Source organism: Clostridium pasteurianum (assembly GCF_001705235.1).
Classification (GTDB): Bacteria; Bacillota; Clostridia; order Clostridiales; family Clostridiaceae; genus Clostridium_S; species Clostridium_S pasteurianum_A.
This window is the reverse complement of record NZ_MCGV01000001.1, coordinates 1,153,431-1,211,101: the sequence shown is the minus strand read 5'-3', so window position 1 is coordinate 1,211,101 and position 57,671 is coordinate 1,153,431. Positions and strand designations below refer to the sequence as shown.

Sequence of the window (57,671 nt, the reverse complement as noted above, 5' to 3'; positions counted from 1 at the left end):
AATTTAAAAATGCAAGAATAACAATAAAGTAATGAAAGTGGTTAGAAAAATGCAAATTTCAGCTATGAAATATTTAATTAAACTAAGTATAAATAGGATATTTTTATCAATGTTTTATTTGTAAACAAGTAGCAAATAAAGGATGACATTTTAAAACCATAGTAATTTTAAAATATCATCCTTTGTTTCCTACAAATCGCGTTATTTAATATTGATCCTTTGGATTTAGATACACTAATTCTAGGAAATATGCTAAGTCCACTTTTCTGCCCATTTTTGAATTTCATCCATGGATTTTTCCAAGTCTTTACCTTTTTCAGTTAGTTCATATTCTATTCTGACTGGTGTCTCAGCATATACTTTGCGTGCTATAATTCCTTCCTTTTCTAATTCCTTGAAACGTTCAGTAAGCATACGGGCACTTAAATTTGGTATGATTTCTTGAATATCGGAAAATCTTTTTGCGCCTTTTAAAAGAGAACGTATAATAAGCCCATTCCACCTTTTTCCAAGCAGTTTAAAGGCAGCTTCGAAATGAGGGCATAATTTGATGTTATTCATTTAATCATCTCCTAAACTTATTTTATCATACTTACTTGACAAAAGTAAGCAGGTTATTATATTATAGTTACATAAAGTAAGTCGGTAATCAAATATTACTATACAAGGAGGAAAAAAATGATTATGATAGATTTTAAAAAGCTTGTTGAAGAAAGGCGTTCTGCAAATAATTTTATAGAAGGGATCGAAATACCTAAAAGTGATTTTATTGAAATATTTGAGTTAGTGAAGCTAGTACCATCATGCTTTAATATACAACATACTAATTACTTCGTTGTAACAGACAAAGATAAAAAGGAAGAACTTAGAAAGGCAGCATTTAATCAATATAAAGTGCATACGGCTTCTGCAGCCATTTTAGTATTAGGAGATAAAGAAGCTTATAAAAATGCCAATAAATTATATTCTGGTATGGTTGATTTAAAGATGATTTCACAGTTCGATTATGAAAAAATTTTAAATGATATAAAAAATCTTTATGAGGGACGTGGAGAGGAGTTTAAACATGATGAAGCAATAAGGAATTCTTCAATTTCAGCAATGATGTTTATGCTTGCAGCTAAGTATAAGGGATGGGATACATGCCCTATGATAGGCTTTGATGCTAAAAAAATGCATGAAGTATTTAATATACCTGAAAGATATGAGATATCAATGCTTATAACAATGGGAAAAGAAGACACTAAAAATAAGAGACTTAGAGGATATAGAAAACCGATTGGCGAATTTGTAAAATTTAATGATTTCCAATAAACTTATAACTGCCTCCATTTCCACTAGAGTGGAAAATGGAGGCAGTTATAAGTTTAAAAGGTTTTTGTAGTGGAACGGAGAAAAAGTTACCATCATTTTTAATTCTTAATTATTTTTTAAGCTCCTAAGCTTTCTTTATCCATATCTGATACAGAAGTTAATGTATCAGTATTGACACTAGGAACTTTTACGACTTTTTTGCCCAATACAAATCCAATTGCAATCCATCCTAAAACTATATAAGGAAAAATATTTCCTGGGAATTCAGGAACTGGATAAATGTTAGAATATAGTACGTATACTAATGGTAAAATTGATACCGCAGGAATTATTATACTTGAATTTTTTATTTCTTTAGTGTGTTTAAAGAAAACTATTGCACCTACACTAGTAAATAAATATGAAACTATTATAGCTAGGGAACCTATAGTTGCTAAATAGTTAAAAGCATCAATTCCGTTTATTTTGTACAATGGAATTTGAATCAAAACAGCCGGAATTAATATTGCTGCAATTCCTACATATGGAGTATCATATTTTTTATGAACATTTGAAAGACCCTTGTGAAGCATTCCGTCTCTACTCATTGAAAATAATATTCTAGCACCAGCACATACGGATCCTAAAGAACATGAAAAACAAGAAAGTGAAGCGGAGAAAAGTAAAAACATTCCGAAAATTTTTGAAATATATTTACCTGATAAATCTGTTAAAGGTAATGAAGAAGCTGTTAATGCCTTTAAACCTTTTGCATCAACACCAAAGCCGATAACCTGACTGTAGCTTACTACAATATAGAATAATCCAGAAACAAATACAGCGCTCATTATTGCAAGTGGGATAAGTTTCTTAGGGTTTTTAGTCTCTTCTCCAAGACTTGATGCACTTTCAAATCCTATGAATGATAAAAATGCAAAGACTGATGTACTTGCTAGTGCGGAAAAATTAGTACCATTGGTTTTAAAAGGAATAGCACTTAGACCTTTGGTTGAACCAACCTTTATTAAAATAACTATAGATAAAATTGAAATCAATAAAATTGATAAACCTTCCATAGTAAGCATTATTCTTGTACTTATTTTTGCATCAGATATTCCAAGTATTAGAATACCAATTGAAGCTATTAAAGCAAGAGGAAGCCATGGAGCTTGAATACCCCAAAAATCTTTTAGTAGACTACTGAAAAAAGATCCAAATTCTGCAGAGCATCCTGCTGCTAAAGTTAAATAGGCTAATACTAATGTCCAACCAGTTATAAAACCGGCTCTCTTTCCTAAAGCTTTTCCGGCGAAGGTATATAGTGAACCAGCACTCGAAAAATAGTGGTTAAATTTTATGATTGAGAAAGATACAAGACCTACAACAACAGTTGATACAAGAAATATTAGAGGTACTGAAAAAGAAGCACTTCCTGCCATGAGTGAAACATTTATAGACATTGCAGCAGTTGGAGCTATAATTGCAACAGATAAAGCAATAGTTTCGATTATACTTAAATTGTCTTTTTTTAAATTTGATTTCGCCATTCTAATTACCCCCTATGTATAATTACAATTTTTCAATTTTTTTATAATGGATGTGATTGCATTTTAATACAATTTAAAATAGATAAAAAACACACTAAGTTTATAATAAAATATTAATTTAATCTCTATACAAATATTAAATTATTAAAAATCTTATATATAATTTAACACATTTTCAAAAAAGATAATATGTCCAAAATGAACAAAAATTATTAAATAGTTTGTACGCAGGACAAATTTTTGCGAAATACACAAAAAAGCATAGCATTTTAATACTGATTTGCAATTCCAAAAGCAAATCAGTAATACCTACGCAATAGAATTATATATATTGGATTATTGTATATTAAGGATAAGATTATTGTATTTTTAGTACAAAATATAATTTTGAGAAAGGTGCATATGAAATTATAGAAATTTTTATATTGTATAGACTTTACTTGTATGTAAGTATAAAACATTATGATTGGATTAAAGAGTGACAAAAGGTAATTAACATTGATTTGTAACATTAAAAAAATTCTATAAATCTTATAATAACTGGGGGTTGGGGCAAGGTACAATTATTCTTCTATAATAATATGTTATAGTATTTTTCGTAGAGAATCGGAGAAAAATTTACCTTGCTTTTATTTTAAGCGAAGTAATAGTATTTTGGGAACGGTTTAAATAAAATTCAATAAGTCTTGTTCCAAATTATAAAAAGACTTAGAAATTTTAATTTGTTTGAGCATTTTTTCAGCGAGTTATTAAAATTTCTTAGTATTTTTATAATTCGGAGCTTAGACTTATGATTTTTATTTAATGTTTCAAAATACTATTACTTCGCAATATTTTAATTATTATATAAATTTTTTATTTGTACCTGATGTCTGAAAAGTTGTTTGAAAATTTCGTCCTTAGTTTTAGGAAGCAAATCTGAATATACAAAATCATAATATGAAATTCCACCTGAAGTAAAATTTTTACTTAATCTGCCGGCTATGTCTATTACAGTACCATCATCAAAAAATATTTTAAAAGTTTCAGCTCCATTATTGCTGTTATAGTAATGTAATGTATTTTGAGGAAGATAAAATGTAAGCATATTTCCACCGATTTTACATATTTGTACATCATACATTTTGAAATTACTCAATTTTAGTTGACCTTTTAATTCCCAAAGTATGTTAAATGAATCTTCATAGACTACATATTCACAGTCTGAAATAAATACTTCATTTTCAGTAACATAGGATACAATTGCCTTATATTCAATAAATTCATTTGTACTTCGGCTTATATATATACTGCTGTTTTGTATTTCGCTTACATCAATATCATATGAAAAATTAAACTTATCTGTTTTGAATAAATATCCTGAATTGTACCGTATAAGAATGCCTTCTAGTGAGTACATTCTTTTAACTGTACTAAGAGTAAGATTTGCCCATGTTATAGAGTTTAAAGGCACATTTGCCATAGGTTTTAAGTGATTAGCTAATATTTCAAGCATACCATCAGTCATTCTAGGATCAAAGTTGAGGCCTTTACATCTTATGAGCTCCGAAATCACATAATTTATATTTTTAGGTTTTTTATAGGCCCTTGGTGATAGCATTGCATCTACTGAATCTGCAACTTTAATTATTCTACTAATTAATGGAATTTGATCCCCTCTTAGTTTACAAGGATAACCGGTTCCGTCGTAATTTTCATGATGATATTTTACAAATCTAGCTATGTCATCAAGTCCAGTTATGTTTTTTATTAAATTATAACTGTAGATACTGTGCTTTTTTATTATTTCATATTCGTTATCAGTTAGATGAGCTTTTTTGGTTAATAGATGTTCTGGCATGTAAATCTTCCCTACATCATGTAGTATGCCAGATAAGTAGGTTTTCTTTACAAGAGTTTCTGATAAACCAAGTTTTATTGCTAGTTCCTTTGCAAAATTAGCTACATGATATGGATGAAGAAGCATAAAAGGGTCTTTTTCTCTTGTCATTTCAGAAAATGTATTTATAATGCTGAAAATAGAATGCCTTTTTTCAAGTAATAGATGAGCTGTTCTGTATGCTGTATTAATTGCTTTAATTATATTCATTGTGTTTGAATTATGTAGTTTATTAAGGTCAGAGGCTTTGTCTGACACAATTATTTTAGATAAATAAATTGAACCGATGATATCATCGTTATATTCGTTAAACAGTGGTATATACATTTCTGATTTTGCTTCGGGAACTAGTGTTTCATATGATGAATTATCTTTGCTGTATAATAAAATTTCTTTTTTTTGTATTAGTAAGTTTACTATAGGATTTTCCAATTTACTTATCCTTTTTATAACTGATTTGTTTAAATTCTTATATCTATTCTTCTGTTTGATGAGTAAATTTCGTGAATATAGAAAATTTTTGTGGCAAGAAAAGTTTATAATTCCCACAATATGATAGTCTAGTAAGGAACATAACTTCTTTAAGTTTCTAGTTATTTCTTCATAAACGGATGATTCGCTTATTGTAGCCTCATAAAATTGAATCAAATTTATCACTCCTTTCTAGGGGTAAGTTCTTCATTTAACAAAGTTAAATTTAAGTGTACATATATAATTATACATATTTTATAAATAAAAGAAAGATTAACCTTAAATTTTAATTAAATTATTAGAAAATTAAAATTTTATTTAATACTAATACATAATATTACCATAGGAAAGAAAATGTTAAAGAAATCATAAAGAAAACACATAGACTGAATAGATCAAATTAATATTAAAATATCAATACTATAAATATGATAAAGTTTATTTAACAGACTTTAAAGTTGAGTATATAATATAAAATAATTGTTTGTTATACTATATATAGTTATAGAAAAATTTTGAGGTGCATTATATGAATAAAACTATAGGATTATTGGCTCATGTTGATGCAGGGAAAACTACTTTTGCTGAGCAGATTTTATATCATACAAAAAGTATAAGAAAAAGGGGAAGGGTTGATCACAAGGATTCTTTTTTGGATAACAATTCCGTGGAAAGAGAAAGAGGAATAACCGTATTTTCTGAACAGGCTATTTTTAATTATAAGGACTGTACCTATTTTCTAATAGACACACCAGGTCATGTGGATTTTTCTACAGAAATGGAAAGATCTATTAAAGTTATGGATTATGCAATACTGATAATAAGTGGTGCTGACGGTGTGCAGAGTCAAACTGAAATCATTTGGCAACTTCTTAGAAAATATAAGGTGCCTACTATCTTTTTTATTAATAAAATGGATAGGGTAGGTTCCGATAGTGAAAAAGTAATTGATGAAATTAAGAGAAGTTTAACAAAAGATATCTTTCATTTTGAAGGACAAGAAATGTCACAAGATATTATTGAATTTATTGCAGAACGTGATGATAATATATGTGAAATATATTTAAATTCTGGTTATGAAAAAGATTTATGGATGAGTTCAATGAAAAAAATGATAAATAAAAACAAAATATTTCCATGCTTTACTGGCTCCGCATTAGAGGATTCTGGCATAGACTATTTTTTAGAAAAACTTCATATGATAACTTATACAAAATACAATTCTAATGAAGATTTTTGTGGATTGGTATATAAAATAAAGCATGATAAAAATAAAAATAAAATTGTTTATATGAAAGCTGTTAGCGGTAATTTAAGTGTTAAACAGGAGATTAAAATTAAAGGTGAAATTGAAAAGCCTTATGAAATAAGATTTTATAATGGTGAGAAATATAGTGTCAAGAGCTCTGCTGAGGCAGGAGAATTGTTTGCTGTTTTAGGAATAAATAATGTAGCTCCTGGCGAGTTTATTGGTACACATGAAAATAGTATTAAATATAATTTAGTACCAGCTTTAAAGTCAAAGGTGATATTTGATGAAAAGATAAATCCTAAAGAGGTTTTGGAATGTTTTAGGCTTTTGGAGGAAGAAGATCCATCTTTAAATGTGTTTTGGAATGAAAAATTTCAAAATATTGAAATACATATTATGGGAAAAATACAATTAGAAATATTGAAATCAGTTTTATTAGATAGATTTAATATGGATATTGATTTTGGATCATGTGAAGTTTTGTATAAAGAAACAATAGCTAAGGAAACTATGGGTTACGGTCATTTTGAACCTTTAAGACATTACGCTGAAGTTCATCTTAGAATAGAACCAGCTCTTAGGAATAGCGGAATTACATTTTCTAGTAAGTGCAGCACGGATAATCTTACGGTTGGAGAACAAAATCTCATTAGGACACATATATTTGAGAAGGAACATAAAGGTATTTTAACAGGTTCTGTGCTTACTGATTTAAAAATAACATTAGTAACAGGAAGACATCATATAAAACATACCAGTGGTGGCGATTTTAGAGAAGCTACACTTAGAGCACTTAGGCAGGGACTTGAGAGTACAGAAAATATTCTCTTAGAGCCTTTTTATAAGTTTAAAATACAGGTAGATATTAATTTAACTGGAAGAGTACTATCAGATATAAATAGGATGCATGGTGAATTTGATGCACCCCAAACCATAGGTAACAGCTGTTTTATAAGTGGTAGAGGGCCTGTGTCAGAATTTATGGATTATCCTTCTGATGTAGCATCTTTTACTAAGGGAAAAGGAAAAATTAGTTTTGTTTTTGAAGGGTATGATGTTTGCCATAATGAGGAGAAGATAATTAAAGATATAGGTTATAATAAAAATGCCGATATAGAATATACATCAACATCTATATTTTGCTCAAAAGGACAAGCTTATAAGGTTTCTTGGGATAAAGCAAAGAATTTTATGCATTGTTTAAAATAGATAACTGCTTTATTAAGAATTTTGTGACTTGAAATAATAAATTTATTTTAGATAAAAGTATAAATGGAATTGTGTATAATAAAAATTTTATGATAGAATTTAAATAAGTTTATGTGGGTTATTATACGGAAAGAGCGGGATGTGTTAATGAATAAAAAATATAAAAAAATAGTAATAGCCATATTATTAATTTCTACTGTTGGTTTTATTTCAATTAACTTAAAAGTGCTTAAAAAAAACGGTGGAGATCACTCTGCAAGGCAAATAGAAAATAGGAAAAAATTTGGAGCCACTTATATGACAACGAATAATAGATTTTATGAAATAATTAACGATGAAATACGTTCGGTTGTAGAGAGTAATGGAGATATATTAGTAACAAGGGATGCAGCTTTAGATAAGGAGAAGCAAACGCAGCAGATTTATGAATTTATTAAATTAAAGGTTAAAGCTATTTTTATAAATCCTGTGGATTGGAAACAAGTAAAACCAGCATTAATGGCAGCTAAAAAGGCAGGAATACCTGTTATTGTTGTTGATACGCCTGTTTATGATAATAAGCTAGTTTCATGTACAGTAATATCTGATAATTATGATGCTGGAGTTCAATGTGCAAAGTACCTTATGAAAACGAAGTCAAAAGCTAATATTATGCTAATTGAACATTCTGAAGCAAAATCTGGTATTGATAGGATTAAGGGATTTGTAGATACTATTGGCAGCAATAAACAATATAAAATAGTTGCTGAAGGTGATAGTGAAGGACAATTAGATAAAGCTATGCCGTTAGTAAATAATTTGATTAAAAAACATCCAGAGGTAGATACAATTATGGCATTAAATGATCCAAGTGCTCTTGGTGCGCTAGCAGCACTTAAAGAAAATAGATTATTAGGTAAGGTTATGGTATTTGGAGTAGATGGTTCGCCTGAAGCTAAGACAATGATTCATGATGGATTTATGACTGCCACTTCTGCTCAGTTCCCTAATAAAATGGGATATATAGCTGCTGAGAAAGCTTATGATATTTTAAAAGGAAAAAAGTTAAAAAAGGATGTAATTGTTCCGATAACTTTAATATCAAAAGAAAACGTTCTACAATATGAAATAAGTGGATGGAAATAATGAATGGAAGAGGAATTATGAAATCAAATAGAACTTTAAATTATATTAGCTTATTTATGATTTTTATAAATTTTATTATTATAGTTTTAATTTCAGGAATCATGACTATAACTTTATATAAAATTAGTTCAGGATTTATGGCAAGAGATTTCTTGGATCAAATTACGGTTATACCTTGGAAACCGCAGAATATAGCTATTGTGTCTATAGTACCTTATATAATATTAATATCATTAATTATGCTTAAAAAGAAATATATAGACTCATTAAAAAAGTGGCAAATAGCTGCTTTGCTGTTATGTGAAATTTTTTTAAGCGTCTCAATAATGACAGCACTAAATATGAGTTATAACGGGATTATACTATTTATCATTGCTGATTTGGTAACAAACACCAAAGATAAAAGCAATAAAATTATATTTTTGGTTCTTATGATAATTATATATATACTTAGCGTTTATGATTTTATATCGCTTAAAATAAAGATGGTTTCCTTTGAAAGTTTTCTTTTTTATTATAATGCCAATATGAAGAGCTACTTAATGGAACTAAAAAGTATACTAAGTACTATAAACATCATAGTATTTATAGTATATATGATTGTACTTGTTCAAGATCAAATGAGGGAAAATGAAAAAATAACTTTATTAAATAGAAAATTAAATTTAGCTAATGAAAAATTAGGGGTTATGAATGTACAATTAAAAGATTACGCTGTAAAGATAGAGTCAATGGCTGAAACTAGAGAACGTAACCGTTTGGCAAGAGAAATTCACGATACGCTAGGTCATGCACTTACAGGGATATCAGTTGGAATTGATGCTTGCTTAACAACAATAGATATATCTACGGAGGCAACTAAAAAGCAGTTGAATGTTATTGCAGATGTAGCAAGACAAGCTATTAAAGATGTAAGACGTTCCGTGAAGAAACTTCGACCCGATGCACTTGAAAGTTCTAGTTTAGAAGATGCATTAAATAATATGATTTCGCAGATAAGTAATGCTACAAAAGCAAAAATTTTTTTTAATTCAAATATAAAATCATTAAAATTTGAGCATGATGAAGAAGATACTATTTATAGAATTGTACAAGAAGGAATAACAAATGCAATACGTCATGGACATGCTACAGAAATTTATACAAGTATGATAAGGAGGGATAAGCAGTTAAATATAACAATAAGAGATAACGGCAAGGGATGTGCTAATATAAAAAAAGGCTTTGGATTAAAACATATAGAAGAAAGGGTTAAGTTATTAAATGGGACTTTAGAATATGATGGCAGTGATGGCTTTTTAATAACTGTAAATATTCCAATTAGGTGGGGCGATGAAAGTGATTAAAGTATTAATTGCTGATGATCAAGAGCTAATCAGGCAAAGCTTAAAAATTGTTTTAAGTGCAAATAAAGATATTGAAGTTGTGGGAACTGTATGTAATGGAAACGAAGTAGTTGAATCGGTTCGTAAGTATAAAACGGATGTAATATTAATGGATGTACGTATGCCAGAAATGGATGGTGTTCAATGCACCAAAATTATAAAAGAATCTTATCCTAATATTAAGATTATAGTACTTACTACTTTCGATGATGATGAATATATATTTAATGCTTTAAAATATGGAGCTAGTGGATATTTGCTTAAGGGCGTTTCTATGGATGAACTCATAAAGGCAATCCATACCGTTGTAAATGGAGGAGCAATGATTAATCCAGATATAACGGCTAAAGTTTTTAAGTTGTTTTCTCAAATGGCTCAAGGAGATGTTTCTATTCAGGCTGGTGCTAAAAAAGATCTGAATGATATATGTGATACAGAATGGGATATAATAAAATGCATTGGTTTTGGTTTATCAAACAAAGAGATTGCAAAAAAACTTAGATTATCGGAGGGAACTGTTAGAAATTATTTAAGTAACATATTGAATAAGCTTAATTTTAGGGACAGAACACAGCTGGCTATTTGGGCAGTTCAAACTGGAGTTATAAGAAAAATGGTGACAAAAAAATGAATTTAAAAAAGTATAAGAAATCTGTAGTGGCAGCTATTTTAATTATAATTATAGCAGGAAGTTTTTTCATTTATGTAAAGCTTTTAAATGCAAGGAAAAATGTAGTATTAACTGTTGGAATCTTCTGTGGGAGTTGGAATACTCCTAGTGAAAATACCTATAAAATTTTAGATGATGCTATACTAAAGTTTGAAAAAAGTCATCCGGGGGTGAAAATAGAATATTCAAGTGGAATATTAAAGGAGGATTTTTCAGAATGGATTTCAGGGAAAATTCTTTTAGGAAAAGAACCTGATGTGTTTATGGTATTACCAGATGACTTTAATGTATTGTCTTCAACAGGAGCGTTAAAAAATTTAGATAAACTAATTAGAAATGATAAAGATTTCAATAGCAGTAAATACTATAAATCTGCTTATGAAGCTGGAAAGTATAATAAAAGTCAGTTCGCGCTTCCTTATGAGAGTGTGCCAACATTAATGATGGTAAATAAAACACTTCTAGATAAAGAAGGTATTCCTATTCCTAATAATAATTGGACATGGGATGATTTCTATAATATTTGTGAAAAGGTTACGAAAGATACAGATAAAGATGGAGTTATAGATCAATTTGGATTTTATGATTACACATGGCAAGATGCAGTAAATTCTAATGGAATAAAATTATTTAATACTGCTGGAACAGAGTCATATTTTGGAGATGAGAGGGTTGAGCAAGCCGTAAATTTTGTTAAAAAGTTAAACGATGTGAACAATGGTTATCAGGTGACATCACAGGTATTTGATAAGGGAAAGGCAGCATTTCGTCCACTGTCATTTTCAGAATATAGAACATATAAACCATATCCTTGGAGTATAAAGAAATATTCTAATTTTGAATGGGATTGTATTGAATTGCCATCTGGTCCAAACGGAAAAAATGTTTCTCAATTAAGTACTTTACTTATGGGGATAAGCAGTCGTACTAAACATGAAAAACTATCGTGGGAATTTTTAAAGTTACTAACGTATGATGAAAAAACGCAGGAGGATGTTTTTAAATATTCCGAGGGAGTTTCTCCAATAAAAGATGTAATAGAATCTCCCAAAAATATTGAAGAAATAAATAAAAACATGCCTTCAGAAAGTTTTTTAAGTATGAAGATTCTTGATAATATTATGAAAAGTGCAGCAGTTACTCCTAAATTCAAAAAATATAATGCAGTTATGGTCAAAGCAGATAATGACATGAATAACATAATAAATGGAAAAGAGGATTTAGATACATCTCTTTTAATTTTGCAAAGGGAGATAAACAATATGTTAATAAACTAAAGAAAGCGAAGTAATAATGCTTCATCGCATTAAAAAAATTCTATGAATCTTATCATACGTGGGGTTTGGGTCAAGGACCCATTATCCTTCTTAATAAAATACAGACAATCTTAATGCTTACGGCTAATAACTTAATTTATTAATTTAAAATACTAAGATATTTCAATAACTCGCTTATGACAAGAGTGCTTTTATATGGTTAAGAAGGATAAAGGGCAAAGTTTTAAGCTATGCATAATTTAAAGAGTGCTCGTATTAGGTTAAGAAGGATAATGGGCTTCGCCCCAACCTCGCATATGATAATACTCAGACAAATTGAAGTATCTAAGTATTTTATGATTTTTTTACCAAGATTTATTAGAATTTTTTTAAATCGCTCTTTCAGCATCATTACTTCGCTTTTAAGGTAGTGCAAGGAAAAAATTCCTCCGTGCCTACGGAATTTTAGTTGGAAAATTTTATTTTTATTAAGGTTCCTTCTCCAAGTTCATTTTCTATCTCAATTTTGGCATTATGTATTTTAGAAATTTTAGCACATATCGAAAGGCCTAATCCTACACCATTATTTCTTCTATCCCTGACTTATCAACCATATAAAACGGCTCAAATATATTTTTTATATCTTCATTAGGTATTCCAACTCCATTATCTCTTATTTCAATAATTTTATACCTAGTAGTATATGTATTTATGCATATTTCTCCGCCATCTCTGCACGTTTTAATAGCATTGTCAATAAAATTTTTTATAAGTATGATTACTAGTTCTCTATCCATAAATATATTAAATTCTTCCGAAAAAATTATGATGTTAATATTTTTATCTTTTAATCTTGGCTGCAATGAAGTCTTTATTTCTTCTAAAACTTCTTTAATATTTTCATTTTTGGTTTTCCTTTTCTTAATACTATCAAATTCATTAACTTAGATGATATATTTTCTAATCTTCTGCCCTCTTTATACACATAATTTAAAGCTCTAAAAGTTTTTCCATCCAAATCCTTATTGGTTATAAGATAGTCTGTATATCCTATCTAGCCCCAAAATACCTTAGGGTTTATTTTTTCAAATATCTATTATGAACTTTAAATGCACCAAAGTTCCATTTAAGATGTATACAAATTGTAAAATTTATGATGAACTTGCTCTACACTTTCATGTAAACAATTACAATTGTCACATAGAATATTACATTTGTAATGATATATTGATGACAAATTATAGGTGCTTATAAATTAGAATATCATTAAAATTAAAGATGTAAACGTTAATCAGTGCTGATGAATTTAATTAAATTTGAAAATTGATTATTTAGTTATTTTCAATTTAAGGGGGGGATAGAAGAAATGAGATATGTAATATTAGTAAGCCATGGAAAATTTGCATCAGGACTTTATAATGCATTGACAATGCTTGCAGGTAAAGACAGAAAAGATGTGTTATTTCAGGGATTAGAAGATGGAATGAGTACTGATAAATTTGGAGAAAAATTTAAGGCAGTTATTGAAAACGTTACGAGTGAAGATGAAGTTATTCTTTGTGGAGATATTATTGGAGGATCGCCTTTAACTACAGCCGTAAATATATTAGCTAGTAAAGGTATGTTATCTAAAGCTTTTGTACTTGGAGGAATGAATTTACCTACTGTGTTAACAGCAATTTTAATGAAGGATTATATGAGTATGGAAGAATTAAAGAAAACGTTATTTGAAACAGCAGCGGAGTCAATAAAAGAATTTAAATTGACAGATACAGATCAAGAAGAAGATATTTAGGAGGGGTAAAAATGTCAGTTTCGTTTTTAAGAATAGATGATAGGATGATACACGGACAAACGTGTACAAGATGGTCTTTAGAGTACCCATGTGATGGGATAATAGCTGTTAATGATGCAGCTGCTAATAATCCAGTATTAAAAGCAGCTTATAAAAGTGCAAGTGGCAAAAAAACATTTGTATGGACTTATGAACACTGGAAATTAAAATGTGATAAGGTTTTGCAAAGTGATACTAGATATTTTCTAATTACTAAGGAACCTATTCTAATGTCTAAGATTTTGGTGGATGATAAATTTGATCCTGGTATTAAAGATGTTATTGTAGGACCATGCAACGATAGACCGGGTACGGTAAAACTTGGAAACAATCAATCTATAAATCAGAAAGAAGCAGAAGCTTTTGAACGAATTATGCAAGCTGGATATAATGTAGAATTTGCTCTTGTTAAAGAAGAAGCAATAGGTAATTGGAAAAAGTTTAGAGGCCAATTTGGATTTAAATAGTTTTTAATAAACATAATAAGGGGGAAAATTAACTATGGAGATAAATTGGATTCAAGCGGCGTTGTTTGGATTATTTGCATGCCTGTCGAGTGTGCCTGGAATGGGTGGTACTACTTTTGGTAATTATACTTTAGGAAGACCTTTGGTGGCAGGTTTAGTAGTTGGAATTATTTTAGGTGATGTACAAACTGGTATTATAGTTGGCGCAGCAATTCAAGTTGTTTACATTGCATTAGTTACTCCAGGTGGAACTGTATCTGCAGATGTACGTGCAATCAGTTATATTGGTATTCCACTAGCTGTAGTAGCAATTAAAGGTATGGGTTTAAATCCAGGTTCAGCGCAGGCAACTCAAATGGCAACTGCATTAGGTGCAGCAGTTGGAACTTTAGGAACCGTTTTATTTTACGGAACAGCAACTATAAACTTGATATGGCAGCATATAGGATGGAAGGCAGTAGATAAGGGTGATTTTGAAAAGCTTTATTTAGTTGATATGGGATTACCATGGATTTCCCACATTATTTGCAGCTTTATTCCAGCATTTGTTATTACAATAATGGGTTCTAGTATGGTTAAAATTATGAAGGTGGCATTACCAATGAATGGTATACCAATGAAAACTTTATTTACAGTAGGAAGCTTACTTCCAGCAGTAGGAATTGCAATATTATTAAAACAGGTTGTGTTAAAACCAAGTGATTTTGTAACCTTCTTTTTAGGATTCACTTTTGCAGCGGTTATGAAAGTTAATTTAATTGGAGCAGCAATAATAGGTATTTTCTTTGCAATATTTAATTACAAAATTAGAATGCTTCAAATGCAAAAACCAGCTGTAGCTAAGGTGTCGGGTAACGATGATGATGATGATGAGGAGGACATATAGTATGGAAAAGAAAAAAATATCTAAAAAAGCTTTAAGCAAGTCTTTTAGAAATTGGTTTTATGGAAATTTAACTTGTTTTTCTCAAGAGCATATGCAGACTTTTGGTTATCTTTGTGCAATGCTTCCAATTGTCAAAGATTTATATGAAACAAAAGAAGAACAAAAAGAAGCTATGGAAACTTATAAAGCCTTCTTTAATACAGAGCCTCAGATTGGAACATTAGTTGTTGGTATGACAGCGGGTCTTGAAGAAGCAAGAGCTAATCATGAAAATATTGATGGTGAGATGATAAATGGTATTCGTGCTGGACTTATGGGACCTTTAGCAGGTATTGGAGATTCATTAATAGTAGGTACTTTAATACCAATACTTTTGGGTATAGGGTTAGGACTTTCAACAGGTGGTTCTCCTCTAGGAGCAATATTTTATATTGTAGTTTGGAATGCTATAGCGGTTTTTGGAATGAGATGGGCTTATTATAAAGGATATGAGCTAGGTGGTAAAGCTGTTGAGATGGTTGTTGGAGAAAAAGCTACTGCTGTCCGTGAATCTGTAATCATGGTTGGAACTATAGTAATTGGTGCAGTTGCTGCCACTTGGGTAAATATTAGTACATCTTTCAAAATGTATAATGCACATGGTGGAGTAATTATAGATTTGCAAAAAACTTTAGATGGTGTTTTCCCTAAAATGCTTTCTGCAGCAGCTGTAATTTTTGCATGGTGGCTTATGTCAAAAAAGAAAATATCACCTACAATAGTAATGCTAATATTTTTGATAATAGCTTTTGTAGGTGTACTTGTAGGATTCTTTAATCCAGGATTATCTTATTAGTTGATGAGGGATTAGCATGAAAGATGAAGAAAAAAAACAAATGGTTTACGAGGCAGAGAAGCAAAGCAAACTTTTAAAAAATTTAGGTAAGTGGTCTATAAATGTTATGGGATTATCCAGTATAGGTGTTGTAATAGCTTACTATGGTTTGTCGCACTCTGGAATAAAATTTGCTTTTGGAGTTTTTGGTGTTGTATTTACTGTAGTTTGTGCTGTAATATGCCTTCTAATTAATTTGGCAATAAGAAATGGCAGAAGAAATGTTAATAGTATTTTAAAAATAATTAGTAACAAGTAAAGTTAGTTATGATGTTGCACTAAATACAAACATTGCGAATCAACTTAAGAAAAAATAAGAATTAAGAATGAAGGAAGATTTTCTGCCATTCTTAATTCTTATTTTTTTGACCTTTTACCTCGCTTGAATTTATTGTTATATTGTAAATTGGGATTTTAATTTGATATATGTAAAAATAGTAAATAAGATATATAATATAAAGTATATATCATTTGAAACAAATTTGACAATATAGGTTTTATAATATAGACTGTTTATTACATGAAATCGGTTGCCTAACTTTAAATATGTAGGGAGGGGGTTATGTAAAATGGGAGTAACAATAAAGGATGTAGCAGAGCTGGCTAATGTCTCACCATCAACAGTATCTAGGGTATTAAATAAAAATAAAAAGATAAGTCATTCAACACAGGAAAGAGTTATAAAGGCTGCTAGAAAATTAGACTATCATCCCAATGCAATAGCAAGAAGCCTAGCAAATCATTCTACAAATACTTTAGGACTTATTATACCTAATGAAGCAGAGGAGCTATTTAAAAATCCATTTTTTATTAAAACTATGACAGGTATAAGTTTATGCGCACATGAAAAAGAATATTATATAATGTATGCTTTTGGCAGCAGTGAAGAAGAAGAGGTTTCTTTTATAAATAAATACATACAAAGTAAATTAGTAGATGGAATAATACTCTTAACATCCAGATCAAATGATAAGTGTATAAAGTTTTTGAAGGACATTCAATATCCGTTTGTAGTAATTGGAAGACCAGAAAATTCAGAAGGTGTTATGTGGGTAGATAATGATAATTTTAAGGCTATGTATAGTATTGTAGATAGTCTAATTACTCGAGGAGCATCTTCAGTGGCATTTATTGGTGCATCTAAAGAGTTTAATATGTCAAAGGATAGACTTGATGGGTATAAGAGAGCCTTAATTGCTCATGGGAAAAGTATTGATGAAAGCATTATAATTGAGCAAAAAAGTTTTACAGAAAAAGATGGATATGAGGCTATGAAGCAAATAGTAAAAAGTAAAATGCCATCGGCAGTAGTGACAACAGATGATTTACTTGCTTTTGGAGTTTTAAAGTTTTTGAGGGAAATAAATGAGGAAAACGTATCTGTTGTTGGATTTAATAATACTCCTTTAGCTGAATACCAAGTACCACCACTTGCTTCAGTTGATATAAATTCAGAAAAATTGGGGTATTATGCAGCAAAATTACTTATTGATAGGCTGCAAAATAAACCTGATTTGCAGAACCACTTTATAATAGATACTTTTTTAGAGAAGAGAGAATCTATAAAGGAGAATTAGGAAAATCATAAAAAAAGCACAACCTTTACTATGCCTCGTAAAGTACATAAGAGTTATATTAAATTTGCACAAAATTATAGAATATAAGTTTCAAGATAGGAGAAAACATATGGTTCTTTTAAATGATGAAAGGCTTGCAAAAATACATTGCAATGATAATAGGGAAAAAATATTATCATTAAGACAAATACATAAGAATATTATAATTGATGAAACAAGAAGTCAGATTTCAAGCAAATCAGATTTATTTTGTTATGCGAGAGAATCAATTATTAAAAAATTGACGGATGCTACTAACTATCTTCCAGATGGATATCAATTTTTAATTAAAGAAGCATATAGGCCTCTTTCACGACAGAAAAAATCTTTTGAAGAGGCATTTAATGATTATAAAAGTCAATACCAACTAAAAAATGATGATGAAATTTATAAAATAACTTGTGAATATGTAGCACCTGTTAAAGTCGCTGGGCATCCAACTGGTGGGGCAATAGATATTACTTTACTAAAAGATGGAATTGAAGTTGATATGGGAACAGAATTTAATGATATCCCTATTGAACCAGAAAACCTTACTTATTTGTATTCGGCTTATATAAATGATACTGCTAAAAAAAACCGAAGAATACTAATTGAATGTATGGAAAAGGTAGGTCTTGAAAACTATCCAACTGAATGGTGGCACTGGTCTTATGGAGATTGTTATTGGGCATTCTTAAATGATTGTGATGCTTTATATTCTGCAACTGATGAGCATGAAATAGTATAAATTTAATTTATAAACTTTTTGCAAAAGGCTAACTCCATTGCTTTTATTTTAGGTGAAGTAATAGCATTTTGGGAACGATTTAAATAAAATTCAATAAGACTTGCTTCAAATTATAAAAAGACTTAGAAATTTTAATTTGTTTGAGCTTTTTTTCAGCGAGTTATTAAACATCTAGCCACGAATAAATTTTTAGCCCAGATTTTCCGCAGCGGAGCGGAAGAAAATCTTCCTTGCCTTTACCTTCTACGCGAAGTAACAGTATTTTAGAAACGATTTAAATAAAACTCAATAAGACTTTGCCTAAAATTATAAAAATCCTTAGAAGCTTCAATTTGTCTGAGCTTTTTTTAGCGAGTTATTGAAACTCTTAGGATTTTTATAATTTTAGGCTTAGTCTTATGAGTTCTATTTAATGTTTTAAAATACTGTTACTTAACCCATGTACATCTTTGAGTAATATTCTTCCAGCATTCTTTTTACTGAAAAATAATCTTTTGTGGATAAAATACTGTTCTTCATCATGTCAAGCCATTTAGTCTTATTTGAATAATAAGTTGGTATAACTTTGTTTATAAGTACATCATATAATGCTTTTGAATCATGCTTATCTATAAATTCAATGTCGAGGGATTCTACTCCATCTCCAAATTGCCAGCCATTAACACCATCGTTGCAGGCTTCAGGCCACCAACCATCAAGTATACTTACGTTTAACACACCATTCATGGCAGCTTTCATTCCTGAAGTTCCACTTGCTTCTAAAGGTCTTCTAGGATTATTAAGCCATATGTCAGAACCATGTGTAAGCATTTTACCTATGGTCATATCGTAATTTTCAAGGAATACTACGGAATTTGGGTATTTTTTTGAAAAAGCAACCAAATTTTCTACTATAGCTTTACCTGTATCATCAAGGGGATGTGCTTTTCCAGAGAAAACAATTTGAATCTTACCGTCCTTAAGAAGTGGGTCAATAACACTACTGTCAGTAAACAATAAATCACTTCTTTTATAAGGTGCAGCACGCCTTGAAAAACCTATTAAAAGTGCATTTGCATCGAGTTTAACACCATTTCTTTCATATACGAAGTCAATTAATGCTTTTTTATTCTTCATGTGGTTATTCCATAAAGCATCTTTGTTAGAATTTTGGGCGGCGGTAATCATTTCACTATCGACCCAGGTTGGAATATGAATGGCATTTGTTATGCTTATTATATCTGAGCGTCCTTTAACATCCTTCCACATTTTATTTGCTGTTCTTCCATGTAATTTTGCTACAGCATTTGAAATTCTTGAAAGTCTTAATGCACCAACTGTCATGTTAAAGGGTGAACCTCCTAAGGATACAAGCTGTTCTATTGTTAATCCATTGTTTGCTCCCATGTAGAGCATTCTATCAATTGGATGTGATTCATTTCCCTGCAAAATTGGAGTATGTGTTGTAAATACTATTTCTTCTCTTGATTTGGCTACTGCCTGATCAAAACTAAAACCTTTATCAATTTTTTCTTTTATGAGTTCAAAACCTGCAAAAAGAGCATGACCTTCGTTAAAGTGATAAGTATCAACTTTTATACCTAAAGCCCTTAAAGCTTTTATTCCACCTATACCTAAAACAATTTCTTGTGCAAGCCTTAACTCCTCAAAACCGCCGTAAAGTTGACCGGTAATCCACCTATCGCTGTTTTCAGGTAAATCTGTGTCTAGAAGGTATAATGGCGCAGTTGAAAATTTATCTAGCAGCCATACTTTGCAAACTACATTACGCTGGCGAATTTTAACTGTTACTTTAACTCCTGTATCCTTTAAAAAGTTGTCATAATTGTAGTTATGATAGGAATCATAAGCCTTACCACCATTATCTATAAACTGATCTGTATATCCTTGTTTCCATTTTAAACCTATACCAACTATAGGATAACCATAATTTTTTGCACCTTTTAAGTAGTCTCCAGCAAGAATTCCAAGACCTCCGGCATAAGTTCTCATGGAAGCATCTACAGCATATTCCATACAAAAATAAGCAACTTTTGGCAATTGTTTTTCTGTTGACATTTTTACACGACCTCTCTAAAAGATTTTATTTAAGTTATTGTTTTGGGAAATGCAGTTGAATTTTAGACAGCTAACAGTTTTCTAAAATTTTCACTAATGCAATCGATTGCGTAAACTTATTTATATGTTCATATTATAAGCTTTATATATTCAAAATAATAGATTATAATAACATTATATAAACATATTTAGTTATATACTTATGCTATTTTAACTATAAATAACATTATTTTGACTTAAGGGGGAAAATTATTTTGAATAATAGTAAATTAAGAGAAAATATTATTCATGGAAATGCACGTTTTCCCTTAAGGGTATATGCAAATCAAAAAATAGGACCTAAAAAAGAACTGTATTGTCACTGGCATGAAGAAGTAGAATTTATATACATAGAAAAAGGACAGGCTAATTTTAATATAGACATGAACACTGTTAAGGTATCAAAAAATCAATGTGTATTTGTAAATAGTGAAAGCATACATTGGGGTTACGTGAGAGGGACGGAGGAATGTCTTTATGAGGCTGTGGTATTTAATCTTAAACTTTTAAGTGGCTTATTATATGATGTTTGCCAAAGTAATTTCATAGATCCTATTTTAAAAAGGCAATATGATTTTCCAGTGCTTCCTAAAGAAAGTAACAGAGAAGTAGCGGATGAAATGAAAAATATAGTAAATAGTTATATAGAAAAATATAATGGTTGGGAAGTTTCTATAAAAGCATCGCTGCTTAAAATAATTTCGTTAATTGCAAAGTATAATGAATTTAAGGTTAAAGATGGTTACACAAAATTACCAGATGATTATAAAATAGAGCTTATAAAAAAGGTTCTAAAATTTGTGGAAATTAATTACAAAAACAAAATTTATGTAGAGGAGCTTGCTGAAGAGGTAAATATGAATGAATATTATTTTTGCCGATTTTTCAAGGGGATTACTGGTAAGACTCCTGTAGAATACATAAACAGTTTTAGAATAGAAGAGGCTTCAAGAATATTAAGAAAAAGTGATAAGAAAGTGCTTGATGTAGCTTTAGAGGTTGGGTTTGATAATTTAAGCTATTTCATTAAAAAATTTAAAGAATATAAAAACTGTACACCTGGAAAATATAGAAAACTAAAATAAGCTCAAGGGAAGTGAAGATTTATGAAAGACGATATGAATATAAGATTTGTTAAAAAAGAAGACAGCTTAGAAATTCTTAAAATATATAAACCATTTATAAAAAATACTGCAATAACTTTTGATTATGATGTCCCAAGCCTTGATGAATTTACGAAAAAGGTTTTGAATATATCTGAAAAATATGCATATTTAGTATGCGAGGTAGATGGTAAAATTGCAGGATATGCTTATGCATCTACTTTTAATGAGAGAGCAGCTTATGATTGGGCTGTGGATTTGTCAATATATGTGGACGATAAGTATCAAGGGGGTGGAATAGGAAAGAAATTATACAGCACCTTGATAGAGATTTTAAAAGTTCAAGGTTATTCCAATATGTATGCCCTTGTTACTTCGTCTAACATTAGGAGCAAGAAGTTCCATGAATATTTTGGCTTTGATCTTATAGGAACTTACCACAGATCGGGTTATAAATTTGGAAAATGGCATGATGTAGATGTGTTTGAAAAAATAATAGAGCAAAATTCTAAAAATCCACATAAAGTTTTGGATATAAAGGATATTAAAATGCACATGAAATAATGATGTTGAATGTTGGTATTCTTAGCAGAAAGATTGCTGATATATTTGGAGTTATGCTAAGTAGTTATTTATAAGAACGTTTAAATAAAATAGATAGTAAAGAGCGAAGTTAGACTTTGCTCTTTATTTTTTATTGTATTTTATGTATCAAAAACTGTGATGATTTCTTATATGTAATAAACCATGTTATTATAAAAGTAATGCATAAAAATGTGTGCATGCCGTCAATATTTATGTGTATTTATAATAAAAAATACACTTTAAAGGTATGAAATTAAAAGACAGGTAACTGACTAATGAAAAGTGCAAAAAATAGAATAATGACAGGTAATTGTCTAAAAAAATATTATTGCCAATACTGAACTTATTGGCTTGAACCTAGTACTCGTAAACTTGATTTTAGTAATTTAACCAAAAAATTAGACAATGTATTGACTTTTATTAATTAAGGTGATACTATTAATTTAGACAGTAAGCTTACTATTATACAGGAGGATTTTTATGAGTAAATTTGAACAGATGGATAATTATAGAGAGGCCTTTTTAATACAGCAAATTTATACAACAATTTTTTCTCTTACAAATAAAATTCAGGTAAAGGAAGCAAAATATTTTGATAAATTGTCTTCGAGACAGCTCATGGCAATAATAGCAATTTACCATTTACCAGAAGACAAGGCAACATTAAATAATATTGCCAAAAAGCTTGGTACTACTAAACAAAGTGTAAAACAAATCATAACAATATTAGAGAATAAGGGATATGTTGTAACGATGCCTAGTAAAATTGATAAACGTGCAGTTAATGTGAGTGTAACAGAGGCAGGACGCAGGGAAACCATAGAAAGTGGAAAGGAGTCTATGTATTTTTTTGCAGAGATTTCAAAGTCCCTTACAAAAGAAGAAATGGAAATATTGTGGATACTTTTAAAGAAGATGTATAGCTTTGATGGTGAAGAGATGGATGGTTTTGAAGAAAATGTGAATACCAGGGTAGAAATTGATGAAGAAGAATTAGAAAAGGAAAATGAAAATCTACTAAAAGAATTTGGAAAAATAAGGAGTGGAGAAATTAAAAATGAATAATGCGCTTACAGTTAACGATTTGAAAAAAGTTTATGATGGTAAGAAAGGTGTTAAAGGCATAAGTTTTAAGGTAAGGGAGGGGGAAATACTTGGCCTTCTTGGGCCAAATGGAGCAGGAAAAAGTACAACTATTAATATTTTAGCTACAATATTAAAAGCGGACAGTGGAGAGGTAAATATACTGGGAAATGACTTGAGAAAGGATGCAAAGGCTATAAAATATGGAATTGGAGTAGTCCCACAGGATTTAGCTATTTACGAGGAAATTTCAGCCGAAGAAAATGTGCGATTCTTTGCAAGCTTATATAAATTAAGGGGTAAACAGCTTGAAGATAATGTAAAAGAAGCACTTGAATTAGTAGCACTTTATGACAGAAAAGATGACAAGCCAAAGACTTTTTCTGGAGGAATGAAGAGAAGACTTAATATAGCCTGTGCTATTGCACATAAACCAAAGCTTATTATTATGGATGAACCAACAGTAGGAATTGATCCACAATCAAGAAATCACATATTAGAGTCCATTAAAAAGCTTAGAAAAAATGGTGCAACTATAATATACTCTACACACTATATGGAAGAGGTAGAGGCAATTTCAGATAGAATTATAATTATGAATGAAGGAAAAATTATTGCAGAGGGTACCAAAGAGGAACTTAAAAAAGAAGTTGATGATCAGATAACCTATTCCCTTAAAGTCAGCGATATAAGTAAGCTAAAAGCTGAGAAAATTAATAAAATCGAAGGGGTATTAAAAACACAAATATCAGAAAATTCAGTTAATATAACTGCAGAAAAATCCAACAATAACTTTAATAAAATAATATCAGAAATATCTAATACAGATTGCTTAATTGAAAGTATGACAAGTGCAGAAGCTTCTTTAGAAACTGTATTTCTAGAACTAACAGGAAAGAAATTGAGAGATTAGGGGTGGAAACATGAATTTTATAAATATAGTTAAATTTGATATCAAAAATACTCTTAAAAACCCTATGCTTATAATTATAAATACCATATTTCCCATAATGACAATTGGCATCATAGGATTTATTACAAGAAATGGGTATGGTTCAGAAAATATAAGTTCATATGATTATTATGGAGTTACACTTATGATTTTTATGGGACTTATGCTTTCTATGACGGCAACAAATGTATTTTTGGAGGAAAGCGTACGAAAAGGGAATACAAGAATAGTGTATGCGCCTATTTCTAAGACGGAAATATATTTATCCAAAATTATAGCAAGTTATATTATTGGGGCAGTTTCATATGCAGCTATAATGCTTGCAGGTCAATATTTTGTGAATATTAATTTTGGTGGAAAAAATATATTATATATTATATTTTTAATTAATGTACTTTCCTTTTTTGGCTCCTGTCTTGGTGTGTTATTTTGCTGCATATTTAAAAGCGAGCAAGGTGCAAATGGAGTAATGCAAATTCCTATTTTAGTATTTGTTTTTCTAGGCGGGGTATTTTTTCCTATAGCAAGCCTTGGAAAAAGTTTTGAAGCTTTATCTAACATATCTCCTTTAAGATGGATTACACAGTGTGCTTTTCAAATAATTTATGATAATGACTTTAGCCTATATTTGACAAGCATAGTTGTAACTATATTTGCAGCAATAATCTGCATAATACTATGCCAAATTATTTTTAAACCGGAGGAGTATGTGTAATGAATGTAATTAATTTACTTAAGAATAATGTTAAAAGAATTATGTCACAAAAAGCTATTATTATTGTAGCGGTTATAGTTGTACCAATTATGATTGCACTTGGAGTACTATTTTCGTCAAAAGCACAGCCTAAAGCTCAAATTGCACTAGTAACAAATAGGAATAAAACATTTCCTAAAAATGATAAGGTTCAGATTGATGTTATGAGTAAAAAGCCAGTTAAATCTAAATTACTTCTTTCAGAATATGCTGCAATTGTAGAAGAGAAAAGTGATGGAAGCTATAAAGTGACTACCTTAAAAAATAAAGAAGATAAAAATAAAATAGAAGAGTTTTTTAAAGGAGGTAAAATTACAGAAACTCAAAAAGATAAGGAAAATGAGAGAGGAGCTGGAACCAATATATTAGGTTTTATTACAATGATTATCTTAATGCAGGGTGTAGCGCTAATGATACTTTTCACAGAGGATAAAAGCTTAAATACCTTTAAAAGAATTATGACAGCACCAGTAAGTGAAGGACAGTATATTTCAGCACAGGGAATTTTTACCTTTTTAGGCTTATATATTCCTAGCTATATTGCAGTTGCAGTAACAAAGGTATTTTTTTGCGTAGATATAGGATTTGATCTTCCAATGTTAGCTTTATTAATTGGAATTTTAAGTTTACTTTCTACTGCTTTTGCACTGTTTTTATCATCAGCCATTGAAAGAGAAACTTCTATGGCGGCAACAGGAATTTATTTTGTGACCTCAATACTTGCAGGCTGTTTTATTTCCTTCACTGGAAACAATAAAATTTTAGATACTATATGTAACATTATTCCTCAAAAAGCGTACATGACTATGAGCCAGGGTATAGAAAATGGAAGTAGTATTTTTAAGTTTAAAGGTGAACTTATATATTTGATTGTTTGGATCATAGCTCTTTGGTTTTTAGGAAGCTTTATTACTAATAAAAAAGTTAAGCAAGGTGCTTATTAAATTATGATAGCTAATGCGCCCACTATGTAGAGTTAGAAGGCAAAATTATTCTTCATAAATTGAAATGATTGAATATTATGTTAAAATAATAATGGGTATTGCAAGAGCCGAAATCTTGCGCATTACATATGTTATAGGGAATTAATTAATGAAAGCTGGCGTAAACATGAAATTAAATTTTAATTGTATTAAGTGTAATATAAACCAAGTAATACAGGTCATGGAGTTATTTAAAATTGAAAGAGGTAGAGAAGAAAAAGCTATTAGGGAAGTACTTGATTACTTGAGCAGTACGGATTATGATAGGTGCAATCCAGAGGTTATACAGGGAACATGGAAAATTATACTTAAACATATTGGGAATGACAATCCGTATGCAGATATAAAAAAATATTATAATTCTGAAGTTATGAAAATCGAAAAAGAAGTAGAGAACATAATTGAAAAATCAGATGATAAATTTAATACAGCATTGAAAATTGTTATAGCTGGAAATTTAATTGATTTTGCTGCAAGTCATGAATTTGATATAAAAATGCTTGAAAAACAAATATCCAATATAGAAAAGACAAAGCTTGCTATTGATGAGAGTGAAATTTTGCATGAGTGTTTAAAAAATGCAAAAAGCCTTATGTATTTAGGTGATAACTGTGGAGAAATTTGTTTGGACAAGTTATTCATAAAATATATAAAAAGGGAATTTCCTGATATTAAAGTTTATTTTGGAGTTAGAGGAAAAGCTATAGTTAATGACGTTACTATTGAGGATGCAAAAATGGTAGGTATGCAGGAAGTAGCTGAGGTAATAGATAATGGAGATGGTTCATTGGGTACTGTTATCAGCAAAGTAAATGATGAATTTAAAAATAAATTTTATGATGTAGATGTAATAATAGCAAAGGGACAGGGGAACTATGAAAGTTTATGTGAAATAGATAGAGAGAATATATTTCATCTATTTATGGCGAAGTGCGGTCCGGTTGCTAAATCCTTAGATGTAAAGCCTATGTCCATTGTATGTGTTAAAAATGAAAAAAGGCATATTTGGTAATTATCTTATGCTGTAATTGTAGTTCATAAGTTGATTTATAATATTACAGAGGTACATCAGTGCCTAAAAATATTTTATAATATGAATAGTTATACCTTAATAAATAATATCATTGTTTTCATAAATGATATTATTTATCATATTATATTTTATATAGATGTTAGAGTAGATAGGCTATTTGAATTTTGTAAGCTTCATGGGAACACAAAAGTTTACTCGTTTAAATAGCAATTTGTTAATTGAATCTATATAAATAATAATTGTTTAAGGGTGAGAACATGTACTATATATATTATGGAGACTCTAGGAATAGTGAGGGACAGTATACAAATGGAAAGGCAGTTTTAAATGAACAGAACCTTGTACCCCAAAAGTTCAACATAAAGTATCCTTTTGTAGTTAATGAAAATAATGATATGGTAAAAACAAAAGTAAATGAAGAAATAATAGATGCAGTTGGTGAACTTTTTAAAAATCAAGTTTTACTTCCTGAAAAGACGGATTTTATTGAGATTTTTGGTACTTATGAAATAGGTGTTAATAAAAATTACATTCTGAGTATTTTATTTAGTATTTATACTTATGTATATCATGCAGCACATGGACTTACTGTATATTCGTCTATAACTATAAATACTAAGACAGGTAAAACATATAGTTTTAGTGATTTATTCAATCCTAAAATGAATTACTTGGGTGTTTTAACTTTAATGGTAAACAAATATATTAAGGATAATAATATTCAGCTTATAAATGATTTTAAAGGAGTTACAAACAATCAGGAATTTTATTTAACGGATAAAAATCTTATACTATATTATCAGGTTTATGAGTATACACCTTATTACTATGGAATATTCAAGGTTCCGATACCTTATACTGAAATAAAAAATATTTTAAGTCCTATGAGTCCTATAAATAGTCTAAGTTAAGTAATAGTATTTTGAAACATTAAATAAAACTCATAAGTCTAAGTTCAAAATTATAAAAATACTAAGAAATTTTAATAACTCGCTAAAAAGAGCTCAGACAAATTAAAATTTCTAAGTCTTTTTACAATTCTGAACAAGACTTATTGAATTTTATTTAAATTGTTCCCAAAATACTATTACTTTGCTTAAAATAAAAGCAAGGTAAATTTTCCGCCGCTTCTCTCTGGAAAATCTGAATTAAGAGTTTATGCAGGGTCAAACTTTTAATAACTCGCACAGGATAAGAGTGATTTTATATGGTTAAGAAGTATAATGTATAATATAAATAAATAATTGCATAAGAGGTACTTAAAATGAATAAAAGTGTAAACATAATCATTGTAGAAGATGATAATGATATAAATAATATGCTTAAAATACTTATAGAAAAAAGGGGATATAATGTTGTACAAGCCTATTCGGGTACAGAGGCATTCCTTTACATTAAAGCTCATGAATTTCAACTTGTTCTTCTCGACCTAATGCTTCCTGGAATGAATGGTGAAGAGCTTTTAAAGAAGATAAGGAGGATAAGTCAGGTACCTGTTATTGTGATTTCAGCAAAACTTTCAAAAGAAACGAAAGTTGATATGTTAAGGATAGGCGCAGATGATTATATAACTAAACCTTTCGATATGGATGAGGTGGATGCTAGAATATATTCAAATCTTAGAAGATATATGGATTTTCAAAATGGTAATGTTTTTAGTAAAAATATAGTCTATAAGGATATAATTCTGGATAGAGAAGCCAAAGAGGTTTCTGTAAATGGAAAAAAACTTGTGCTTACTAACAGAGAATATAATATTTTAGAAGTTTTAATTTTAAATCCTAAAAAGATATTTTCAAAGGCGAATTTATTTGAAAGTGTATGGGGAGATACTTATATGGGTGATGATAACACTTTGAATGTACATATGAGCAACTTAAGAAACAAGCTCTTGAAAGCTAATCCAAAGGAAGAGTACATAGAGACAGTATGGGGGATGGGATATAAACTTAAAAGTTAGAATTAAGGATTTCTTAAGAATTGCTTTAATTTCTCTTATGGATCGTATTTTATTATTAAACCTGTAGGGTAATTAGCTTGGTAGCTAATTTAAATGCGTTAATGATAAATTAAGTTTAGCTTTGTGAACCCTATAGGAAGGAGATAGTATGGAAGAAATAGTACTTAAAACGGTTAATTTAACTAAGCGATACAAAAGTAAAAATGTAGTAAATGGTGTAAATGTAACTATTAAAAAAGGTGATATATATGGATTTATCGGCCAAAATGGTGCAGGTAAAACTACATTTATGAGATTAGTAGCAGGACTTATATTTAAAAGTGAAGGTTCAATTGATATTTTTGGAGAAAATGATGAGGGAAAAATAGAAGAAGAAAGAGAGAGAATGGGATGCCTTATAGAAAAACCAGCACTTTTCAGTTTTTCTAGTGTATATGAAAATCTAGAGATTAACAGGATGCAAAAAGGCATTCCAGGGAAAGAATGCATAGATAAAGTTCTTAAGATGGTCGGACTTTATGAGGAGAAGAATAAGGCTGTAAGGAAACTTTCATTTGGTATGAAACAAAAACTTGGAATAGCTATAGCACTTTTAGGAGACCCAGAGTTTTTGATTCTGGATGAGCCAATTAACGGACTTGATCCTATGAGTATAATTGGAGTACGTGAACTTCTAACTAAGTTAAATAGAGAATATGGAGTTACAATTTTAATATCAAGTCATATATTGAGTGAATTATATCAGTTTGCAAATGTGTATGGAATAATTCATAAAGGAAGGTTAATAGAGCAAATAACTTCAAAGGAATTGAATGAAAGGTGCAAAAAATTCTTATATATAAAAACTGATGATGCAGATAAGGCTGTTTTTGTAATTGAAAATAAATTAAAAACTCAAAATTATGAGGTTTTACCGGAAAATGTTATAAAATTATATGATTATTTGGATTCACCAGGCGAGGTATCATCTACTCTATCTAAAAATGGCAGCATAGTTGAGGAAATAACACTAAAGGGAGATGATTTAGAAATTTATTTTTCTAAATTGATAGGGGGTAGATGCGATGTATAATCTTTTGAAGGTTGAGTTTTATAAATTAAAGCATTCTAAAATTTTTTATATGCTGTGTATACTTATGATTATGCAAAGTCTATGTGTACTAATTCCAGTAAAAGAGAATTTCCTTAGAGTTAAAAGTGGTTGTGATATGTTTTTATTTGCAATTGAATTACAGGAGGGTATATTCCATCTATTTGTTATTGGAATTCTTTCTTACTATATTACAAATGAGTTTTATTCAGGCAATATAAGAAATTTAATTGCTTCCGGTCATAAGAGAGTAAACATTGTGTTTGCTAAGACAATTGTATTTTGTACTGGAGTGGTTTTAGTTAGTTTTATATTTCCTGTAGGTACTCTTATTATAAATACCCTTAAAAATGGATATGGCACTAATTTTGATTTAGTAAAGTTTATTGAAATTATTATAATTTTAATTTTTGCATATGCAGCTATGGGTGTTATTTGGGTTTTAATTTCCTTTTTAACTAAAAACGTATTTGTTACAATAGCTTCATGTTATGTTATAGATATTATAAATAGAGCTGGAATGGCTCTATCATTGAAGAGTAAGGAAGTTGATTATTTTTACAGCAAAACAGTTTTCTCTATACCGAGGGCTGTAAGATATGATAAATTTAATTTTAATATTGATTTTAAAATGATATTTATGTCTTTAATTACAATAATAGTTTGTGTAATATTAAGCTGCATTTTTTTTAGAAAATCAGATGTAAAATAATGAATGGAGGACAGGTAAAATGATATTTTTATTAATTGTATTAGTTATTTTTTTAGGTGTTTTACTTGTCCGTAATTATTTAATAGACAGGGAATTAAATAGAATATCTGAGAAGCTTGAAGATATTAACAAGGAAAATAGTCATGAAAAATTAAAGGTTGCTTTAATAAATAAGAAAATTGAAAGACTTTCTAATGCCATAAATAAGACAATTGAAATTAGAATTAAAAGTGAAGCTGACAAGGTTAAATCGGAGGACAAATTAAGGCAGGCAATTGCTGATATGTCACATGATCTTAGAACACCACTGACGGCAATTAAGGGATATATTAAATTTTTAAAGACGGAAGATTTGAATGATACTGAGAGAGGACAGTACATAGAAATTATAGAAAAAAGAGCAGCTACTTTGGAAATTCTTTTAAATGATTTTTACAGTTTATCGCTAATTGATTCTCATGATTTTAAACTTAATATTGAAAAGGTTGATATATCAAGAGCAGTCCAGGAGATAATGTTCTCAAGGTATATAGATTTTGAAAATAAAGGGATAGAGCCTGAAATTAATATAAATGACAACATAGTTTATATAGCAGCAGATAAAAATGCTTTAGAAAGAACAATAGATAATTTAATTACCAATGCTATTAAATATGCTGAAAATAATATAAAGGTCACCTTGTCTACTCATGGAAGAAGTGTATTTCTAAAAATAGACAATAATTCCAATAATCTAAAAAATTGTAATGTAAATAGTATTTTTGATAGATTTTATATGGCGGATAAAACACGTTCAGGACAGGGTACAGGTCTTGGACTATCTATAACCAAAGAACTTGTAGATAAAATGAACGGCAAAATTACAGCAAAGATAATTAATGATGTTATTAGTATATGTGTAGAATTTGATATGATAAAAAGGGAAGGATAAATGCTCAAGATTAAATTGATTTATGCAGTAAATGAAAGAAAGTTTGAAAATAGAGTAAATAACTTCTTAGCAGAAAACAAGGATAAAATTCAGGTTGTAGATATAAAATGGAAATGGGCATTCTACCATTATGCCATGATAATATTTAAAGAAATATAGTATGAATTTTCTTAGATTATGTAGTCTAAAAATATAATTTAATATTTATCTACAAGGTCACTTATTTATTTAGGTGACCTTTTTGCTACTTAAAACAATGCATTTAAGCAATAAAAATACTTAAAAGTGTTGATAAAATACTTAAAAACAATTACAATATAGATATGAGGGGGAATTGAAATGTATCAGGAAGAAAGAATTGAAAAAATATTACAGTACTTAAATGAGCACAATAGCATGTCTGTACAAAAAATCTGTGGGATAAATAATGTATCTAGAGATACTGCAAGAAGAGACATTATAAAGTTAACCGAGCAAGGTGCTGTAATTCGTACTCATGGAGGAATTAGTTTACCAGGACTAAAAAATACAATAAAAGCATACAGGGAAAGAATTGAAGCTTATTCAGATGAAAAGAAAAATATAGCACAAAAGGCATTAGAATTTATTGATGAAGAAGGTCATTACTTTTTGGATGTTTCTACAACAGTGCGCTTTATGGCAGAATATTTAAATAAAAAAATTACTGTAGCTACTCATTCACTTGATAATATAGAAATAATTTCAGAAAAAGAAGATATTAATTTAATTTCTTTTGGAGGATATTTAAACAGAAAAAATCGCTTTTTTTATAGATCTAATTTTAAAGATTATTTTGATGGAATGTATTTTGATGCTGCTTTTTTAGGAGCGGCAGCTATAATGAAGGATGGAATATATTACGAAGATGAGGAAGACGCAGATATAAAGCGTGCAGTTGTAAAACATACTAAAAAAAATATTGTTTTAGCAGATCATAAAAAATTCGCATGTTCAAGTTATTACAAAGGTAGTAGTTTTGAAAATATAGATATCATTATAACAGATGAGAAGCCTTCCAAAGCTTTTCTTCAAATTATACATGATGAAAACATTGAATTGATAATTGTTTAAATTAAAAAAATGTAGGGGGATTTATTATGAGTAAATATAAAATGTTATGTTTAGACATTGATGGCACATTACTTAATTCTATGCATAAAATTTCTAAAGAGACAAAAGAGAAAATAAATGCAGCTGCAAATCAAGGAATAATTGTAGTGCTGGTTTCAGCTAGAATGCCGGAGGGGATAGTATATTTACAAGAAGAATTAGGAGTAGAACAGCCTATAATTTGCTATAGTGGTTCTTTAATCTTAGGTAAGGGGGGAGATATACTTTTAAATAAATTTATTCCATCTAATATAGTAGATACAGTATATAATTTCACAGAAGAAATGAATGTACACATGAGTTTATATAAAGATGATAAGTGGTATATAAAAGGTGATGATGAGTGGTCCAAGCAAGAAAGTGACATAACACATATTGTTCCTAATGTAACGGACTTTATCAGATTATTGGATGAATGGAAAAAATATAATCTTGGACCAAATAAAATTTTATGCATGTCGGATCCTGATAACATAAATGTATTAAATAGAAAAGTTTCAGGAAAATTATCAAGCTATGTAAACGTATATCCGTCTAAAGCAACATACTTAGAAATCATGCCTAAATCATCATCAAAGACAAGTGCAATAGAGTATTTATCCACAAAATTAAATATAAGTAGATCAGAGATAATTGCAATAGGGGATAATTATAATGATGTTGACATGATTCAGTATGCTGGACTTGGAATTGCAATGGGAAATGCGCCAGATAAAGTTAAGGATTTTGCTGATGATGTAACTTTAACTAATGATGATAATGGAGTAGCTGCTGCAATAGAAAAATATATAATTTTTAAATAAGAAAATTCATGGAATATCTAAGTCATATAGCAACAACATATGTGAAGCGCTTTTTACTGTAACTATTTATTTTTTATCATTAATAAAACCTCCAAAACTAAATAATTTCATATTACATCAGTTTGGAGGTTTATATAAACTTTATTAAAGACCATAATTTGCATTTAAAAAGTACAATTAAGAGAAAGTTAGTATGATTTTAAGTTAACAATTAGTCTGCTATTTAACATTATCGTATTTATATAATTTATACTTTTTTATTAGCGTTATAAGTTCTTTTGCATAGTTTGGATCTGTAGCATATCCAGCTGCTTGAATTGCTTGTGCCTGCTGCTCATAATTAGCTGCTGAAAATACTCCATGCTCCGCATAAATGCTGTTTTTCTTTAAAAAGTTTGTGTGATCTTCAATGCTCTCATCCCAATTACTATAAGCACGAAATGTAGCCTTTTCAACTACTTCTTTTCCATTGTAATTTTCTTTTGTTGGCATTTGAATAGTATTGCCTGTCCAATATTTATTGGCTTTTATGCCAAATAAATTATTAGCTTTTTTAGTTAATTTAGAATTACCTGTATCACTTTCAAGCATAGCTTGTGCTAAAGTAATTGAAGCAAATATTTTATCCTGTTTATAAACGTCTTCTGCATAAGGTGCCACGGTATTAATAAATTTCTTTCTTGCAATTGCAGCTTTATCTACTGGAGTTATATTTGGTTTTCTATTAAGTGAATGGCTAACTATGAAACATAATATGGATGCTAAAATAATAAGCATTATTACTGAAACTGCTTTTATATTTATAGTCTTTGTTTTTCTATTTAAATTCAATTTAGGATTTATCATTTTAATTATCCTCTCTTTGTTCCATCAGCATTAAAATGTACTCTAAGATGGAGTTCTGTAGCTATGATTGAAGTGAGCGGAAAAGTAAGTAGTACAAAAAATAGTATAGCATATACTGGAATAAAAAATAATCTAAAAACTGCACATAATATTAGTTCTATTATAGATATAGTGGTTAATAGCTTGCCCACATACATGTTACTTTCTAACCAGGTGCTGTTACTTTTTTGTGCAAATTTGCTGTGGTATCCAACTGTAACATCTGGATAAGAAGAATGGTGTTTGCACAATAATCCTGTTGCGAGATATATTAAAGATGAAAAAATCAATATTGCATACACTGACATAATTCTACCTCCAAAAACATTTGTATGATATTATTATAGTATATAAATTGGTATTGTAAAAGTTTTTGGAGGGAATAAATGGACAATAAAAAGTTATTTGTACTCATAAGATATTTTACTATGGCTTTTATGTTTGGTGGAATGATTATTCAAAGTAAAAATTTTAATGCGGAAATGGTTATATTAATTCTCATATTTATAATTAACAACCAAATAAGATTCTTTTCATTGACAAAAGAGAGCTATAAATCAATATCTTTTGTGATTGAAATGGTATTTGTTGTTATTTTTAATTACTTTATTGGAGGATATTTATTTACATATTTGATTCTGCTTTCTATAGATGCTAATGTGATATTTAAAAAAAGTTTTTCAGCTGTTTTTAATGTAATCATAGTGTGTATTGGAATTTATTTTTCTATAAATTATAGTATAAGCTATAAGTTTATGAATTTAGGTGTCCCCATAATGATAATAGCTGTACTTTATTTTACTAGATACGAAAATGAAAAAAAAATCGAAGCACAGGATCTCTATGATAGGCTTAGAATATCTGAAGAAAAGCTGAAAAAGGCAAATAGAGATTTAGAGATGTATGCATCATCTATTGAGGAGCTTACACTCTTAAGGGAAAGAAATAGAATTTCCAGGGAAATACACGATAGTGTTGGACATTCGCTTTCAACGATGGTAATTCAACTTGGAGCTATAGAGAAGATATTAGGCAGAGATCCTAAAAAGGCGGAAAGTTTAACACACAACTTGAGAAAATTCACTCAAACAAGCCTTGATGAGGTAAGAAATGCTGTAAGGGAAATAAAACCTAAAGAATTTGAAGAGTACGAAGGAATACTCAGCATTGAGGAACTAATAAGTAATTTTAAAAAAATGTCCAATATAGATGTTAGGCTTTCATTTACAAAGAAGAAATGGTCTTTAAATTCAGATCAAGCTTTTGTAATATATAGAATAGTTCAAGAATTTTTATCCAACAGTGCGAGACATGGCAAGGCAACGGTCATAAATATAACTATGGCATTTAGTGAAAAGAATTTACTTGTAACTTTAAGGGACAACGGATGTGGCTGTGATAAAATCGTAGAAGGTATTGGAATGAAAAGTATGCGTGAAAGAGTAAGAGAAATAGGAGGGCATTTTGAATATAAAAGTAAGGCTGACGAAGGCTTTACTGTAAAGATAGAACTCTCAAAGCAAGAGAAACTTAAGGCATATTCTGGGGGGAAGAATGATGGACAAAATTAAAGTTGTAATTGCTGATGATGAAAAATTAGTGGTTGATGGACTTAAAATAATACTTGAAACTTATGATGATATTGAAGTAGTTGGATCAGCACAGAATGGAGAGGAAGCACTTAAAGTTTGCAGAAAAAAGTGTCCTGATGTGGTTTTGATGGATATAAGAATGCCTAAGTGTGATGGAGTCTTAGGAACTAAACTTATTAAAAAGGAATTTAAAGATATAAAAATACTTATCTTAACTACATTTAATGATGTTAAGTATATTCATGAAGCACTTAAATATGGTGCATCAGGTTATATATTAAAAGATAGTGATTATGATCTTATATATGAAGGCATAAAGGCTGCATTTAAGGGAAATGTGGTAATTAATCCAGAAGTAGCTTCAAAAATAATAAGTGAAAATGGTGAGTATAACAAAGAAAATTTTCTTAAAAATGTGAAAGAACAGTATGGCTTGAGTGATAAAGAAATTAATATCATAAAAGAAATAGCTAGTGGATTATCAAATAAAGAAATTTCAGAAAAACTATTTTTATCAGAGGGAACTATAAAAAATAATATAAGCACTATATTTTCTAAATTAAATTTAAGGGATAGAACACAAGTGACTATATTTGCATTTAAAAATAATATAGTTACTTAAGTAATGTTAAAAGTTACTATGAGGACTTACAAATTTCAATAGGAATTTATAAAATAGTTGTATAAGACATAATAATGGAAGTGATTTTATGAATAGTATGGTTGAAGTTAAAAATATTACTAAAAGATTTAATGATAAGCTTGTGCTAGATAATATTTCATTTAATGTGCATGAGGGAGATATTTTCGGTTTTATAGGTCCTAACGGAGCAGGAAAATCAACTCTTATAAATATAATGGCAGGAATATTAAGACCAAGCAGTGGAGATATAAAACTTGGTGGACATTCTATTTTAAGAGAACCAATAGAAGCAAAAAAGTTAATAGGGCTTGTTCCTCAGGAATTAGCTTTGATGGATAACTTTTCTGCCTATGATAATCTTAAATATTTTGGCGCTTTTTATGGTATGTCTGGAAATTTACTTAAAGAAAGAATAAATGAAGTACTTCATATAACCGGGCTTACAGAGAGAAAAAATGACAAGGTCAAGAAATTTTCAGGTGGTATGAAGAGAAGGTTAAATTTAGCAGCATCTATAATGCATAAGCCTAAAATTCTCATAATGGATGAGCCAACGGTAGGTGTAGATCCGCAATCTAGAAATTGCATTTTTGAGTACATAAGGAAAGTTAATAAAGAAGAAAAAACCACGATTATTTATACTTCTCACTATATGGAGGAAGTAGAGATTTTGTGCAGAAATATATTTATTTTGGACTTAGGGAAGGAAATTGCAAGTGGCAGCAAAGCAGAAATAAAGTCTCTTACGAATATTTATGGTACCATATCACTTAGAATTCAAGATGTAGATAATGAAATTTTGCTTGCACTTAGGGAAATAGAAGGAGTTAAAGGTTACTCTATTGAAGGAGACTTAATTAACCTATTTATAGATGAATATAAGTTTAAAATTGAAAATTTGCTTAAAGTTATATCGAGAGAAAACAAAAATATAATTAATTTTGAAAAAAAAGAAGCATCTTTAGAAGAGGTTTTTCTTGCTCTTACAGGTAAAAAATTGAGGGACTAGGGTGAAGTATATGAAAGCTAAAATTGTGAGTATGCTCACTATTAAAGGAATTGTTTTAAACTGGAAGCAGATTATCATTGTATACGGAGTAATGCCACTTTCAATATGTTTTGTACTGGGGCATTTTTTTAAAGATGTTTATGACAGTGCATCAAATTTTGATAAGGTAAATATTACTATAGTTGATAATGACAAAAGTGAAGAATCTAAGGATTTTAAAAATTTATTTAAAGGTAAAGAAACTGGACAGATTTTTAATGTTTCATCAAAAGGTGATTATATTATAACTGTAAATAAGGGATATGGTGAAAATTTAAAAAAATATAAGTCAGTAGAAATAACGGTTGATGAAAAGAAGCATATTTCAGATTATAATGAGAAGCTAATTAAAAATATAATAAAAGACTATAGTGAAGGATTTTGCACAAATAATAAAAAAGCATATGATGCTGCTATGATTACTAAAACATTTAAAAACAACGTGGTTAAGGGAGATAGAACATTATCTGCATATGAAATTGAAGCATCATCTTTAATAGGTTATATGATAATAGTTATACTTATGGGTTGTACTAAATCTCATGATATTGATAGAAAAACGGGAGTTTTTAAAAGATTAGTATCTACGCCTATAAAAAAAGAAGGTTTATTCAATATAAATGTTTTAATATATTTTGTATATAGTTTCTGTTTAGGAGCAGTTTATATATTGGCTTTTATAGTTTCGGGTGTTGCCTTTACAAACGTTAATTTAATTAATTGGATTTTAATATTAGTAGGGCAGAGTATGTTCTGCGCAGCAGTTTCTGGATTTTGCAATGTATTTTTTAATAAAATATATTCTCAGCTAATTCTCACATTGCTGCTAGTTGTTGAGACTATTTTGGGAGGAGGATTTATACCTTTAAAAGAAGTCAATAATACTATTTATTTGGCCATGGCAAAATATTCTCCTTTAAGCTTTATATCAAGTGCATATAAAAATGCTATTATGTTCAATTCATTTCAGGCTATCAGTGCGGATTTGTTTATTATGATTGTTGTGTCAACTGTATTTTATCTTGTTTCATTAGTAAAAGTTAAAACATCATGGGAGGAATAAAATTTGAATTTTTTTAGAATGGTATTTTCAAATTGTATACGGTATTTAAAAAATTTTAAAAATATATTAGTGATGTTTATTCTTCCTGTAATTTTAGTGAATTCAATGAATGTTTTTAGTAATAATTTGGTTAGTGATGACAGTAGTTACAAGACAGCCATAATAAATTTGGATAAAGGATATCGTGCAAATGAATTTATTAAAAGTTTGGGAATAAGGGATGTTTATCACAGTAAAACTGAAGCACTTCAAAAACTAAAACAGTATAAATACTATGCGGTATATGAATTGCCACAAAACTTTTCAGAAAGTGTAAATAAGGGTGTGAAGCCTACCATAAATTCATATAAAACTAAGAACAGTAATGCTGAAGCTGTTTTTGAAAGCAAGTTAGAACTAAAATTAAATAATATAATAGCCGATAATATATCGAATGAAAAACACCCAAATAGTATAAGTATAAAATATAATAGGAAAATAGAAAATAAAAGTTACAACAGTGATACATTTACTCTTCTATATTTAATGTTGGCTTTTTCTATGATTTTAAGTATAGATTTGTTAAGACTTAAAAAGGATAAAGTGATTGAAAGGCTTACAGTAACAGGTAATAGTACATATTCTATAATGTTAAGTATTTATATTTCTATGTTTATTGTTCAAATGATTTTATATTCAATGGCTTTTTTTGTGATTTCTATAGTATTTAGACATAATTTCAGCGAATTTGGTATAGTAATTTTAAATATTGGGCTTATGAGCATATTGTGTATTGGAATAGAAATTATGCTATCTAGAATGTTTAAAACAGATATGCTTATATCAGTAGTTGGAGCAATGATTGCTTTAATGATGATGTTTTCAAGTGGTATTAGTGAAAGCAGCATGGGTACCAATATAATAAAATTTAAGAAGTTAAATCCATTTTATTGGGTTATAGACAGTGTGGAGAAATCTAGAATATTTCCCAATGCTATTATAATAGTATTAATGTCAGTAGTACTATTTACATTTGGTGGTTTTCAATATTTTGAATTTGCACATAGAGAAAAAGAATAATTGACGAAAGTTGCTACTGTGATAGAAGGGTTAGAAAAAATAATATGTTTTACATCAGGAGGAGCAAATGAAAATAAAAAGAATAGCTATAGGTATGTGTGTGCTATTATCAGTTATTACGTTAAATGGATGCGGGAGCAAGGATACAGTACTTAAACTTGGGGTGAAAGAAGGAGATAGGTATACTTTGCAGCGTGTTGATAATTCTAAATTTACAATTAATATGTTGAACAAAGATATGAGTGTAGAAGATAAAGAAAATTATGATATGAGTATCAATGTAAGGAATGTGGATAATGATGGAAATGTAATTTTAAATTACAAGTACAAAAGAATCAACATGGAGTATAATACCTATTCGGGAAATATAGCATATAATTCTGAAAAAAAGGATAGTAATAATCCCTTGAATACAATATATGACAATATAATGAAGCAAGACTGCACAATCACTTTGAATAAAAATGGTAAGGTTTTATATATGCATGGAGTTGACGGCATGATTAATAATTTAGTGCAAAAAGCTAAATTAGATGACAATACAAGGGAAATTACAAGGACATGTTTAAATGAAAATTTCAGTGATGATTCTGTGAAAAAATATATTGAAGATACTATGAATTATACTAATGGAAATAAAATCAAACAGGGTGATAAATGGACAAAAAAATCAAGTCTAAAGAAATCTGTTGATATGAATATTATTAGTAAATATACTTTTAATAGTGAAAAAGATGGCTTAATAAACTTATCTGAAAAAGATACTATTTCATCTGGAGAAAAAGCTAAGAAAATTTATCTTAATGATTTAAAAGCTGAAGTTGATTTAAAAGGTAACGGAAATGGAAAACTTAGCATTGATAAAAAAACAGGTCTTATTCATAATACTCAAATTAAATACGATATAAGCGGATTTATTACATTTTTAGAAGATAGTAATGCAGGAATTTTACAAGACATAAAAGCTCCTGTGAATTTTACGGAGGATGTAAATTATAAAATAACAAAATAATAAGAACAATTAATTGATCTTTTGCAGCTGATTGAATATGCTTTGGACACCATCTGCCCAATTTTTATCTTCTGCATAATTTTTATTTATCCAGTGGAAAGGTTCTTTATCTTTAGGCAAGTTGCTGCATAAGCTGATTACAGTTTTTGCAGCTATTTTTGATGAATCTTCTATATTTGTATTATATTCTTTCCAGCTATGATAAACGTTGAAAGGATTATTTGCTATTTTTTTAGAGTCTGGATTATCCTTTGGTACAAAGGCTTGTTCTTGACCGGCTATTGCAAATAATACTAAGGGGTTTAAATTGCGGTCTTTGCATGCATTAATTATTTTTGAAAAATAAGGTTCAGAGGCTAATAATGAGTTTTTGCTATTCAAATATTTTTTAGTTGCTTCTGAATTTATTTCTCTATATTTAAATTCATTAGGAAGATTTAATTCTTCTTTTTTTGAATATTTAGTTGATTTAATTTGTGCACTTATATTTTTAGATTTTGCATTTCCTAGTGATGAGCTGTTTGTAGAAGTTTTAAATTTGATAAAGCAAGCTGAAGATATTACAACTAGGCATAGAGATAACAATATAGATATCAGTTTGAAATTTTTACTAGAAGGAGCAGCATGGGTCATATCGTTATAGTCAGTTACTTCTTGTGATGGAGAAGTTATAACACTTGCTTCTTCGGTAAAATTAAGATTAAAAGTTTCTTCTAACTGTGCTTTTGAAATCTCGCATTTTGTGTGAAGGTTAAGCCAATTCAAAAGGCTTTCAGAATAATCAGTTGAGTTATCTTTAAATGAAATATAAGTATTGAATATATCGCTTAATTTTATTGATGCTTTCTTGTCTACTATTAAAGATTTTAAAAGATTTTTTTCTATAGCATTGGAATGTTCAGTGCTTAATCCTTTGATATTTTTGTCCAGTACTTGGTGTACTGTGTTTGATAGAATCTTGGCTTTTTGAGCATTGGAAAAATTGGTATACTTTTTATAGATATAACTTTTTATTTTAATTATATCTTTAATTGAAAGCACTTCTGTATTTTCAAGTTCTTTTACAAAGGATTCCATAAACGGGTAAACTCCAATCTAAAATATGATTTATATAGATTCAAATTAGTAAATTTCTATTCAAAGAATTTTCTAAGAAATGCATATAATTTAGGAAACTTGATGTTCTCTAAAATTTCTGCTTAATATATTAATATTCTTCATAATTTCTTAAAATCCTTTAATATTATTTCTTGAGAAAGGTGCACATGACATGTCACATTTTTGTTTTCCTAGAGTAGTATAATTTTAGGAAGGTGATTATTATGACAAATATTCAATTAATAACCTGGTCAAGTATTCTTGGAGTATTGGCTGGTGCTATTATGGTTATGTTAATAGTATTTCCAATTTTAAAGAAAAGGGGAATAGATGTAAACGATGTGCTTGAACAAACTAGAAAAGCAGTGGATTCCTCAGGAAAGATTTTAACTATTGTTAAAAGTGCAGTACCCAATAATGGTGTATTAAATATTTTAGATATAGTGCAGAAATGGGCTCAAATAGCTGTTGGCGATGCGGAACAATTATATCATGCAGGAGATATAAGTAAAGATGAAAGGACAAAAGTTGCTGAAAGTGTTGTTGAGTCTGTTTTAAAAGAGCTTAATATAGATATAGATGAAAATAAAAAAGAATTAATTGATGCGGCGATAAAAAATGCAGTAAATGAATTGGGACATTCAAATTAAAAATATTTTGATAGTTATGTATTTTATTGAATAAATATTATTGGTGTGGTAAAATTAATGTCCTAGAAATATAATTTATGCATTAAGCAGAGTATAAAGTTTGTTAAATGCATAATTATTTTTTTGAATATAAATATGAATAAAGGTGTGTAAAATTTAATGCTAAAAGAAAATATATCACAAGAAATTTATTTTAGAAGAAGAGGCAGAATATTTGCCATGGTGGCTGCTAGTCTATGGGGGATATCTGGGACGTCAGCTCAATATTTGTTTCAAAGTGAAGGGTTTAGTCCTGAGTGGCTTGTCGTAATTAGATTACTGGTATCAGGAATTTGTCTTCTCTTTTTCACACATACAATATTAAAAAATAACATATTTAAAATATTTAGTACTAAACATGACATATTTAGTATTATAGTTTTTAGTTTTATAGGTATGCTTGGAGTGCAATATACATATTTTATTACAATTAAATACAGTAATGCGGCTACAGCTACAATACTTCAATATTTATCACCGGTAGTAATTGCTTTATTTTTAATATTTCGCTTTCGAAAATTGCCAACACCCCAGGAATGTATGGCTATTTTATTAGCACTCATGGGTACATTTTTAATAATTACTAATGGAAATATGAGCTCACTTATTGTTTCAAAAATCACACTCTTTTGGGGAATTATATCGGCAGTTGCAGCTGCGTTTAATACACTTTTGCCAAGACGTATTTTAGCAAAATGGGGTTCTAATGTTGTTACAGGTTGGGGAATGCTATTAGGTGGTATTTTTATGTCTTTTATTCATAGTCCATTTAATTTTGTGGGCAAGCTATCTGTAAGTGCTGTTGTTTTAGTTGCTGTAGTAATTGTTTTGGGAACTTTAATTCCGTTTATGCTTTATATGGATAGTTTGAAACATATAAAACCAACTGAGGCAAGTGTACTTGGAGCTTTTGAACCTTTATCAGCTGCATTTCTGTCATTGATATTTTTAAATACAACATTTACTATTTTTCAAGGGATAGGAACTATGTGTATTATAATGACTACAGTAATTCTTTCTAAGGGAAGTAACAGTGCTTTGGAACATTAAAAAAATCCTATAAATCTAAGATTTATTAGGATTTTTTTAAATCGTTCCTTCAGCACTGTTACTTCCCTTTAAGGGCAAAGCAAGGAAAAAATTTTTCCGTGCCTACGGAATTTTATTTGTGCCATATATCTATTATCTTTTTGTACAAAATACAGACTATTTTAATATTTATGGCTAACAACTTTGATTCAAAGGCTTATCTAAATGTTTTATAATATAAAGATTGCCTATATTAAGTAAAGAAGGATAACGATCATATACGGGGTTTGGGTCAAAGACCCATTATCCTTCTTAATTATCAATAGGCATTTTTTACATTATCACCAACAACTCCATATAAGCATTTCCTAAATTGCCCAAACCTTGTGTAATCTAGAGAGTGCCTGTATTGGGTTAAGAAGGATAATGGGCAGAGCCCAAACCTCGTATATGATAATATTCATTAGGATTAAATAGTTCCTTTAGCCCTGTTACTTCCATTTAAGAGTAAAGAAAGGGAAAAATTTCTTTGTGCCTAGGAAATTTTAGGTGTGAAATGTATAGATTTACTTTGTTATCTATATAATGTAGTAGTAATTACTAATTTGCTGTTAAGATTATCATATGCAAGGTATGAAGCTGTTGCGTTAAAAATTAATAATTTGTAGTTTTAAAGTATTGTGAATTAAGTTAAAAGGACATCATATAATTAAGAGGTAAAGGTTGTAATTGGTGAAGCTGAGATGTTTTGGGGGAATTAATATGAGAGTGGCGAAAGAATGTGATAAAACTATAACTTAGCAAGAAAAACTAGACGACTGGCAGCTATGTTTGAGTTTTTATTAGTTAATGCAGCACTTTTTAGTGGTGTATTTTGCCTATAAAGCACACAAGCTTTTATTTTAAATAGAAATTTGTTATAATATATAACAGTTACAAAATATAATAAAATTTTGAAGAGGTATAAGAATGGAAGATCAACAAATTAGTGAATTGCTAAATGATATTTTTTCAGTTACCCCTGTATTTGCGAAAGCAATTATAAAAATTTTTGATGATATTGTTATTGATGATAATTTATCTAAAGCTCATATTAAAGTTTTATTTGTTTTAGATAAATATAAAAAAATTACTATTACCGATTTGGGAAAAGTACTTTATGCACATAAGCCTAATGTTACATGTTGGGTGGATAGGTTAGTTAAGAGTGATTTGGCAAAGAGAATATATGATAAAAATGATAGAAGAATTATATATATATCACTCACAGATAATGGAAATGAAATTATTAAGAATTATGAAAAGTGCTTAAAGGATTTATTTAGCAGAAAACTTTATAAATTAAATGATGATGATTTAAAGTTACTCATGCAAACATTAAATAATATGAAAATGTTATTAAATAAATTAAATACATTTTAAAATAATAATCTTTAGGAGGGATTGGATGGATACAAATAAAATATTTTATAAGACATTATTTAAGGGACTTTTTTCTGACCCATGTGAAGTTAAATATTGGGATGGAGATACAGAAAAATATGGCGATGGTGATCCAAAATTCAGAATAATTTTCTATGAGCCCATACCTAAGGGAGATGTTATAAGAGATCCGAGTATGACATTAGGTGAAGCATATATGGACAAAAAATTAGATATTGAAGGAAATGTACAAGATGTTATAGAATCCCTTTATAATAATAAAGATAGTTTTATAAGTAATGGAGAGAAATATTCAAAGCTTATTAAAATTTTACCTAACACAATCAGAAAGAGCAAAAATGATATAAAATATCACTATGATATAGGAAATGATTTTTATAAATTATGGCTTGATAAAACTATGACATATTCATGTGGATATTTTAAATCTGAGAATGATACTTTAGAAGAAGCCCAAAATAACAAGGTAGAACATATATTAAAGAAATTATCAATTAAAAAGGACAATACTTTGCTTGATATAGGATGTGGTTGGGGAAATCTTATAATAAAAGCAGCCAAAGAATATGGAGCTAAAGCCCTTGGTGTAACTTTAAGTGAAGAACAATTTAAAGCTTGCAAAGAAAGAATAAAAAAAGAAGGACTTGAGGGCAGAGTAGATGTAATACTTCAAGATTATAGAGAAATAAAAAATAGAACTTTTGATAGAATAGTAAGTGTTGGAATGATAGAACATGTGGGTAAAAAGAATATACATGAATATTTTGAAGCTATTAATAAACTTTTAAATAATGGTGGTATCTCACTTCTTCACTGTATAACTGGAATTAAAAATGGTGGAACAAATACTTGGATAAATAATTACATTTTTCCTGGTGGATATGTACCTGCCATTAGAGAATTAATTGATAACATTGCTGAGCAGAATTTTTATATAGTAGATGTTGAAAGTTTAAGAAGACATTATGGACGAACTCTTGAAAATTGGACAAGGAATTTTGAGAATTCCATTGATGAAGTTAGAAAGATGAAAGATGAAAGATTTATAAGAATGTGGAGAATGTATCTTAATGCTTGTGCAGCGTCTTTTAACTGCGGTAATATTGATATACATCAATTCTTATTCACCAAAGGGATTAACAATGATATTCCATGGACAAGGAAATATATGTATAAATAAACAAAGGGAAGTAACAATGCTTTGGAACATTAAAAAAATCCTATAAATCTAAGAATTAAAAATCATAAAATCCTAAGATATTTCAATAACTCGCTGGGAAAATGCTCAGACAAATTGAAATATCTAAGTATTTTATGATTTTTAATTCAAGATTTATTAGGATTTTTTTTAATTGTTCCTTCAGCATTGTTACTTTCCTTTTGGAGTAAAGCAAGGAAAAAATTCCTCCGTGCTTACGGAATTTTGGGAGTAAATAATGTGTACTAGTCATCAATATTTGTGGGGTGTTGACATCATTGCTTAGCCGGTCAGTAGGTGATAGGTTTTGCATAAATATGAGAGTGTCTGCACTAGGTTAATAAGGGTAATGATTATATAAGTGCTTAGGATGTGATCATATATACATTCTTTAATGGTTAGTTTTCTGTGACAAGATATTATATAGTTATTTGATATTTTTCGTAGAGAAGCGGGGAAAAATTTACATTGCTTTACCATCAATGGGAAGTAACAGTATTTTGGAAACGATTTAAATAAAACTCAATAAGACTTTGCCCTAAATAATGAAAAGGCTTAGAAATTTTAATTTGTCTGAGGCGAAAACCAAGTTATTAAAATTTCTTAGTATTTTTATTATTAAAACTACGTATAAACCTTTAATTTAGATTTTCCGCAGCGTAGCGGAAGAAAATCTTCCTTGTTTTTACCTCTTATGGGAAGTAACAATATTTTGGGAACAATTTAAATAAAATTTTATAAATCTTAGGGTGATATTTTGAAAAGACTTAGAAATTTCAATTTGTCTGAACGTTAGTGAGTTATTGAAATTTCTTAGGATTTTTAAAATATCACCCTTAGATTTATTAATTTTATTTAATGTTCCAAAATATTGTTACTTCCCATTTTTATTTAATGTTTAAAAATACTGTTACTTCTCATCATCATTTTGGAAATAAGTATCGATTATTTTTTCTGCCATTCTTTTTTCTATATTAGCACTCAGAATCAATTCAATTACTAATAAAAAAAGTTTTTCACTTTTATCATGATTTTTATCAGTTGTTTCTTTTATGAAATTTATTTTGGAGGTTAAATTTTCAATAAATGAAGCAGAAGTATTTTTTTCAATATCAACAAAATCATTGTACAGTTCGTTAAGATTAGTGCTTTTAGCGTCATCAACTATAAAATTCATTAAGCTACCTATGTCGCTAATAGAAAGAGATTGTTTTAGATGGTATATAAATATAAGCATCATTAAATTTTCTTTGCTGTATCTCTTTTTTACTGGTGGCGTAATAAGTTTATTTTTAGTGTAGTTATTTATCATGGTTTTGGTTAAAATTATATCATTTTCATTTCTTTTAAGATTTTTAAGTTTGCTATCCATAAAGGATGTAACTTGATCCATATATAAATTTATATCTGGAATTTCGTGGTTTTTAATTTCACTACAATTAAGTATTTGCTTTGCTAGTTCTAAAATTTCATTATCCATATTATCACCTTTTTATATTATATAGTATTGTATCTAATGTAACAACATGAATTTATTTTATTATTAGTGGTAAAATATATAAAGAGATAATAAAATATTTTGCAATGGTACTTATATAATTAAATTAGTAATACTAATAAATCTAGATATAAATTTCAAATAACCATTGCAATACATATAAATATGAGATATTATATTAATATAATATAACGTAGTTTTGAAAACTACATGATGAAATTTTATTAGAAGGTGATATTATGTTATCAAAATTAAAGGATCCCGTAAGTGGATTAACTCATTTGGCAGGTGCAGTGTTATCAGTTATTGCACTTATATTTATGATTTATCATTCTATAAGCTTAAATAGTAAAACTAGCATTGTTGCTTCTTTAGTTTTTGGTTTTAGCTTAATACTTTTATATTCAGCTAGTGCTTCGTATCATCTAATAAACGTATCTAAAAAAATCACAGCTGTTTTAAGAAGGATAGACCATATGATGATATTTGTTTTAATAGCTGGAACATATACGCCTATATGTTTAATAACGTTAACAGGTAAAACCGGAAATATCATATTATTTTCAATATGGGCAGTTGCTATACTTGGAATAGTACTAAAACTTGTTTGGTTCAATGCTCCAAGGTGGTTATACACTTTATTTTATATAGCTATGGGGTGGCTAGTTGTGTTTGCATTTGCACCTATAAGCAAAATTATGGCGCTCCCTGGAATTGTATTTATGGTTCTAGGAGGAATTGTTTATAGTTTAGGTGGAGTAATATATGCATTAAAATGGCCTATTAGAAACGGAAAATATTTTGGATTTCATGAAATTTTTCATATATTTGTTATGGCAGGAAGTGCTTTTCACTTTATTATGATATACAGTTACGTTCTTTAAAAGTGAACCAAAATTAAATTACAATGAATCGAGCAGTTTTAGCACACTATTTGGTTCTTGATGTAAGGCCTGAGACATCATAGCTCGAGCGACTTGTTGAAGAAGACTGTATTTTGAATATTGTAATATTTCCTTTGCCATATCAGCATCTGTAATTTTAGATTCTGCTGATGTTAGATTTTCTTCTTCACTATTCAAATTATCTATTGAATAATTAAGTCTATTCTCATATGCACCAATTAAAGATCTAGATGATGATATCTCATCAATTGCATTTTGAATAACTGAAATTGAATTACGCGCGTCAGTCACATTGTCAACATTTATACTTCCACCATTAATTATGCTTGCTAAGGACTTAGCAGTATTAAATGATGATAGGTTTAATGAGAGTTTATCATAGGAATTATCGGTTGCACCAATTTGCATATTTAAGTTTGACGAAGATCCTAATAAATTTATGCCGTTAAAATTAGTTGAATTGCATATATGACTTATTTCATCCTCTAATTGAGATAATTCACTTTTAATTCCACTTATAGCTGTAGGTGAATTAGTGCCGTTAGCTGCTTGAGTGGCAAGTTCGTTCATCCTTTGAAGTATAGATTGAGTTTCATTAAGACCACCCTCTGCTGTTTGAAGCATACAAATACTGTTTTGTGTATTTCTTGAGGCGGCATCTAATGAATTTATTTGTGCTTGCATGTGTTCGGATATTGTAAGACCAGCCGGATCATCCGCAGCACTGTTTATTCTCTTACCGGTAGATAATCTAAACATTGCTTTTTGCATATGCATTTGGTTTATATTTAAAAAGTAAAGAACCTTACTTGCTGCCAAATTGTGACCAATTATCATAAAGCTTAACCTCCATTTAAGTATAATTACAAGACTAATATTAATGTTAATTATATCATTTTTTCCTAATTTGTTAAATAAGTTATGTAGACACATATTAAATTTTATGATATTCTTAAGTAATAAAAAGTTAAATTTATTGAGTTTAATTTATAATATGAAAATTCGGCTGCTACTATGAACAGCCTTTTTATTTTGCAAAATTTAAGGAATGGGGGGAAGTATGACAAAACAGAATATGATTTTGTCATGCAATATACAATGGATGCACCTAATGAACTTGCGGATGAGAGTATTGTTAAGCTTCTTTTAAAGTTTTCTATACCATCTATAATAGGAATGTTAGTAAATGGCTTATACAGTATAGTTGACAGAATTTTTGTGGGAAGAGGGGTAAATTCTACAGCCCTTTCAGGGGTAGCAGTTACATATCCTATAAGCAATATTATACTTGCTTTTGGTATGCTTGGTGGTATTGGATGCGCTGCTCTTGTCTCAATAAAACTTGGACAGAAAAAAGTTAGACAGGCAGAAAAGATACTTGGCAATACATTTACGCTTTTGATTATATTTTCACTTATGGTAACATTTTTTGGAATAATATTTCTTGAACCACTGCTTAAATTATTAGGAGCTAGTAAGGAAACTATGCCTTATGCAAAGCAGTTTGGATTTATAATTTTACTGGGAGTAGTTCTTCAGAATATGGGCTTTGGTCTTAATGCTACAATGAGGTCTGAAGGAGATCCTAAAATGGCAATGAAAACTATGCTTATAGGAGCTATTTTGAATTTTATTATGAACCCTATTTTTATTTTTGTGTTCAAGTTAGGAGTAAGGGGATCAGCTTTAGCAACTATAGTATCACAGACTGTTTGCTCTGTATGGGTTTTAAATTATTTTATAAGAGGAAAGAGTTTCTTAAAACTAAAGAAAGCTAATATAAAATTGAAAAAGGAATTTGTAAGAGAAATAGTTTCTATAGGAATGTCACCTTTTGCTATGCAGCTTGCAGCAAGTCTAATTACGATTACCTTTAACAAGAGATTAGCTTATTATGGTGGTGATACTGCTATAGGAGCATTTTCGCTTATAAATAGTGTTGCAATGCTTATTTTTATGCCAATACTTGGTATAAATCAAGGCTCACAGCCGATTATAGGGTACAACTATGGAGCAAAAAGTATAAAAAGAGTAAAAAAAGCTTTGTTATATGCTGTCATTGCGGCAACAGGTGTTTCTATTATTGGCTTTTTATTTGCTGAATTATTTCCATCACAAATCATATCTATATTCAACAAAACTGATAAAAATCTTATAAAAGTAGGAACTAGGGGAATAGCAATTTTTCTTATAATGCTGCCAGTAGTAGGGGCTCAGGCTGTTTGTACAAATTATTTTCAAGCTGTCGGAAAAGCTAAAACATCAATGCTTTTAAGTCTTTTAAGACAAGTAATAGTTTTACTGCCGCTGGTTATTATACTTCCTGAATTTTTTGGATTAGATGGTGTTTGGGTAGCAGGACCTTGTTCTGATTTTATTTCTTTTGTTATCACTACCATATTTATAATGATTGAGATGAAAAAAATAAGTGAAATAAGAGAAGCATAAAACTAAACTACTTATCTAGGATATTTTTTAACTCATCCATATTTAATATTTTAATATAATTTCTATCAAAGGAAATGATACCATCGTTCCTTAACTTTATTAATTCTCTAGACAGAGAAGGACGTGGAATACCGAGTAATTCAGACAGCTGTTTTTTTGATTTATTCATTTTTATATTTGGATTTTTTTGGATTATAGTCTCTTCAAGTAGGTAATTTGCTACTTTTTCTCTAATTGTGTTATATGAAAGATTTTTTAACTTTTTATTTAGCATTAATATTTTATTAGATAGAAGAGACATAAAGCCGTTTAGAAAATTTGAATTTTCGCTGCATAATTTAATTATTGAGGATTTTGGTATGAATAATATACTTGTTTTGGCACATGAAATTATTGTAGCCGGATAAGTATTTTTTTTAGAAAATATTATTGCTTCACCAAATATCTTGTTAGTGTTTAAGGTCTCTATAGTTAAACTTTTGCCGGATTCGTAGATTTTTTGTATCTCAGCAAAACCGTCTAAAATTATACCTATGCTGCTGCACTCGTCACCTTCAATGGCCACAGTTTCTCCATTTGAGTATTTTTTTATTGAATAATTTATATATGAAAAAAGCTCATTAATTTTAGTATCATCAATTTTGCAAAATAAAATACAGTTCTTTAATATACTTAAAAGTTCTTTATCCATAAATATCTCCTACTCAAAACTAGTTTAGTTACTAAATTATACTTAGTTTTCGTATATAATATTTTAATATGTAACAAATGTTACTGATATATACACATAATTTTAATATAATTTAATCATAAACACAAATGGGAGAGGATAAAAATGAAAAGAAAAATAGTGAATATAGATAAAGAAAAATGTAATGGATGTGGACTTTGTAGTAAGGCATGCCATGAAAATGCTATAGAAATAATTGATGGAAAAGCAGAACTTGTTTCGGATGAATATTGTGATGGACTTGGAGATTGCCTTCCACATTGTCCAGAAAACGCTATAACTATAATAGAAAGAGAAAGTAAAGAATACGATGAAGAAGCTGTAAAAAGAAGAATTGAAAGTAAAGAAAAGAAAATGCCATGTGGATGTCCAGGTTCAATGGCAAAAAAGATAACTAGAGTTTCTAAAAAAGTAGAAGTTAAACATGAAGATACGGGTGCAGCATCAGAACTTATGCAGTGGCCTGTACAATTGCAATTAGTAAATCCAAATGCAAGCTATTTTGAAGGCGCAAATCTTTTAGTTGCAGCGGATTGTACAGCTTATGCTTATGGTAACTTTCATCAAGATTTTATAAAAAATCATATAACTGTAATAGGTTGTCCTAAACTTGACGATGTTGAGTACTATAAGAATAAAATCAAAGAAATTATAGAAAATAATAATCTTAAAAGTATTACAGTTACCAGAATGGAAGTACCATGCTGTGGCGGTATAGTGTCAGCTGTAAAGAATGCTATGCTTGAGGCACAGGTTATATTACCTTATAGAGAAGTAGTTATAGGAACTAATGGAGAAGTGAAGGAAGCGAAGTAATAGTATTTTGAAACATTAAATAAAATTACTTTGCTTAGAATAAAGGCAAGGAAGATTTTCTTTCGCTCCGCTGCCCAAAATCCGAATTAAAAGTTTATATAGAGCCAAACTTTTAATAACTCTGATATGATAAGGGTGATTTTATATGGCTAAGAAGGATAATGAGCATATACGGTGTTTGAATCAAAGACACATTTTAATAATACCATTTTAAATGTAGAGATTCTAATGTTAAAAATAAACTTATTATCTACTGAAGGGCGAATCGATGTAAGTACTACACAGATTGATAATAACTAGTATATATTATTTATGCCTAAAATTCCGTAGGTACGGAGGAATTTTTTCCTTGTTTTATCCTTAAAAGGAAAGTAACAATGCTGAAGGAACGATTTAAAAAAATCCTAATAAATCTTGGTGAAAAAATCTTAGATTTATAGGACTTTTTTAATGTTCCAAAGCATTGTTACTTCCCTTTTAGGTTATTATGCAAAAAAATGTTGAATTTGATACTATACTTATTATATAATGAACTTGCTAGTCTGCTCTAAGTAGGAAATTTACATAAGTTATTAGTAGAGTGGCATAATATAAAATTATAATTAGGCAAGCATTCCAGACATAAAAATGGATGTGTTGTATTAATATAGATTATGTGATATTTGTGCAGCTTTTATGGCTGCATTTAGTTTTGGCCATTTTAAGAGAAATGTATTTAAATTTTGTATAGTTCAATATCACTTAAAAGTTCTTGATTATCAGGAAGGATAAAATTATGAATAAATTTGTTGAAAAAATTAAACAAGTAAGAATCGACATGCTTTTTATTATAACATTTATTATATTGATTTTGAAATTTTCCGTATTTCTTGGTTTTATAACATATACTAGTCCAGGTATATTGCAATTATTTAAGGGATTTTTTCAAATACAGTCGTATCCTATTTTTGCTATATTTCTTTTAGGATATTTATCTATATCATTTTTATTTAAAGGTAGAGGAAGAGGTTTTGCACTTATAGTGTTGAATCTGATAATGTCAATAGTGATTATAGGAGACTTATGGTATTATAGAGGTTTAAATTCATTTCTGTCATTCCATCTTTTAAAGGAAACAACAAATTTGGACGACCTTCAAGCTAGTATAATTGCATTGATACACAAAGAAGACATCATATTTGTTATAGATATATTAATTATTACTCCTATATATTTATTTTTTAGAAAAAGCCATGCAAATAGTAAGCGTAATATAAAACTATTTATTTGTTTTGCTTTAGTTTCTATATTTTATATTCCTGTTTCAATAAAGGTGTTTCACAATTATACATATAGTTATTGGGTAGGCAGTAGATGGAATCCAATATATACAATGAAGAGAGTATCACCTATAGGTTATCATGTATATGATGGAATTGATTTCTTTGGCGACTTAAATCCAATTAATCTGAAAGCTGATGATAAAAAGGAAATTAAAACCTGGTATAAAGATAATAAAGAAAATAATCCTGATAACCAATACAAGGGAATGTTTAAAGGAAAAAATTTAATAGTAATTCAAACTGAGTCCCTTGAAAATTTTGTTATCAATAAAAGCATAAATGGACAGGAAGTAACTCCAAATTTAAACAAGCTATTAAAAAACAGTATATATTTCTCGAATTATCATGAGAATGTAAATCAAGGAGTAAGTTCAGATGCAGATTTGATGACTAATGCTTCGGTATATCCAGTAAGGCGTGGAAGTACATTTTTTAGATTCCCTTATAATAAATATAATTCATTGCCTTCTATTATGAAGAAATACGGATATTATACTATGGCTATACATCCAGATAAGGCAATGTACTGGAACTGGATGCCAGCACTTACATCTATGGGCGGCTTTGATAAGAGAATAGATGCATCTTATTTTGATGAATATGAAAAAATAAATCTTGGTATATCAGATGGTGCATATTTAAAACAGGTTGAGCCTATTATTGTTAAGGAGAAAAAACCTTTTTATGATTTTGTTGTGACACTTACGAACCATACCCCTTTCATTCTTCCATCTAAATATAGGGAGTTAAAGTTAAGCAAAGACTTTGACAGTACAGAAATGGGAGGATATATGCAGTGTATACATTACACTGACAAGCAGATTGGAATTTTCTTAGACAAGCTTGACAAAGAAGGGATACTTAAGGATACTGTAGTTGTTATTTATGGAGATCATACGGGTATACACAAGTATTTCCAAAATGAAATACCTAAAATGCCGGGAATTCAGAGCTGGATGGTAGATGATCAGATGAAGATACCACTTATAGTATATGATGGAAGTGGAACTCTTAAAGGAGAGGAAAAAACTATAACTAGTGGACAAATAGACTTAATGCCTACATTACTTTATATAATGGGTGTGGATAAAAGTTATTATGTAAACACTGTAATGGGAAGAAACATTTTAAATACATCGAAAAATTATGATCTTCTTAATAATGGAAAGGTTCTTGGAAGTCCGAGTAAAAGTGATCTTGAACATCTTTCGCAGTCTTTTGATGTAAGTGATAAGATGGTTCAGAGCGAATATTACGGAGTAAAAAGTGGGAAGTAACAATATTTTGGAACATTAAATAAAACTCATAAGACTAAGCCCCAAATAATGAAAATACTAAGAAATTTTAATAGCTCGCTGGGAAAAAGCTCAGACAAATTAAAATTACTAAGTCTTTTCGTTATTTGGGGCAAAGTCTTATTGAGTTTTATTTAAACCGTTTCCAAAATATTGTTACTTCCCATAGAGGGTAAAGGCAAGGAGGATTTTCTTCCGCTGCGCTGCGGAAAATCTGAATTAAAAGTTTAAACAGAAGTAAACTTTTAATAACTCCCTGAAAAAAGTGCTCAAACAGATTAAAATTACTAAGTCTTTTCATTATTTGGAGCAAAGTCTTATTGAGTTTTATTTAAATTGTTTCCAAAATACTGTTACTTCCCATAGAGGGTAAAGACAAGGAAGATTTTCTTCCGCTGTGCTGCGGAAAATGTGAATAAAAAGCTTATGCAGAGATAAGCTTTTTATAATTCGCATATGATAAGAGTGCTTTTATATGGTTAAGAAGGATAATGGGCTTCGCCCAAACCTCGTGTATGATAATATTCAAATTTCTAAGCCTTTTCAAAATATCACCCTAAGATTTATAAAATTTTATTTAAATTGTTTCCAAAATATTGTTAATTCCCATAAAGGGTAAAGGCAAGGAAGATTTTCTTCCGCTGCGCTGCGAAAAATCTGAATTAAAGGTTTGTACATAGTTTTAACAATGATATATTTTAATAAGCTATCACAGAATAGTTATTATACTATGAGAGTGTGATGATTAATCAGAATATTTGTGGCTAGGATTTACAAAAGGACATAATAAAATTGATATTACAAGGAATATAAAGCTTAACTTAAAGGTAGTTGTAAAAGCATTAGAATAATTTTTCTTAAGTTCTACTTTAGTAGTTTTTATTGTTTTAGTTAAATAATTGTTTATATAGGGTGTCTTTTGTAGTAGTAATTCTCTTGTTTTGGTGTCTGAACTATTCTTTATAGTAGTTTGGGCATCTTTTTTTAGGTTTAAGGTAATATTCTTTTGTATTAAGCTAAAATTATTTTCATTTAGGGAAACTAGACTGCCTTTAATAATACTCTTTGTTTTTTTATCTAAAACTTGAGAAGAGGATACATTGCTAATTAAATATTTTTTAGTGTTGTTAAATGCAATATTTTCTCTATATGTTAAGCTGCAAGTCATAATAGCAGTTAGCACAAGGAAAAATAATTTTGCTATTATATTAGTTAAACCAGAAGCTAATCCGGATTTCTCATTTGGAACATCAGAAAGTGCGGAAGCCACTAATTGACCGCTAGGAGCACCTGAGCCTAAACCTGCAATGAATAATATTATTATAAAATTCAATTTAGTTGTGTTAGGAGTAACATGAGTTACTAAAAAAATTGAAATTATACATATGATAACGGAAAAAAATACTACAGTAGATATTTTAAATTTTGTAGTTAACTTTCCAGCAATAATTGATGAAATCATAAGACCTAAAGCATAGAAGAAAATTATATTACCACTTTCTGAGGCAGTATAATTTGATATTCCATTAAAAAAGAAATTAATAAAATTAGAAAAAATTACGCTTATAATTGTTAAAAAACCTATAGTGCAAGATGAGATAGAGAAACTTCTTATTTTAAACAATGAAAAATCTATTATAGGATTAGAAATTGCTTTTTCTAAAGGTGTAAACCCAATAAAACATATGGCACTTAGTATAAATAAAGCAAGTATTCTTTTAGAAGTGAAACCATAGTTGTTTCCTTCAGTAAGTGAATATGTAAGGGTTGAGAGAGCAGCAGCTAAAATAATTGTTCCAATAAAGTCAATGCTTTTATTGCCATTTTGATTAAAACTTTCTTCTGTAAAACTAAAAATTAAAATAAAACTTATAAGACAAATAGGTATATTAATAAAGAAAATATATCTCCAACTGGAGCACTGAATAATATATCCTCCCAAAGATGGACCTACTGCTATTGCCAAGGCACAAATAGCTCCCCATATACCTGCAATAAGATTCCTTTTTTCTTTTGGAAAAATATCTAAAGCGAGTGGAATAGAAATAGTCATCAAAGCAGAAGCACCTAAGGCTTGAAGTCCACGTCCTAATATTAAAATACTTAAAGAGTGAGAGATAGCACAAATTACTGAAGCTATTGAAAAAATAATTAAGCATATAAGAAGAACTTTTTTCCTTCCAAACA

General features: G+C 29.1%; 56 protein-coding genes (1 of these 56 only partly in view). 42 read left to right on the top strand and 14 right to left on the bottom strand.

All coding sequences use genetic code 11. The annotated features are described in order from the left end of the window. Positions 1-252 precede the first annotated feature (252 nt). A complete protein-coding gene (locus BEE63_RS05340; protein ID WP_066020392.1) occupies positions 253-561 on the bottom strand; it encodes a winged helix-turn-helix transcriptional regulator in 309 nt (102 codons plus the stop codon). A gap of 123 nt (positions 562-684) precedes the next feature. Here BEE63_RS05340 and BEE63_RS05335 point away from each other — a divergent pair, with 123 nt between their 5' ends. Further along, positions 685-1,314, top strand: coding sequence for a nitroreductase family protein (locus BEE63_RS05335; protein ID WP_066023170.1), 630 nt, complete (start codon positions 685-687; stop codon positions 1,312-1,314). A 116-nt stretch (positions 1,315-1,430) separates the two neighbouring features. Here the strand turns inward: BEE63_RS05335 and BEE63_RS05330 are convergent, their stop codons facing one another. Together BEE63_RS05330 and BEE63_RS05325 are read right to left on the bottom strand one after the other, a co-directional pair. After that, positions 1,431-2,840 carry an APC family permease gene (locus BEE63_RS05330; protein ID WP_066020391.1) on the bottom strand — a complete coding sequence of 470 codons (1,410 nt, stop codon included), beginning with the start codon at positions 2,838-2,840 and terminating at the stop codon, positions 1,431-1,433. A gap of 835 nt (positions 2,841-3,675) precedes the next feature. Next, entirely contained in the window at positions 3,676-5,376 is a 1,701-nt protein-coding gene (locus BEE63_RS05325) for an HD-GYP domain-containing protein (RefSeq protein WP_431732475.1), read from the bottom strand. 343 nt (positions 5,377-5,719) lie between these two features. On the opposite strand from BEE63_RS05325, the gene BEE63_RS05320 reads away from it, so the two are divergent. The 5 genes from BEE63_RS05320 to BEE63_RS05300 all read left to right on the top strand — a co-directional run bounded on the left by BEE63_RS05320 (position 5,720) and on the right by BEE63_RS05300 (position 12,108). After that, on the top strand, positions 5,720-7,651 hold the full coding sequence (locus BEE63_RS05320) for an elongation factor G (RefSeq protein WP_066020389.1): 1,932 nt from the start codon (positions 5,720-5,722) through the stop codon (positions 7,649-7,651). Between the two features lie 147 nt (positions 7,652-7,798). Continuing rightward, complete coding sequence (locus BEE63_RS05315) at positions 7,799-8,776, top strand: sugar ABC transporter substrate-binding protein (RefSeq protein WP_066020388.1); 978 nt, start codon at positions 7,799-7,801, stop codon at positions 8,774-8,776. Beyond that, positions 8,776-10,122: a sensor histidine kinase gene (locus BEE63_RS05310; protein ID WP_242874697.1), complete on the top strand. Its 1,347-nt coding sequence runs from the start codon at positions 8,776-8,778 to the stop codon at positions 10,120-10,122. Before BEE63_RS05315 ends, BEE63_RS05310 begins: the two co-directional genes overlap by 1 nt. Continuing rightward, complete coding sequence (locus tag BEE63_RS05305) at positions 10,115-10,792, top strand: response regulator transcription factor (RefSeq protein ID WP_066023168.1); 678 nt, start codon at positions 10,115-10,117, stop codon at positions 10,790-10,792. Before BEE63_RS05310 ends, BEE63_RS05305 begins: the two co-directional genes overlap by 8 nt. Beyond that, a complete protein-coding gene (locus tag BEE63_RS05300; protein WP_066020387.1) occupies positions 10,789-12,108 on the top strand; it encodes an ABC transporter substrate-binding protein in 1,320 nt (439 codons plus the stop codon). Before BEE63_RS05305 ends, BEE63_RS05300 begins: the two co-directional genes overlap by 4 nt. Before the next feature lie 444 nt (positions 12,109-12,552). Here BEE63_RS05300 and BEE63_RS22535 read toward each other — a convergent pair whose 3' ends face one another. The 3 genes from BEE63_RS22535 to BEE63_RS21600 are packed head-to-tail and all read right to left on the bottom strand — an operon-like array spanning position 12,553 to position 13,105. After that, positions 12,553-12,627 (bottom strand): hypothetical protein, encoded by a 75-nt coding sequence (locus BEE63_RS22535; protein WP_431732486.1) that lies wholly within the window; start codon positions 12,625-12,627, stop codon positions 12,553-12,555. Positions 12,628-12,662: 35 nt separating this feature from the next. Then, a complete protein-coding gene (locus tag BEE63_RS05295; RefSeq protein WP_066020386.1) occupies positions 12,663-12,950 on the bottom strand; it encodes an ATP-binding protein in 288 nt (95 codons plus the stop codon). Positions 12,951-12,967: 17 nt separating this feature from the next. Beyond that, the gene (locus BEE63_RS21600) at positions 12,968-13,105 is read right to left on the bottom strand and encodes a hypothetical protein (protein ID WP_175400826.1); all 138 of its coding nucleotides are present in this window, start codon (positions 13,103-13,105) and stop codon (positions 12,968-12,970) included. Between the two features lie 348 nt (positions 13,106-13,453). On the opposite strand from BEE63_RS21600, the gene BEE63_RS05290 reads away from it, so the two are divergent. From BEE63_RS05290 to BEE63_RS05260, 7 genes are all read left to right on the top strand, one after another. Then, positions 13,454-13,882: a PTS sugar transporter subunit IIA gene (locus BEE63_RS05290; RefSeq protein ID WP_066020385.1), complete on the top strand. Its 429-nt coding sequence runs from the start codon at positions 13,454-13,456 to the stop codon at positions 13,880-13,882. A gap of 11 nt (positions 13,883-13,893) precedes the next feature. Beyond that, positions 13,894-14,388 carry a PTS sugar transporter subunit IIB gene (locus BEE63_RS05285; RefSeq protein ID WP_066020384.1) on the top strand — a complete coding sequence of 165 codons (495 nt, stop codon included), beginning with the start codon at positions 13,894-13,896 and terminating at the stop codon, positions 14,386-14,388. 34 nt (positions 14,389-14,422) lie between these two features. Then, on the top strand, positions 14,423-15,274 hold the full coding sequence (locus BEE63_RS05280; RefSeq protein WP_066020383.1) for a PTS mannose/fructose/sorbose/N-acetylgalactosamine transporter subunit IIC: 852 nt from the start codon (positions 14,423-14,425) through the stop codon (positions 15,272-15,274). 1 nt (position 15,275) lies between these two features. Continuing rightward, entirely contained in the window at positions 15,276-16,109 is an 834-nt protein-coding gene (locus tag BEE63_RS05275) for a PTS system mannose/fructose/sorbose family transporter subunit IID (protein WP_066020382.1), read from the top strand. 16 nt (positions 16,110-16,125) lie between these two features. Next, entirely contained in the window at positions 16,126-16,407 is a 282-nt protein-coding gene (locus BEE63_RS05270; protein ID WP_066020381.1) for a hypothetical protein, read from the top strand. A 310-nt stretch (positions 16,408-16,717) separates the two neighbouring features. Beyond that, positions 16,718-17,725 (top strand): LacI family DNA-binding transcriptional regulator, encoded by a 1,008-nt coding sequence (locus BEE63_RS05265; RefSeq protein ID WP_066020380.1) that lies wholly within the window; start codon positions 16,718-16,720, stop codon positions 17,723-17,725. Between the two features lie 109 nt (positions 17,726-17,834). Further along, complete coding sequence (locus BEE63_RS05260) at positions 17,835-18,494, top strand: M15 family metallopeptidase (protein ID WP_081312472.1); 660 nt, start codon at positions 17,835-17,837, stop codon at positions 18,492-18,494. A 432-nt stretch (positions 18,495-18,926) separates the two neighbouring features. On the opposite strand, the gene glgP is transcribed toward BEE63_RS05260, so the two are convergent. Further along, positions 18,927-20,552, bottom strand: coding sequence for an alpha-glucan family phosphorylase (gene glgP, locus BEE63_RS05255; protein ID WP_066020379.1), 1,626 nt, complete (start codon positions 20,550-20,552; stop codon positions 18,927-18,929). Between the two features lie 254 nt (positions 20,553-20,806). Between glgP and BEE63_RS05250 the strand changes: the two genes are divergently transcribed. The 15 genes from BEE63_RS05250 (at position 20,807) to BEE63_RS05185 (ending at position 33,711) form a co-directional block, all read left to right on the top strand. Next, complete coding sequence (locus tag BEE63_RS05250) at positions 20,807-21,676, top strand: helix-turn-helix domain-containing protein (RefSeq protein ID WP_066020378.1); 870 nt, start codon at positions 20,807-20,809, stop codon at positions 21,674-21,676. A gap of 21 nt (positions 21,677-21,697) precedes the next feature. Continuing rightward, positions 21,698-22,258 (top strand): GNAT family N-acetyltransferase, encoded by a 561-nt coding sequence (locus BEE63_RS05245; protein ID WP_066020377.1) that lies wholly within the window; start codon positions 21,698-21,700, stop codon positions 22,256-22,258. 519 nt (positions 22,259-22,777) lie between these two features. Next, positions 22,778-23,344 (top strand): MarR family winged helix-turn-helix transcriptional regulator, encoded by a 567-nt coding sequence (locus tag BEE63_RS05240; RefSeq protein ID WP_066023166.1) that lies wholly within the window; start codon positions 22,778-22,780, stop codon positions 23,342-23,344. After that, positions 23,337-24,275, top strand: a complete 939-nt coding sequence (locus BEE63_RS05235) for an ABC transporter ATP-binding protein (RefSeq protein WP_066020376.1) — start codon at positions 23,337-23,339, stop codon at positions 24,273-24,275. Before BEE63_RS05240 ends, BEE63_RS05235 begins: the two co-directional genes overlap by 8 nt. A gap of 10 nt (positions 24,276-24,285) precedes the next feature. Then, complete coding sequence (locus BEE63_RS05230) at positions 24,286-25,029, top strand: ABC transporter permease (RefSeq protein WP_066020375.1); 744 nt, start codon at positions 24,286-24,288, stop codon at positions 25,027-25,029. Beyond that, on the top strand, positions 25,029-26,012 hold the full coding sequence (locus BEE63_RS05225; protein ID WP_066020374.1) for an ABC transporter permease: 984 nt from the start codon (positions 25,029-25,031) through the stop codon (positions 26,010-26,012). The genes BEE63_RS05230 and BEE63_RS05225 overlap by 1 nt, the downstream gene beginning before the upstream one ends. 148 nt (positions 26,013-26,160) lie before the next feature. Continuing rightward, the gene (locus BEE63_RS05220) at positions 26,161-27,063 is read left to right on the top strand and encodes a damage-control phosphatase ARMT1 family protein (protein WP_081312471.1); all 903 of its coding nucleotides are present in this window, start codon (positions 26,161-26,163) and stop codon (positions 27,061-27,063) included. A gap of 278 nt (positions 27,064-27,341) precedes the next feature. Further along, positions 27,342-27,995: a DUF3298 and DUF4163 domain-containing protein gene (locus BEE63_RS05215; protein WP_066020373.1), complete on the top strand. Its 654-nt coding sequence runs from the start codon at positions 27,342-27,344 to the stop codon at positions 27,993-27,995. 353 nt (positions 27,996-28,348) lie between these two features. Then, positions 28,349-29,044, top strand: coding sequence for a response regulator transcription factor (locus tag BEE63_RS05210; protein ID WP_066020372.1), 696 nt, complete (start codon positions 28,349-28,351; stop codon positions 29,042-29,044). A 148-nt stretch (positions 29,045-29,192) separates the two neighbouring features. Further along, a complete protein-coding gene (locus BEE63_RS05205) occupies positions 29,193-30,116 on the top strand; it encodes an ABC transporter ATP-binding protein (protein WP_066020371.1) in 924 nt (307 codons plus the stop codon). Further along, on the top strand, positions 30,109-30,846 hold the full coding sequence (locus BEE63_RS05200; protein WP_066020370.1) for an ABC transporter permease: 738 nt from the start codon (positions 30,109-30,111) through the stop codon (positions 30,844-30,846). The genes BEE63_RS05205 and BEE63_RS05200 overlap by 8 nt, the downstream gene beginning before the upstream one ends. Positions 30,847-30,865: 19 nt before the next feature. Beyond that, entirely contained in the window at positions 30,866-31,777 is a 912-nt protein-coding gene (locus tag BEE63_RS05195; protein ID WP_066020369.1) for a sensor histidine kinase, read from the top strand. Then, positions 31,778-31,936, top strand: a complete 159-nt coding sequence (locus tag BEE63_RS21595; protein ID WP_157797099.1) for a hypothetical protein — start codon at positions 31,778-31,780, stop codon at positions 31,934-31,936. A gap of 180 nt (positions 31,937-32,116) precedes the next feature. Beyond that, on the top strand, positions 32,117-32,869 hold the full coding sequence (locus BEE63_RS05190; RefSeq protein ID WP_066020368.1) for a DeoR/GlpR family DNA-binding transcription regulator: 753 nt from the start codon (positions 32,117-32,119) through the stop codon (positions 32,867-32,869). Between the two features lie 26 nt (positions 32,870-32,895). Beyond that, positions 32,896-33,711, top strand: a complete 816-nt coding sequence (locus tag BEE63_RS05185) for a Cof-type HAD-IIB family hydrolase (protein ID WP_066020367.1) — start codon at positions 32,896-32,898, stop codon at positions 33,709-33,711. Positions 33,712-33,930: 219 nt separating this feature from the next. Here BEE63_RS05185 and BEE63_RS05180 read toward each other — a convergent pair whose 3' ends face one another. Together BEE63_RS05180 and BEE63_RS05175 are read right to left on the bottom strand one after the other, a co-directional pair. Then, complete coding sequence (locus BEE63_RS05180; RefSeq protein ID WP_066020366.1) at positions 33,931-34,557, bottom strand: glycoside hydrolase family 73 protein; 627 nt, start codon at positions 34,555-34,557, stop codon at positions 33,931-33,933. A gap of 5 nt (positions 34,558-34,562) precedes the next feature. Continuing rightward, positions 34,563-34,904, bottom strand: coding sequence for an SdpI family protein (locus BEE63_RS05175; protein ID WP_066020365.1), 342 nt, complete (start codon positions 34,902-34,904; stop codon positions 34,563-34,565). Positions 34,905-34,982: 78 nt separating this feature from the next. Here BEE63_RS05175 and BEE63_RS05170 point away from each other — a divergent pair, with 78 nt between their 5' ends. The 6 genes from BEE63_RS05170 to BEE63_RS05145 all read left to right on the top strand — a co-directional run bounded on the left by BEE63_RS05170 (position 34,983) and on the right by BEE63_RS05145 (position 41,013). Continuing rightward, on the top strand, positions 34,983-36,167 hold the full coding sequence (locus tag BEE63_RS05170; protein WP_066020364.1) for a sensor histidine kinase: 1,185 nt from the start codon (positions 34,983-34,985) through the stop codon (positions 36,165-36,167). After that, a complete protein-coding gene (locus BEE63_RS05165; RefSeq protein WP_066020363.1) occupies positions 36,154-36,810 on the top strand; it encodes a response regulator transcription factor in 657 nt (218 codons plus the stop codon). Before BEE63_RS05170 ends, BEE63_RS05165 begins: the two co-directional genes overlap by 14 nt. 88 nt (positions 36,811-36,898) lie before the next feature. Beyond that, the gene (locus BEE63_RS05160) at positions 36,899-37,840 is read left to right on the top strand and encodes an ABC transporter ATP-binding protein (RefSeq protein ID WP_066020362.1); all 942 of its coding nucleotides are present in this window, start codon (positions 36,899-36,901) and stop codon (positions 37,838-37,840) included. Positions 37,841-37,850: 10 nt separating this feature from the next. After that, entirely contained in the window at positions 37,851-38,942 is a 1,092-nt protein-coding gene (locus tag BEE63_RS05155) for an ABC transporter permease (RefSeq protein WP_066020361.1), read from the top strand. 3 nt (positions 38,943-38,945) lie between these two features. Continuing rightward, entirely contained in the window at positions 38,946-40,001 is a 1,056-nt protein-coding gene (locus BEE63_RS05150) for an ABC transporter permease (protein ID WP_066020360.1), read from the top strand. A 67-nt stretch (positions 40,002-40,068) separates the two neighbouring features. Continuing rightward, positions 40,069-41,013: a DUF6263 family protein gene (locus tag BEE63_RS05145; protein WP_066020359.1), complete on the top strand. Its 945-nt coding sequence runs from the start codon at positions 40,069-40,071 to the stop codon at positions 41,011-41,013. Positions 41,014-41,022: 9 nt separating this feature from the next. On the opposite strand, the gene BEE63_RS05140 is transcribed toward BEE63_RS05145, so the two are convergent. Continuing rightward, positions 41,023-42,090 (bottom strand): glucosaminidase domain-containing protein, encoded by a 1,068-nt coding sequence (locus BEE63_RS05140; protein ID WP_066020358.1) that lies wholly within the window; start codon positions 42,088-42,090, stop codon positions 41,023-41,025. A 245-nt stretch (positions 42,091-42,335) separates the two neighbouring features. On the opposite strand from BEE63_RS05140, the gene BEE63_RS05135 reads away from it, so the two are divergent. The 4 genes from BEE63_RS05135 to BEE63_RS05120 all read left to right on the top strand — a co-directional run bounded on the left by BEE63_RS05135 (position 42,336) and on the right by BEE63_RS05120 (position 46,452). Continuing rightward, entirely contained in the window at positions 42,336-42,761 is a 426-nt protein-coding gene (locus BEE63_RS05135; protein ID WP_066020357.1) for a hypothetical protein, read from the top strand. Between the two features lie 159 nt (positions 42,762-42,920). Further along, the gene (locus BEE63_RS05130) at positions 42,921-43,850 is read left to right on the top strand and encodes a DMT family transporter (RefSeq protein ID WP_066020356.1); all 930 of its coding nucleotides are present in this window, start codon (positions 42,921-42,923) and stop codon (positions 43,848-43,850) included. Between the two features lie 948 nt (positions 43,851-44,798). Further along, positions 44,799-45,251, top strand: a complete 453-nt coding sequence (locus tag BEE63_RS05125; protein WP_066020355.1) for a MarR family winged helix-turn-helix transcriptional regulator — start codon at positions 44,799-44,801, stop codon at positions 45,249-45,251. Positions 45,252-45,276: 25 nt separating this feature from the next. Continuing rightward, positions 45,277-46,452 (top strand): SAM-dependent methyltransferase, encoded by a 1,176-nt coding sequence (locus BEE63_RS05120; protein WP_066020354.1) that lies wholly within the window; start codon positions 45,277-45,279, stop codon positions 46,450-46,452. 928 nt (positions 46,453-47,380) lie between these two features. Here the strand turns inward: BEE63_RS05120 and BEE63_RS05115 are convergent. Further along, on the bottom strand, positions 47,381-47,950 hold the full coding sequence (locus BEE63_RS05115) for a DUF1836 domain-containing protein (protein ID WP_066020353.1): 570 nt from the start codon (positions 47,948-47,950) through the stop codon (positions 47,381-47,383). A gap of 257 nt (positions 47,951-48,207) precedes the next feature. On the opposite strand from BEE63_RS05115, the gene trhA reads away from it, so the two are divergent. Further along, complete coding sequence (trhA, locus tag BEE63_RS05110; protein WP_066020352.1) at positions 48,208-48,852, top strand: PAQR family membrane homeostasis protein TrhA; 645 nt, start codon at positions 48,208-48,210, stop codon at positions 48,850-48,852. A gap of 18 nt (positions 48,853-48,870) precedes the next feature. Here the strand turns inward: trhA and BEE63_RS05105 are convergent, their stop codons facing one another. Beyond that, complete coding sequence (locus BEE63_RS05105) at positions 48,871-49,710, bottom strand: flagellin (protein ID WP_066020351.1); 840 nt, start codon at positions 49,708-49,710, stop codon at positions 48,871-48,873. A gap of 261 nt (positions 49,711-49,971) precedes the next feature. On the opposite strand from BEE63_RS05105, the gene BEE63_RS05100 reads away from it, so the two are divergent. Next, the gene (locus BEE63_RS05100) at positions 49,972-51,321 is read left to right on the top strand and encodes an MATE family efflux transporter (RefSeq protein WP_066023164.1); all 1,350 of its coding nucleotides are present in this window, start codon (positions 49,972-49,974) and stop codon (positions 51,319-51,321) included. 7 nt (positions 51,322-51,328) lie between these two features. On the opposite strand, the gene BEE63_RS05095 is transcribed toward BEE63_RS05100, so the two are convergent. Continuing rightward, a complete protein-coding gene (locus BEE63_RS05095; RefSeq protein ID WP_066020350.1) occupies positions 51,329-52,012 on the bottom strand; it encodes a Crp/Fnr family transcriptional regulator in 684 nt (227 codons plus the stop codon). Between the two features lie 144 nt (positions 52,013-52,156). Here BEE63_RS05095 and BEE63_RS05090 point away from each other — a divergent pair, with 144 nt between their 5' ends. Together BEE63_RS05090 and BEE63_RS05085 are read left to right on the top strand one after the other, a co-directional pair. Beyond that, entirely contained in the window at positions 52,157-52,867 is a 711-nt protein-coding gene (locus tag BEE63_RS05090; RefSeq protein WP_066020349.1) for an ATP-binding protein, read from the top strand. A gap of 775 nt (positions 52,868-53,642) precedes the next feature. Continuing rightward, entirely contained in the window at positions 53,643-55,466 is a 1,824-nt protein-coding gene (locus BEE63_RS05085) for an LTA synthase family protein (RefSeq protein WP_066020348.1), read from the top strand. A gap of 763 nt (positions 55,467-56,229) precedes the next feature. Here the strand turns inward: BEE63_RS05085 and BEE63_RS05080 are convergent. Beyond that, a protein-coding gene (locus BEE63_RS05080) for an MFS transporter (RefSeq protein ID WP_066020347.1) crosses the window boundary here: on the bottom strand, positions 56,230-57,671 show its 3' portion. 205 nt of this gene lie beyond the right edge of the window; the window shows 1,442 of its 1,647 coding nt (coding positions 206-1,647); its start codon lies off the right edge, out of view; it ends in the stop codon at positions 56,230-56,232.

Bases quoted from the DNA above. Each gene is read 5' to 3' on its own strand.
- BEE63_RS05340 (WP_066020392.1), bottom strand. From the start codon at position 561: ATGAATAACATCAAATTATGCCCTCATTTCGAAGCTGCCTTTAAACTG.
- BEE63_RS05335 (WP_066023170.1), top strand. From the start codon at position 685: ATGATAGATTTTAAAAAGCTTGTTGAAGAAAGGCGTTCTGCAAATAAT.
- BEE63_RS05330 (WP_066020391.1), bottom strand. From the start codon at position 2,840: ATGGCGAAATCAAATTTAAAAAAAGACAATTTAAGTATAATCGAAACT.
- BEE63_RS05320 (WP_066020389.1), top strand. From the start codon at position 5,720: ATGAATAAAACTATAGGATTATTGGCTCATGTTGATGCAGGGAAAACT.
- BEE63_RS05315 (WP_066020388.1), top strand. From the start codon at position 7,799: ATGAATAAAAAATATAAAAAAATAGTAATAGCCATATTATTAATTTCT.
- BEE63_RS05310 (WP_242874697.1), top strand. From the start codon at position 8,776: ATGAATGGAAGAGGAATTATGAAATCAAATAGAACTTTAAATTATATT.
- BEE63_RS05300 (WP_066020387.1), top strand. From the start codon at position 10,789: ATGAATTTAAAAAAGTATAAGAAATCTGTAGTGGCAGCTATTTTAATT.
- BEE63_RS05290 (WP_066020385.1), top strand. From the start codon at position 13,454: ATGAGATATGTAATATTAGTAAGCCATGGAAAATTTGCATCAGGACTT.
- BEE63_RS05285 (WP_066020384.1), top strand. From the start codon at position 13,894: ATGTCAGTTTCGTTTTTAAGAATAGATGATAGGATGATACACGGACAA.
- BEE63_RS05280 (WP_066020383.1), top strand. From the start codon at position 14,423: ATGGAGATAAATTGGATTCAAGCGGCGTTGTTTGGATTATTTGCATGC.
- BEE63_RS05275 (WP_066020382.1), top strand. From the start codon at position 15,276: ATGGAAAAGAAAAAAATATCTAAAAAAGCTTTAAGCAAGTCTTTTAGA.
- BEE63_RS05270 (WP_066020381.1), top strand. From the start codon at position 16,126: ATGAAAGATGAAGAAAAAAAACAAATGGTTTACGAGGCAGAGAAGCAA.
- BEE63_RS05265 (WP_066020380.1), top strand. From the start codon at position 16,718: ATGGGAGTAACAATAAAGGATGTAGCAGAGCTGGCTAATGTCTCACCA.
- BEE63_RS05260 (WP_081312472.1), top strand. From the start codon at position 17,835: ATGGTTCTTTTAAATGATGAAAGGCTTGCAAAAATACATTGCAATGAT.
- glgP (WP_066020379.1), bottom strand. From the start codon at position 20,552: ATGTCAACAGAAAAACAATTGCCAAAAGTTGCTTATTTTTGTATGGAA.
- BEE63_RS05245 (WP_066020377.1), top strand. From the start codon at position 21,698: ATGAAAGACGATATGAATATAAGATTTGTTAAAAAAGAAGACAGCTTA.
- BEE63_RS05240 (WP_066023166.1), top strand. From the start codon at position 22,778: ATGGATAATTATAGAGAGGCCTTTTTAATACAGCAAATTTATACAACA.
- BEE63_RS05235 (WP_066020376.1), top strand. From the start codon at position 23,337: ATGAATAATGCGCTTACAGTTAACGATTTGAAAAAAGTTTATGATGGT.
- BEE63_RS05230 (WP_066020375.1), top strand. From the start codon at position 24,286: ATGAATTTTATAAATATAGTTAAATTTGATATCAAAAATACTCTTAAA.
- BEE63_RS05225 (WP_066020374.1), top strand. From the start codon at position 25,029: ATGAATGTAATTAATTTACTTAAGAATAATGTTAAAAGAATTATGTCA.
- BEE63_RS05220 (WP_081312471.1), top strand. From the start codon at position 26,161: ATGAAAGCTGGCGTAAACATGAAATTAAATTTTAATTGTATTAAGTGT.
- BEE63_RS05215 (WP_066020373.1), top strand. From the start codon at position 27,342: ATGTACTATATATATTATGGAGACTCTAGGAATAGTGAGGGACAGTAT.
- BEE63_RS05210 (WP_066020372.1), top strand. From the start codon at position 28,349: ATGAATAAAAGTGTAAACATAATCATTGTAGAAGATGATAATGATATA.
- BEE63_RS05205 (WP_066020371.1), top strand. From the start codon at position 29,193: ATGGAAGAAATAGTACTTAAAACGGTTAATTTAACTAAGCGATACAAA.
- BEE63_RS05200 (WP_066020370.1), top strand. From the start codon at position 30,109: ATGTATAATCTTTTGAAGGTTGAGTTTTATAAATTAAAGCATTCTAAA.
- BEE63_RS05195 (WP_066020369.1), top strand. From the start codon at position 30,866: ATGATATTTTTATTAATTGTATTAGTTATTTTTTTAGGTGTTTTACTT.
- BEE63_RS21595 (WP_157797099.1), top strand. From the start codon at position 31,778: ATGCTCAAGATTAAATTGATTTATGCAGTAAATGAAAGAAAGTTTGAA.
- BEE63_RS05190 (WP_066020368.1), top strand. From the start codon at position 32,117: ATGTATCAGGAAGAAAGAATTGAAAAAATATTACAGTACTTAAATGAG.
- BEE63_RS05185 (WP_066020367.1), top strand. From the start codon at position 32,896: ATGAGTAAATATAAAATGTTATGTTTAGACATTGATGGCACATTACTT.
- BEE63_RS05180 (WP_066020366.1), bottom strand. From the start codon at position 34,557: ATGATAAATCCTAAATTGAATTTAAATAGAAAAACAAAGACTATAAAT.
- BEE63_RS05175 (WP_066020365.1), bottom strand. From the start codon at position 34,904: ATGTCAGTGTATGCAATATTGATTTTTTCATCTTTAATATATCTCGCA.
- BEE63_RS05170 (WP_066020364.1), top strand. From the start codon at position 34,983: ATGGACAATAAAAAGTTATTTGTACTCATAAGATATTTTACTATGGCT.
- BEE63_RS05165 (WP_066020363.1), top strand. From the start codon at position 36,154: ATGGACAAAATTAAAGTTGTAATTGCTGATGATGAAAAATTAGTGGTT.
- BEE63_RS05160 (WP_066020362.1), top strand. From the start codon at position 36,899: ATGAATAGTATGGTTGAAGTTAAAAATATTACTAAAAGATTTAATGAT.
- BEE63_RS05155 (WP_066020361.1), top strand. From the start codon at position 37,851: ATGAAAGCTAAAATTGTGAGTATGCTCACTATTAAAGGAATTGTTTTA.
- BEE63_RS05145 (WP_066020359.1), top strand. From the start codon at position 40,069: ATGAAAATAAAAAGAATAGCTATAGGTATGTGTGTGCTATTATCAGTT.
- BEE63_RS05140 (WP_066020358.1), bottom strand. From the start codon at position 42,090: ATGGAATCCTTTGTAAAAGAACTTGAAAATACAGAAGTGCTTTCAATT.
- BEE63_RS05135 (WP_066020357.1), top strand. From the start codon at position 42,336: ATGACAAATATTCAATTAATAACCTGGTCAAGTATTCTTGGAGTATTG.
- BEE63_RS05130 (WP_066020356.1), top strand. From the start codon at position 42,921: ATGCTAAAAGAAAATATATCACAAGAAATTTATTTTAGAAGAAGAGGC.
- BEE63_RS05125 (WP_066020355.1), top strand. From the start codon at position 44,799: ATGGAAGATCAACAAATTAGTGAATTGCTAAATGATATTTTTTCAGTT.
- BEE63_RS05120 (WP_066020354.1), top strand. From the start codon at position 45,277: ATGGATACAAATAAAATATTTTATAAGACATTATTTAAGGGACTTTTT.
- BEE63_RS05115 (WP_066020353.1), bottom strand. From the start codon at position 47,950: ATGGATAATGAAATTTTAGAACTAGCAAAGCAAATACTTAATTGTAGT.
- trhA (WP_066020352.1), top strand. From the start codon at position 48,208: ATGTTATCAAAATTAAAGGATCCCGTAAGTGGATTAACTCATTTGGCA.
- BEE63_RS05105 (WP_066020351.1), bottom strand. From the start codon at position 49,710: ATGATAATTGGTCACAATTTGGCAGCAAGTAAGGTTCTTTACTTTTTA.
- BEE63_RS05100 (WP_066023164.1), top strand. From the start codon at position 49,972: ATGGATGCACCTAATGAACTTGCGGATGAGAGTATTGTTAAGCTTCTT.
- BEE63_RS05095 (WP_066020350.1), bottom strand. From the start codon at position 52,012: ATGGATAAAGAACTTTTAAGTATATTAAAGAACTGTATTTTATTTTGC.
- BEE63_RS05090 (WP_066020349.1), top strand. From the start codon at position 52,157: ATGAAAAGAAAAATAGTGAATATAGATAAAGAAAAATGTAATGGATGT.
- BEE63_RS05085 (WP_066020348.1), top strand. From the start codon at position 53,643: ATGAATAAATTTGTTGAAAAAATTAAACAAGTAAGAATCGACATGCTT.